This is a genomic window from Puniceicoccaceae bacterium, assembly GCA_040224245.1.
GTDB lineage: Bacteria > Verrucomicrobiota > Verrucomicrobiia > Opitutales > JAFGAQ01 > JAKSBQ01.
Window position 1 is genome coordinate 1 of sequence record JBEGIR010000094.1, and the last position, 51218, is coordinate 51218.

The following is a 51218-nucleotide window of genomic DNA, read 5'->3' on the forward strand; positions in this document are numbered from 1 at the left end:
CAACAACGCTGGTGTTGACGCTCTGGTCCGGCGAGTGCTTGCCTTTCGCAAGCGTCATCCAAGCTCTCCGGGCATCGTGGGTATCAACATTGGAAAGCAAAAGGAAACGCCCATTTCTGAAGCCACACGGGACTACGTGCACTGTTTCGACGCTGTCGCCGACCTTGCCGACTATGTAGCCGTCAACATTTCAAGCCCCAATACACAGAATCTCCGTCAATTGCAGGATCGTGAACCCCTCGAAGCTCTGCTAAAAAGTCTGAACGAGCGCAACAATCAGCGCGAAAAGGCAGGCAAGCGCAGGGTACCCACGCTGCTGAAGATCGCTCCAGATCTGAGCGCCGCCCAACTGGAAAGCATGGTGCAGCTCGTGGTCGAATCAAACTGGCACGGCATGATCGCCACCAACACCACCATTGATCGCACCGGGGACAATGCCGGATACGAATTTCCCGGAGGACTCAGCGGTGCGCCGGTTCGGGAGCGCTCCACTGAGGTGATTCGCAAGATCCACCAGCTGACGAATGGAAAACTACCCATCATCGGGGTGGGTGGAATTGAAACGGGTGCTCATGCACAGGAAAAACTGGATGCTGGGGCGAGCCTGATTCAGGTTTACAGTGGATTCATTTATCAGGGACCTTGCATGATCAAGCGCATGCTCGCGCAGATGCGCAGCTGACTGCAGCTTTCGCTTCGCCGCTCAACTGCAATCCCTGAGATCGTCATCGAAAGAACACCCACTCATGCAAAGCAGGTGGGCCCTGCCGGGCGCACAAATTGAAAAAGGCGACCTCTGAAGAGATCGCCTTTTGAAAGGAAGGGTATCGACTACCCTGCGGTAGAACGCGGACTTATTTTCGATCCACCCAGCGCTTGATCTGTTTGATCTCCCACTTGGCTTTGGATCCTCCGATTTCGAGTTCCACCTTATCCCCCGCCCGGCTTCCAATCAGATTTTGTGCCAGCGGAGTCTTGTAGGAAATAATGTTGGACTCTGGATCACTGTCCCAGGCGCCCAGAATCGAATAGGTCTGCGTTTGCTTGCCGGAAGCCAGCACCACCACAGAACCCACCGAAATCTCATCCTCTGTGGCATCGGAGAAATCCGTCACCCGAACACGTGCAAAATCCGCTTCCAGCTGCGCCTTGCGTGCCATGAGTGTTGTCTGATCCTCACGCGCCATCTTGTATTCCGCATTTTCACGAAGATCTCCGTGCTCGCGTGCCACTTCAATAGCCTTTTTGTTCTCGGGAATCTTTCGCGTGATCAGATCCTCATACTCGTTCTTCTTCTCGTCGAGACTCTCCTGTGAAACCAGAAGACTCGCATCTTTGTTGTCGGAACTGCTCGACTCACGGTCAGCAACCAGCCCCTGAATGGACGGGAAGACACGAATGAAGCGAACCAACAGCGATTTTTTGGTCAGGTCTTCAAAGCCCTGGTTGAGCATCAAAGTCTGCGCCAGGTCCCGCGCGGTTTCCTCAGTCGCATCGGAAAGGATCTCCGGAACCAGCGTCTCATCATCGATCACCGCATCTGCGAGAGGAATGCGACGAGTGCTGGCATTCTGCAGCGATTCAAAATCAATCGCAAAAAAGATAGCCTTGAGAAAGCGGGGATTCACAAACGGCTGAATCATTCCACCATACTTACGACTGGTGCGGTTCTTGAGCATCCACAACAGGATGGGGCCGCGAATCGTCTGATCGTTGAGCCATCGGTCAAGCGACTTTGCGAGCAGATCCTGTTTTTTGCGGTCCACAAGGAACTGCGTGCATTCATTTGTGAACTTGCCCTCACTGTGCCGCACGAGCGTGATCACGATGTCTTCCCACTTGTCAGGGTAAACGCGGGTGAGCAGGTCGAGAAAGCGCTGGTAATAGGCAGCTGGCAATTCCTGGGCGAGCTTGATCAGGTCCTCCTCGCTCTCCAAGATAATGGAGGCAGAGGTGGGAAGCAGGCTTTCGACATCGGTATGGGTGTCGCGGGCCAAATCGTTGCGCACCCAGACTCCATGCAATCGCTCGGCCTGAGAAAGAATGCGAGTCTCAATGATCGCATCGGTAAGCGTCTTCAATACATCCGGAAGGTATTTTTTCAGTTCCGACTTGTCATTGGAAAGTGCAAAAAGGCGCTCGGCCAAAAGGATCTTCTGCTTGCTCTGCTGGGTCGCATAAAAATCCTCCATGATTTCCTCCTCGGGCGTCACTGGCTCTTCCCGAAGTTCGTAAGGGTCCGTCTTTTTCGACGGAACGGCAATCCTCGGATCCTTGACCAGCGCTTTCTTGGTCGCCGTCCACCACTTCCGGGCCTTGGCGGTGTCCATGAGAAATCCGAGCTGACGTTCAATTTCTATCGACGAAACGGTACGGTTGGGAGATTGGGAAAGGATGCGGATGATCAGCTCAACAGGCTTGCGTTTGATCAGCTCCTGAATCGCATCAGGATCCGTTCTGGACTCAACCAGAATGTGGTTTTCCGGGAGAATCTCAAGCTTCCCAACACAGAATGCGGGATCCATGGAATGGCCTTTCTTTCCCTCTTCAAAATCGAGAATCAACCGCTTCTCAGTCGCATCATAATCGACGATCTTTCCAAATCCCCAACTTCGGTGGACACAATAGGTTCCCGGCTGCATCAATGCCAGTTCTTCCCGAGCGTTCTTAAGCTTAGGATTCCCGGCAATTAACTCCTCAATTTCCTCAACATTCATAAATGGTTACCAATAGTCTGCTTGCAGATTCCAAGCGCATTATTCAATACTTTTCCCCGCAACTGCAACTTCTTTTCTGGAAGCGTTCCTGACTGGTGTTCGTCACTGGCACACTCCTGGACCTTTCAACACCAATCACACGACAACTTGAAAACCCCACCGAGCAACCTGTCACACTGGAATGGACTCCTCGATTCCATCAGCGCATTCCTGCGTGACCCGCAGGCCCTGCGATTGGACCGGATCAGCTGGTCAGGTGAAGGAGTCGAACAGCGTTCTGCCTATCACTCGCTGCTGCAAATTGTGCGAAATCGAACGCTCATCGAACATTTGATCCGCGAGCACTCCCGTCGCATGCCCAAGGCCCGTCTGCATGCCCTGCTCGCACTGGCGATCATACAATTTCTCGAATCCGATGATACGGAGGCCACCCGCGCCAAGGTCGTGCACCACAGTGTGCGGCTCACCCGCGAACTCTGCTCTCAGCCCGAAAGCCGATTTGTCAATGCCGTCGCCCGCGCGATCAGTGAGCATCTGTCGCAAACGCTACAGCTGTTGGATGCGCCCGAACACTGGCATGTGCGCTACAGTCATCCCCGCTGGCTTGTCGAACGCTGGATATCACAATTCGGCAACAAAACCACCCGGCTGCTGCTGCAATGGAACCAGTCCATTCCACACACCTATGTGCATGATCTGCGCAGGATATGCCAGACAGAGCAATCCCTCCGGAATCCCGAAGAACTCCCAAAGCTGACAGCAACGCCATGGTCGGATTTCCATGTGTTGGAAAAAGCGGGACGGGCCAACATCGAATCCCTCCTGAAGTGGCCCTTCTACATCCAGGATCCTTCAACCCGTATCGCTCCATCCCTCTTCGAACCTCCCTCAAATCGTGCATCGATCCTCGACACCTGTGCAGCTCCGGGAGGAAAAAGCCTCCACCTGTTGAAACGACTCGCCGATAATGGCCATGCATGGCAGCGCTGGATTGCGACAGATTCCTCCCCCGAACGCTTGAGAGTGATGGAAAACAATCTCGAACGCCTCGGAGTCAAGGGTATTGAAACCTCCTGTGTGGATTGGCTGAAGCCACTGCCCGAATCCCTGGCATCACTCCGCTTTGACTGGGTCCTGCTCGACGCCCCGTGCTCCAGCGTGGGGGTGATTCAGCGTCACCCCGAAATTCGCTGGAGGCTGCATGCCGACGATTATCAGCGACTGCCTGTCCAACAGCTTGCCCTGCTTGAGCAATGCAGCCGCCTGGTTCGGAAGGACGGTCAACTCGTCTACAGCACCTGTAGTTTTGATCCCGATGAGAATGAGCGAGTCATCGAAGCGTTTCAACAAACGGCGCAGGGGCGTCATTTTGAGGTGAGGACTGGCCGTTCCCTGTTGCCACATCTGGAAGGACATGACGGTGTTGGGGCTTTTCTCCTGCGCCGAAAGGCAGACGCGCTAAGTCCCAGTGGTGAATGATTGGAAAAACTGCAAATCCGGCAGTCAACAAACCGTATTCGGGCTTGAGTTCTCAAAAGGGTGTGGAAGATTGGTCACATGACCAAACGGATCTTCAAATTCCTGCTCCAAAATACGTTGATCGCCCTCGTCTCCACGGCTTTCATGTTTTTCCTCCTCATTGCCCTGATCGCCGGCCTTGTGAGTTCGTTCGCAGAGAAACAACCCTCCTTCCCCAAAGAGGCAGCGCTCACCTTCGATTTGGGAATGAACCTCGTCGACACGCCCCCCACTCCAACGCTCGAGTCCCTTTTGATGGACGCGATTGGCGAGGGAACTCCTCCGGTCTACCATGTTCGCGACATGATCGAAACCCTCGAACGCGCAGGACAGGACCGCCGCGTCAAGGCTCTCTTTCTGCATGGGTCACTGCAATCGCTCAACTACGCCTCATCATTCCCGGCATTGAGCGAACTGCGCGAGGCCATCATTGAATTCAAAGCCAGCGGAAAACCAGTCATCGCCTACAGCGTTTACCCCTCCACCCGCGACCTTTATGTGATGAGCGTAGCAGACGAGTTCTACCTCAACCAATCAGGCGCCATCATGCTGCCCGGCCTTTACAGTGAACCCATGTTTTTCAAGGACGCGCTCGACAAATTTGGCATTGGTGTGCAGGCGATTCGAGTGGGTGCCTACAAATCAGCTGTCGAACCCTACACCCGTACCAACCTGAGCGATGAAGCACGAGCCGCATCCACCCTTCTGTTGAACGAGCTGTGGCAGGAGATTCTGAGCGACATTGCAGAGGCACGGGAAATGGACCTGCAAGCAGCAAACCAATTGCTCGACAGTCAGGCGATTCTCTATGCTCAAGAGGCAGTAGAAGCCGGATTTGTCACGCGCATTGCAAGCCATGTTGAGGTGCGCAACCGCATGTCGGAACTGGTTGGCAAGGAGACGCATGGAGATACCTTTCAGCAAATCGGGCTAGCCGAATACGTTCTGGAGAAAGACCAGTTTGGGAGGAAACCCAGCGGAGAAGGAATCGCCGTGGTCTATGCTGAGGGAGCCATTGTCGGCGGCGAGGGAGAGGAATATGAAGCCGGCTCCGAGCGCATCGTTCGCAACCTGCGCAATGCACGACAGGACAGCTCCACCCGCGCCATAGTCTTTCGGGTCAACAGTCCCGGAGGTGGAGCGACCGCTTCCCAGATCATTCAGGATGAATTGCTCGCCATCAAGGAGCAGGGCATTCCGCTCGTGGTTTCCATGGGGGGGTATGCAGCGTCCGGTGGCTATTTGATTTCCCAATCCGCCGACTACATCATTGCACATCCACATACCGTCACTGGCTCCATCGGGATTTTCGGTCTGTTGATGAACATCGGCGAGGGTGCTGGCATGCTCGGAATCACATTTGATGAAATCAAAACCACGCAGAACTCCGACCTTCTCAGTATTTCGAAACCCAAGTCTGAAGCACAGTTGGCCATGATCCAGACCTACCTTCAGGAATTTTACGACGAGTGGACTACCAGTGTCGCTTTCCACCGTGAACAAGAGGTTGACGCCATCCGCTCAGTAGCAGGGGGCCGAGTATGGTCGGGAGAACAAGCCGTGGAACTCGGACTCGTGGATGCCCTTGGAGGCCTGCAAGACGCGATTGCTCATGCTGCCGAGATGGCTGAACTCGGAGAGGGATTTGCGGTCTATGACTATCCTCGCAAGCTGTCACCAGACGAAGCGCTGTCACATGCTCTAGGACTGCAAAGAGCACTTGCATCTGCTGCAAACCGATCCCGTTCCCCATCGGTTTCCGAGATTCAGAACTGGCTGCAGGAAGTTGAACAACACCTTTCCCTGCTCAGCGATCCGGGCGGCGCATATGCCTACCTTCCCTTGCGCTACCGCTGAGTGGAGCATAACCGCAGCCACTCCGCAGGCGCATCTGCAACCTCAAATCCCAATCGCCGAAAACAGCAACGTCTCGCTCAACACCTGTGCATGGGGTTCGAGCATACGGCGATTCTGCGGGTGAACTGTAACTGGCTCGACCGGTTCGGACTCGGTGACTTCACCTTCACCCTGCATGGACTCAATCAATTCACCTATGTCGAGGCGCTGGCTTGAAATTCCGAGTGAAGCCAAGGCCTGGCGCTGCATCCAGCGATACTCCGACATCGACAACCCCTCGCGGTTGATGGCTTCAATCTGCACGCGCTTTGCCTCGCTGAGGGGCTTCACAAGCTTCCCAGAAACGCTGATCAATTTTCGAACCTTTGCAAAATCACTCATTTGCTCAAGCTCCCCGACCAGCGTCTTCTGCGTCTGGAGAATTTCTTCAAAGTCCGGCCCCAATGACTCCTTGATCCGGGTCTGAATGTAAACGAGGGATTCCACTTGCTCCAGCGACATCAGGCCATCCTCTGGTGGCGTAAACCGGGTTTGATTCACGACTTCGTTCTCGATGAGTGCGATATCGGCAAATTTTTTGATTCCATCATAGGAACCCTTCACCAATTTATAGCCGAAAAATCCGGCAACCCCCAGAAACAGGATGGCCACTAAAAGGGTAATACCACAACCTGCACCCAGAAGAGCGCAGCCGGAACCATTTTTTTTGGATTGGGTCATATCAGAGTACAGAGTTAACAGCGTTTCTGAGAACGATCTTAGCGCAAAGCGTATTTTCCACAACCCCTTCTTTCATTTTGGTTCCAGAATCACCCGGGAACAACGGGCTTCCCAGTTTAGGCTTGTTTTGTTCCACACCACGGCTTTTCATTCAGCTTTTTCCATCTGACTCAACCGCTATGTCAACCGCGACCCAACGCACCCATCACTGCTCAGAGCTTACCCGGGATCACAATGGACAGGAAGTCTGCCTTGTGGGCTGGATCGATTCCATCCGGGACCACGGAGGTGTTCTCTTCATTGATCTTCGAGATCGGAACGGACTTACCCAGGTCTTGATGCACCCCTCCAAGCAGTACTCCGTGGAATTGAGCGCATTGAAACCGGAATCCGTCATCGGAATACGGGGCATTGTCGAACCGAGAAGTGCCGAAACCGTCAATCCGAACATGGTGACGGGTGAGGTCGAAGTCCTGTGCGAAACCCTTCACGTCTTCAATATCTCACAAACTCCTCCCTTTCCGCTCGACGACGAAAAGGCGAAAAAGGTCGGGGAAGACCTGCGACTGCGCTACCGCTATCTTGATCTGCGGCGCCCGTCCATGCAGCACGCACTCAAAGTTCGGCACCGGGCTTCCAAAATCGTGCACAACTATCTGGACCGACAGGGTTATCTTGAAGTCGAAACGCCCTATCTGTTCAAGAGTTCCCCTGAAGGGGCACGCGAGTTTCTGGTGCCCAGTCGCCTGAATGTCGGAGAATTCTATGCGCTTTCACAGTCACCGCAGCAGATGAAACAGATGCTCATGGTGGCGGGACTTGAAAAATACTACCAGATCGCACGCTGCTTTCGCGATGAAGACCTGCGCGCTGACCGGCAGCCGGAATTCACCCAGATCGATATCGAGGCCTCATTCGTTCAGCGCGAGGATATCTATACCCTGATCGAGGGCATGCTCAAGGAACTCTGGAAGGAGATCCTCGGCATTGAAATCCAAACACCCTTTCTCCGGTTGACCTATCAGGAAGCGATGAATCGTTTTGGGTCTGACAAACCGGATCTGCGCTACCCCTTTGAGCTGGAGGATTTTTCAGAGGCATTCCGAAACTCGGCCTTCAAGGTATTCCAATCCGTGATTGCATCAGGCGGAGTCGTCAAAGCCATCAACATCAAGGGGCTTGCCGACATTACCCAAGGCGAACTCAAGGCGCTTGAGGATACTGCCAAATCCCTTGGGGCAAAGGGTCTGGCCTTTATCAAGGTCGAAAACGGGGAATGGAAATCCCCGATCCTCAAGTTCTTCTCCGATGCGGAAAAGCAGCAGTTGCAGGAAACCCTGCACATGGAAGACGGTGACATCGTGTTTTTTGCCGCAAGTGACTGGCAGACCGCCTGCACCATCCTGGGACGCATCCGTCTCGACTCCGTTGCGCTGCTGAAAAAACGAAGCATACTCACGGTTTCTCCTGACGACTACCAATTCCTGTGGGTGGTGGATTTCCCCCTCATGCTGCGAGACGAAGAAACAGGTAAGTATGCCGCTGCGCACCATCCGTTCACGGCTCCGTTGGACGAAGACATCCCCTTGCTCGACAGCGACCCCAAATCCGCTCGAAGCAAGGCATACGACTGCGTGCTCAATGGAAACGAAATCGGAGGGGGAAGCATCCGTATCCATGAAATGAGCACTCAGAAGAAAATTTTCGAAAACGTGCTCGCCATTCCCGAAGATATTGTGGAAAGCCGATTCGGCTACATGCTTGAGGCCTTCAAATACGGTGCTCCACCACACGGAGGGATCGCTCTCGGATTTGACCGATTGATCACGATCTTGACGGGTAAGGATGTGATCCGCGACGTCATCGCCTTTCCAAAGACACAAAAAGGCCAGGATCTCATGGCAAAATGCCCGGGGCCGGTGGAACCCAAACAACTTCGGGATCTGCGGATTCAGACAAGCAAATAAAGCGAGCTGGAACTAAAATTCGATGATCAAAATCGATCATCGGCGTGGATGAAGGGTGTTTTTCTCAGGAAAAACGCCCTTTTTGTTGATTGGCATGCCATGTGCATAAGGGGTCGTCGCTTGACGACAAGTACCCCACGACGGGGTCTCTGAACCATACTACTAGATTGATTCCTTATGATAGCACTACTGAAAAAGAAGCGACTCATCCATGTCTTCTCAGGGATACTTCTGGCGAGTTTTCTCTTTTGCATGAACCTGCAAGCTGAGGACATTGTCGCCGAAGCCGCAGAAGCCGTCGAAGCGGCAGCAGCGGCTGCCCCCGATGAAGATTACCTCGCCCTCGTTGCTAAATATGGAGAAACCTTTGATTTCTTCACCATCAGCAACCTCTGGACTCTGATAGCTGCCGCACTGGTATTCATCATGCACCTCGGCTTTGCCACGCTCGAATCCGGTCTCACCCAGTCCAAAAATACTGTCAACATTCTCTTCAAGAACGTTTTCATCATCTGCATGGGTCTGCTGGCCTATGCCGCCTGGGGCTTTAACGCGATGTATCCCGGAGATTTCAACGGCTTTTTTGCAATGGGAAGTCCATTGCTGGCTGCCGACTATGGCGGAACAGATTTTTCCTACGGCGGAACAGGACTGTGCATGACCGGATGGTCTGACTTCATCTTCCAGGCCATGTTTGCTGCAACCGCAGCCACCATTGTATCCGGTGCTGTTGCCGAACGCATCAAGCTGCCAAGCTTCATGGTCATCGCAACCATTCTGGTGGCCGTCGTTTACCCGATCTCTGGCTCCTGGAAGTGGGGCGGAGGCTGGCTCGATGCCAACGGTTTCTACGACTTCGCCGGCTCCTCGCTCGTGCATGGTTTTGGTGGATTTGCAGCACTGGCAGCTGTTTTGGTGCTCGGACCCCGCAAAGGGAAATACCTTCCGGGAGGCGGCATCAAACCCATCCTGGGTCACAGCATGCCACTGGCAACCATCGGCGTCTTCCTGCTGTTCCTGGGCTGGTTCGGATTCAATGGTGGATCGGTGCTTTCAGCTGACCCTGAACTCGTATCCCTGGTCTTTGTCACCACAGCACTCGCAGCAGCAGCAGGTGGACTGGCGACCATGTTCACCGCCTGGATCGTAGGAAAGCGTCCGGATCTCTCCATGTCGCTCAACGGCATTCTTGCAGGTCTTGTCGGTATCACCGCAGGTGCGGACTCCATGGGTCCCTGGTCGGCAGTTTTTGTCGGCGCAATTGCAGGTGTAATCGTGGTCTTTGCAGTTCTGTTCTTTGACCGCATCAAAATTGATGATCCAGTGGGTGCGATTTCAGTACACGGAATCTGCGGAATCTGGGGAACCGTCGCCGTCGGTATTTTTGGCGGAGGCAGTCTGCTGTGGCAGATTATTGGCGCACTTTCAGTTGCCGTTTTTGCCTTCACGGTCACACTGGTGATCACACTCGTGGTGAAAGCTGCGATGGGACTGCGCGTGTCTGAAGAAGAAGAGTTTGAAGGACTTGACATCGGCGAACACGGACAGGAAGCCTATCCCGATTTCGGACCCAGCTCGCACTGATCCAGAATCGGCATTTATCTTGAACTAACCAAAGAGTTAAAATAACATTGATTCATATGAAACTCATCGTAGCCATCATCAAACCCTTCAAACTTGAAGAAGTGAAGGAAGCCCTTTCCGAAATCGGCATCGAAGGAATGACTGTCACTGAAGTCAAGGGTTTCGGGCGCCAAAAAGGACATACCGAAATCTATCGTGGCAGCGAATACTCCGTTGATTTCCTCCCGAAAGTCAAAGTTGAGATCGCTGTCCCAGACGACATCGCAAAAAAGACAGTCGAAACCATCGTCACCTCGGCAAAAACCGGAAAAATCGGAGACGGCAAGGTCTTTGTGATTCCCATCGAAGAAAGCATCCGCATCCGCACTGGGGAAGAAGGCGAAGAAGCCCTTTGACGATTACGCGCGGATCCCAGATCCAACTGAAACAATCTACAAACACACAAAGAGCTGGTTCGGAAATCTCCGGACCAGCTTTTTTTTGCAACGACTCAACTCAGGCTGGAAAGTGTCAGTGTCCCTTACGACAAGCGCTCCGCGTTCGAATCAGAGTGAAAGTCCACTGGCCGCAGGCTCATCCACCAGCCAGACCACTTTCCCGGGGAAGCGGTTCATCAATCGAATGGGAATCTCAGAATAGGAGGCTGGCTGAGTATCAAACACCCGTTTCAACGCATCTGCCTTGCCTTCACCCATGACCAGGATCACGATCCGGGCACAGGCTTCCAGGCCTCGTGGCGTGATCGTCAGGCGTCCTCCTTTTCCCGGAACCTCCAGTGCTGCAAACAGTCGGTGATCGGAATCCATGGAAGCTAGATCGAGCAACGGGGAACCCGGAAAGAGGGAAGCTGTGTGGCAATCGTCCCCCATGCCGAGCATACAAAGGTCGTAAGCCTTGCCTTCTCCGAAACTGAGCGACCAGAGTTTTTCATACCAGAGTGCCGCTTCATTCAGGGTGCGTCCGGTATCCCAGGGAAAGCGGTGGTCTGGAGTGACCCCAAGCGGATCGAGCAGCAAGCGCTCTGCATTTCCATAATTGCTCTCGTCTGAAGCAATGGGCACATGTCGTTCATCACTGACCGAAAAAATGATGTCGCGTTTTGCTTCTGGTAGCCTTGAGTCATGGGCCGCCAGCCAACGAAACAATGCCTTCGGGCTCGATCCGCCGGTCAGCGCAACGCCAGGGGGATACGGCGTTTGCTCTACCACCTCCCTGAGCAAGGCTGCAAAGGTTGTGAAAAGTTCCTCTTGTGAACCCACCCGAACTTCGCCGAGGGGAGTGTTGCAAATTTTCATAATGGCAAGGGGATCAACGAGATTTTAACGGAGAATAGGCGGTTTTCCCGGTTGTTCAACCCAGAGATGCTAGCCCACGTCGAATTCGCTCGATTCCCTCACGCAACTGGCTTCGCGGACAACCAAAATTCAAGCGCACAAAACCTTCACCCTGAAACCCGCTGCCTTCGGAAAGACCGACACCAAAACGTTCAAAGTAGGCAGCTGGCTGAGCCAGATTCAACTCACGCGCATCCAGCCAGGCCAGGTAGGTGGCATCCATCGGGTAGAGCTTCAGTCCCGGAAGTGAGGCATGCACGGTTTCGTAAAGATACTCCCGGTTTGCATCGAGATAGGACAGCAGCTCCCTGCGCCACGGTTCTCCATAGCGGTAGGCCGCTTCACATGCCGCATATCCCATACAGTTCACCTCCGTAAGGATCCCGCGGATGGATCCCTGAAACGTTGCGCGCAATGACGCGTCAGGGATAACGAGATAGGCGCAGGCCAATCCGGCAAGATTGTAGGTCTTGCTAGGGGCAAACATCACGATCAGGCGTCGGGCGAGTTCAGAACCCAGCGAACCTGCACACACGTGGGCTTTGTCGTTCAGAATCAGATCACAGTGGATCTCATCGGACAACAACACCAGATCGTGTCGCACCATCACTTCGGCAAGCCGCTCCATTTCCGTGCGGCTGAACACCTTGCCAACCGGATTGTGTGGATTCGAAAGAATGAGAATGCGGCTTCTGGAATGCACCGTCGCTTCCAATCGGTCAAAATCGATTTCCCATTCCTCCGTAGCCTCGTTCAAAACCAGCGGAATGGGCTGCAGTTCCTGATCCGCATACTGGGGAGCAGTCAGAAAGGGATAATAGACCGGAGTGAAGGTGAGAATACCATCACCGGGTTTTGCAAAAGCGCGGCACGCCAGATTGATCGCAGGCACCAGTCCCGGCGTCCAGACCAGCCATTCCGCCTGCACCTTCCACTGATGACAGCTTTCCAAATAATCCAGAACCGCATCGGTGCAGTGCTTCTCCGCCAGGGTATATCCGAAGACGCCATGGTCCACGCGTTCCCGCATTGCCTCAATCACAGGTTCAGGAGAACGAAAATCCATGTCGGCAACCCAAAACGGCAAAATGTTCGTTCCCGCGTATTTGTTCCATTTGAGACTGCCGGTATTCCGGCGGTCGATATTCACATCAAAATCTATCATATCCTCAAAGGTTCCATCAGATCGAGCACCCAACTTCACACCCTGTCGTCTCGACGGGCTTCGCTGCCATCCCAACAATTATCCATCCAGTCTGCAACCTCGGGAAACCCCATGGCTTTGATTTTTTCCCAGAACTGCACGGCAGTCCAGCCCCGCTCCCGATAGGACCGAATGCTCTCGGAATCAAACGATTTTGCGAGTCTCACTCCTTTGGCATCCTTTACCAACGGTCCATGATACCAGGACGGAGGAGGGCAACCCAGTTTCTCATACACAAGCAATTGTCGCGCTGTCGATACCAGGAGATCTTCGCCACGAACCACTTCATTGATGCCACCCTGGATGTCATCCAGAACCACTGCCATTTCATAGGCTGGCATCCCGTCCTTCGACCAAACCAGAAAATCTCCAAAATCCCGACCCGCTACATAAGATTTCGAGCCTGAGCGCAAATCGTGAAACCGCACCGCTTCCCCGAACGGAACCTTCCAGCGCCAGTTCATGCGAAAACAGTTTCCATCCGAATCGGGCGTCCAATCCTGCAGGCATTCCGCTTCCCGAAGTTCGGGCGGAAATACAATCTCCCCATCTGGAGAAAGCTGCGCCGAAGGATGTTCGCGTAACTCGCGGCGACTCACCTGACTCGGATAAATCCAGCCCGCACGCGCCCATCGTACCAGTTCCTGCTGATAGCGATCAAGCTGCTCGCTTTGCTGCACAAAGCCCCGGGCATATCCGGGTTGGGGATCCCACCCAATGCCAAGCCATTCCAGATCATCCAGAATCCCATCCACGTATTCGCGCTTGCAGCGATTCAGATCCAGGTCTTCGATACGCAGGCGAAGCAATCCCCCGGCCTGGCGGGCACGAAGACTGGCAAGGGCAAAGGTGCAGGCATGGCCACTGTGCAACCATCCACTGGGTGTTGGTGCGAGCCGCCCTACATATCCGGGTTGCGATACACGCTGGTTCCTCATAAGATGCAAACGATTCGCGAGTTGCCCGAAAGTTTGGGCTTGAAATCAACACACATTCCGGTATTGAACATAGTTTCACTTGTTTTACCACCACCATCCGAGACAATCCCTACCTAAGCCATGGCCAAAGCATCGTCCAGCAAAACAGCACTCACCACCGACCCGAAGGAACGCAAAGCCTCCCTCGATCTCGCCGTCTCCTCCATCAACCGTCAATACGGTGAGGGCGCACTCATGCGCCTCGGTGACGCATCCAAAATGAATGTCTCCGTCATCTCCACCGGATCCGTCGCCATCGACCTCGCCCTGGGCGTGGGAGGATTGCCACGCGGTCGTGTCTCCGAGATCTACGGACCGGAGTCGTCGGGGAAAACAACGCTCTGTCTGTCCATCATCGCACAGGCGCAGCGCCAGGGAGGCAATGCCGTATTCATCGACGTGGAGCACGCGCTTGACCCCCGTTACGCCAAAATCGTCGGCGTCGACCTGGACAGCCTCATGGTTGCCCAACCGGAAAGTGGTGAAGACGCGCTCAACATCACCGAAACCCTCATCCGCTCCGGAGCGATCGATGTGATCGTTGTCGACTCTGTCGCTGCTCTGGTTTCCAAAACCGAACTTGACGGCCAGATGGGTGACACCACGGTGGGCTTGCAAGCTCGCATGATGAGTCAGGCCATGCGACGACTCACCTCCGTGATTTCCAAAACCCAGTGCGTCTGCCTGTTCACCAATCAGATTCGCGAAAAAATCGGAGTGATGTTTGGAAACCCGGAAACACAGCCTGGTGGTCGCGCACTCAAATTTTTCGCGTCCGTTCGCATGGACATTCGCAGAATCGGCCAGATCAAAAAACCTTCCGGTGAAGTGATCGGAAATCGCACGCGCCTGAAGATCGTGAAAAACAAAGTGGCAGCCCCCTTTACCGAATGCGAATTCGACATCATGTACAATGAGGGCATTTCCAAAACAGGCTCACTGCTCGACCTCGGCGTCGACCACAAAATCCTCGAAAAGAAGGGAGCCTGGATCTCTTACAAGGGCGATCTCATCGGTCAAGGCCGCGAAGCGGCCAAACAGTATTTGATGGAAAATCCGGCCATCGCTGACGAACTGACACAAGCCATCATGGAAAAAGTCCATGTTGAAGTCGGTTCCATTCTTGCAAAAGGAGAAGAGAATACTGACGGTAAGGGAGATTAATCCCTGAATTTCCATGACCGACACCATCGTCGCCCAGTCGACGCCCCACGGAATATCCGCACTTGCGCTCATTCGCGCAAGCGGACCAGACTGCCTCGCCATTGCAGAGAAATTGCTTCGGCAGTCTGACCTCTCCACCGCGATTCCCCGTCAGGCAACTTTTTCTCGCCTACGGGATGCTTCAGGCAACCTGATTGATGAAGTGGTTTGGATCTACTACGCCGACCAGGCATCCTACACGGGCGAACCCATGCTCGAAATCATGCCACATGGGAATCCGATCATCTGCAAAAAGATCATTGCCACCTTCATCGATCTCGGTTGTCGACTGGCGGAACCGGGAGAGTTCACACAGCGTGCATACCTCAATGGAAAGCTAAATTTTTCCCAAGTCGAGGGAGTTTTGGATGTCATTCATGCTCAATCAGATAGAGCACTTTTCTACGCCCGGAAGCACCTGACAGGCGAGTCTGGAAGATTGATCAAGGGGATCGTCCAGGAATTAACATCCATCCGGGCAGAAATTGAAGCCTACATCGACTTTCCCGAAGACGAACTGCCACCTGAAGATCAGGCAGGCCCCTTGATGCGCATTCGACACCTGCTCGAAACACTCTCGCATTTTGAATCCACAGTGCGAAGCCGGGAAGCGATCCAAAATGGAATCGATACCCTGATCATCGGTGCGCCCAATGTTGGAAAAAGCAGTCTAATGAACGCATTGGTCGGTCATCGACGTGCATTGGTAAGTGACCAGGCAGGCACCACCCGCGACTATATTGTCGAGCGTACTTTTGTCGGAGATTATCTGATCAATCTTTTTGACACCGCAGGACTCAACACGCATTCCCTGGATCAACTCGAAAGCGAGGGCATCGAACGCACTTTGGAATTGATCGAACAAGCGAGCTTTTACTTGATTGTGCTCGATGCAACCCAACCCGAGCCGCAACTTCCCATCGAAGTGACCCAGGCCCTCAACCCCAACAATACACTCGTGCTGGCAAACAAAATGGACCTTCCGTCCGCCCACAAGCACAACGACTTTTTGCCAAATTTCCCTCACATCGGCATCTCCACATTCGACCATCAAAGCATTCTAAACCTGCTGGATGAGTGGAAGAAAAGAATCGAGCAGGATCTCGATACGCATGAAGAGGAAGATGTCATGTTCAACCATCGACAAGGCAGTTTCATCCGGGAGGCACACAAAGAGCTTTCCGAAGCGCAACGCATCCTGCGAGAGTCCCAGGCAACAGAACTTGCCGCATTTCATTTGATCGCAGCATCTGACTCCCTGGTCCGCATCAATGAACGCGTCGACCATGAAGCCGTGCTCGATGACTTGTTCAAGCGATTCTGCATCGGGAAATAGGAACCTGGCTTGCACAGCAATCCCGTTCAATCGTAGATTGAAATCCATGAATGACTTTGATTTTACCGGTGCATCGACGCCGTATGATGTGATTGTCTGCGGCGCAGGACACGCTGGCTGCGAAGCTGCGTTGGCAGCTGCACGAAAAGGCGCCAACGTCCTGTTGCTGACCGGAAATGTCGATACCATTGCCCAAATGAGCTGCAACCCAGCCATTGGCGGGCAAGCCAAGGGTCAGATTGTGCGGGAAATTGACGCCCTTGGGGGAGAAATGGCGATCAATACCGACACCACTGCCATTCAATACCGCCTGCTCAACGCCTCAAAGGGACCAGCCGTTCAGGCACCGCGCGCACAGTGCGACAAAAAAGCCTACCAGTTTCGAATGAAACACCGCCTGGAGCACACCGCCAACCTGACACTCTTTCAGGCCATCGCCAACGATCTGCTCGTCAAAGGGGATCGCATCACAGGCGTCGGCACCAATCTGGGCATCTCCTTTTTTGCCAAAACTGTCATCCTGACTACGGGCACCTTCCTTCAAGCCATCATGCACATCGGTTCCAACCGAACCGAAGGTGGACGCATGGGAGATTTCAGCGCCAAAGGAATTTCCGGTCGCTTGCAGGAACTCGGAATTGAAGTCGAACGCCTCAAAACCGGAACACCCTGCCGCATTCTTGGAAGAACCATCAACTTCGAAAACCTCACGGAACAAAAGGGAGATCCTGAACCGACCTTCTTTTCCTTTTTCGATTCTCGCGAATCCGATTTTGACATGTTCCACGTGGAACAATCTGGCGAACAACTCTCCGGATGGACACCGGGAACCAATCAAGTCTCCTGCTGGATGACCGACACCACGGCAGAAACAGAAGCTGTCATCCAGGAAAACCTTCACCTTTCTCCACTCTACGCCGGCATCATTCAAAGCAGTGGGCCTCGTTACTGTCCCAGCATCGAAGACAAATATGTGAGATTCGAGGGCAAACCCACTCATCGGCTTTTTCTCGAACCCGAAGGTCGTCATACCAATGAGTGGTACATCAATGGTCTTTCCACCAGTCTGCCTTTCGAAGTTCAGCTGCAAATGCTGAAAACCATACCCGGTCTGGAACAGGCCAAAATCACCCGCCCGGCCTATGCCGTGGAGTATGATTTTGCAATTCCAACCCAACTACTGCCGACCTTGGAATCCAAGCTTATCGAAGGTCTGTTTTTTGCGGGACAAATCAACGGAACATCAGGCTATGAAGAGGCAGCCGGTCAAGGATTGGTCGCAGGTTGCAACGCAGCCAACAAGGTCCTGAACGCAAATCCTCTCTTGCTGGCACGGCACGAATCCTACATTGGCGTGCTCATCGACGACTTGGTGACCAAGGGAACCAAGGAACCCTACCGCATGTTCACGAGTCGCGCCGAATACCGACTCCTGCTCAACCACCAAAGTGCAGAGTATAGGCTCGCAGCACACGCTCAGCAGCAACAACTGGTTTCCGGGAAACGCATGCAGCGCATGCTGGAACAGCGGGATCACGTGATGCGGTGTGTGCAACAACTCGAAGAGGATCGCTACCAGAATGGCACCAAGGGGGACGCCGTGCGTCGCGGAACCCCGCTACATGAGGTCGAACCCGATCTCGCAAATCAGTCGAAAGAGGTTCGTGATTTGGTGGAGTATTTTGTTTCCTACAAGGGTTACCTGGATCGTGAGCAGCGCCATATCCAGAAATTCACAAACCTCGACCGCATCCACCTCCCATCAGATCTCAACTACCTGGCCATTCCAGGACTGCGCAAGGAAAGTGCACTTAAGCTATCAGAAATTCGTCCACTGACCCTGGCTCAGGCGTCTCGGATCAGTGGAGTTAATCCAGCCGACATTTCCATTCTGATGGTGTATCAGGAACGCAGCCATTAAGGAATCGCCATGTTCAAATTCGTTGGATTTGGCGATTCGACAAAGAGAAAAGATTCTGCATCATTCCAATCTGGAACCATCGATTCCACTCAAAACACCTGCCTTACGTCTTTCGTCGAATCCCTGCCAGCAGGCTGAGCAGGAACATGCATGCATGCACCCAGTCATGCCAGCGATAATAGAGTGTGGTCTCCCGAGTATGCTCGCTCCACTCAAAAACTCCATGCCCCCTGAAATAAATGCTGCCGTCCGCATCGCGCAATAGATAGCGGATTTGCCCCCAACGATCAATCCATCCACTCCAGCCCGCACTGCCGCAGCGCACCACTGAACGCCCGACTTCCACAGCTCGCAGAACCGAGTGAGCCGCATGAAAGTAAGCACCAAATTCCTCACCATACCAGACGTTGTAAGTTGCCACGTAGATCAAATCCACGTCCTCCAACTCATCCCCAAGCAACAATCCAGGGAAACAGTCTTCATAACAAACTAGTGGACTAATGTTCAATTCCCTTCCAGCCACATCCACCGAAATCACTACCTGCGAAGTTCCCCTTCCAAAATCACTGGGAATCGGAACAATCGTTTCGATTCCCGGAAAAAAGCGCCGAAACGGAATAAATTCCCCAAACGGAACCAGAATGCGTTTTGCATAAAACGGACCTTTCAGCCCCACATCCGGTCTGAGCTTCAATACCGCATTGTAGGAAATCCCATTCGCATCCACTGCCTGATTTCCAAAAACCACTGGAACCTTGAGAGCATGGCTCACCCAACCTTCCACTTCCTGCTGCATCGCTCCCCCATCATTGACGGCTGCCGGCAGGGTGCCCTCCGGCCAAAAGAGCAGATCCACTTCTGCTCCTTGTGTCAGGGCGTTGCTCTCCGTCCAGACATTGCGAACCGCCTCAACCATGCGTTCGTAATTCCATTGCAGATGTGGCTCCAAGTTGGGTTGCACCAATCCCATGCGAACCCCGGAATCCTTCTGAGAATTTTGCGCTGATGATTCGGATTGCGACAAGCGGAACCAGCCAAACCCCGCTATCAAGAACAGGCAACCCAGCGCGTAAAGCATTGGTTGAAGCATCAACCTGCACGTCATTCGTACTACACCAATGCAACGGAAAATCGATTGCGCAAACCACAGATTCACCAGCACCAGTAAAGCACTCAACCCATAGCCGCCCACGACACTCGAAATCTGCAACATCAGCGGAGACTGCCACTGCGTGATTGAAAAATGCGCACCCGGTAAACCAAAGGGTTGAGTCCGACACCATTCCAGCACTGCCCACAACGCGGCGAGTCCCACCACTTGCGTGATACGCAGCTTTGCAAACCCTTCGCACCCTTGCCGACCCGTGTTCCACCACAACACCCACATCCAAAGAGCATGAATGAAGGCAAACCCCGCCGCGATTCCCAGCACAGCAACCCAACTCACATGACGGAGCCATAGGATCAGTGCAATCCACCGAATCCATTCCACCGCAAAGACCCACAGCAAAAAGCGAGAGCCGCGTTCGATCCGACGCATGGCAAGGAACAGTGGAACCATCGACACCCATGCCAGCCAACCCAGGTCAACTCCGGGAAAGGCGGAAAATGAGAGGAGAACGTAGAGAAGGAACCACCCAAGCCTGCACATCATGCCATACTCTTTTGAGTCAACCCCTGCCTTTTGGCAACCGCAGAACTCTGACGACTAAGGCAACTCCTGAGGAATCCACATCAGGGATTCGCGTCCTGCCTTTCCCCATCCTGAGGAATCTCAGAGGTAGCACGATCAACCCTTTGCACCGACTGCAACTCCGCGTAAAACGATCCGACCACCACTTTGCTCTGGATGCGAAGTGGCACCCGCTGCTCATCGGCAGAGAACCACATGAGAATGTTCGAGTCCTTGCTCTTCTGAAAGACACCCCTCAACTCCTTGGTGTTGGGTTCGACCTTGATGGCCTCCCTTTTTCCCATGGCACCTTCAAAAGAGACCAGCCCTTCTTGTCCAACGTCAATGAGCAGCGACTTCTTCCCATCGGTGGCAGGAAGGGTAACCACACCCGGCTCGGCACTGACGATCTGCCGGAAGAAAAATACCACAGAAAGCGGATCCCAAGTCCCTGCTTCAATCTCCACCGGCTCCTTTGTCTCTTCCCCTTCACGCTGGTAACTTGCAGTCATGCTCTGCCAGTCAAATGTCACCGTGGCTTTCCGACGTGTCTTTCCCTCGCGCTGATTCAACTGGTAGCGAACCGGACGCAGATATTGAACAGATACAAAGGAATCAAAGCGGCTTCGCACCTTGTAGATGGAATCAGCAAAACCACTCGTTCGCACTTCCAGGCTAAGGTGAAAACATGCTTCCCCGTCAACTTCACGAATGGGGAGAATCCGCAACACTCCGGACCCCACCTCAAAGGGTCCCCATTTCAATGTGTATTGGAGTTCTTCGCCGACCCGATGAAAGGGAAATGAACTGCGCACCACCATCGCATCCGACCCAGCGGGAGCCGCGACCAAGGGCATGACAGCCCCGATGATGGAAATCAGCATGGTGACAACGACTTTCATACTGCAAAGACGAGGCCACCCATGCGATTTATTCAATTCCGTTCCATGCCGGAGTTCCTCAGGGAAGGGGATCAATTTTCCAAATGTCCTCGCAATACTCGCGGATCGTTCGGTCACTTGAAAACTTTCCAACCCTAGCGGTATTGAGAATCGCCATTTTGGCCCAGCGCGCACGGTCCAGGTAAGCACGTCCTGCCGCCTCCTGCGCCTCACAATATGCCGCATAATCGGCAAGCACGAGGTAAGGATCGCCCTGCTCAAGCAGACTCAAGCGAATCGGCCGAAACGCATCTTCCTCATCTGGCGTAAAGTTCCGGGAACTCAACCAGTCCACCACCGCGCGCAACTCGGGATCTCGGTAGTAGTGATCCCAGGGATTGTAACCGTCTGCCTTCAGCGCATCCACTTCTTCGACCCGAAGTCCAAAAATAAAGATGTTCTCCGAACCGACCTCTTCCTCGATCTCCACATTCGCGCCATCCAGCGTGCCCATCGTGAGTGCTCCGTTCAGGGCGAGCTTCATGTTTCCGGTTCCCGAAGCTTCCTTGCCAGCGGTTGAAATCTGCTCGGAAAGATCAGCTGCAGGAATAATCGCTTCTGCAAGGGATACACGATAGTTGGGAAGGAACACGACCTTCAGCTTTCCCTGGATGCGCGGGTCGTTATTGATCTTTTCACCCACCTTGTTGATCGCCCGGATGATATTCTTCGCCAGGTCGTATCCCGGGGCAGCCTTCGCACCAAAGATGAAAACACGCGGCGCAATATCCAGATCGGGATTGTGAACCAACTTCCGATACAGCGAAAGAATGTGCAACAGGTTCAGGTGCTGCCGCTTATACTCATGCAGTCGTTTGATCTGCACATCGAACATCGCAGCCGGATCCACCTCAATCCCGGTTTCAGCCTTGATCACCTCAGCGAGCCTGCACTTGTTCTCGTGTTTCACCTGCATGAAACGCTTCTGAAAATCGGCATCATCGGCAAATGCCTCGAGACCCTTCAGCTGGTTTAAATCATAGGGCCACTGATCGCCAATTTTTTCGGTGATCAACTCCGACAAGCCCGGATTGCAGGCCAACAACCAGCGTCTCGGGGTGATGCCGTTTGTCTTGTTGCGAATCTTGCCCGGATACAGTTGGTCAAATTTCTGGAAGAGATCTTTCTTGAGCAGCTCCGTGTGCAGCGCAGCTACCCCATTTACCGTATGACTGGCAACGACCGAGAGATACGCCATGCGCACCATGCGGTAGTCACCTTCCTCAATGATGGAGAGCGCGGCCTTCATGCCATCATCTCCTGGCCATTTGGCATCCACAGCTTTGAGAAACCGTGCATTGATTTCAAAAATGATCTGCAGATGACGCGGTAATACCTTTTCAAACAGGGCTACACTCCAGCGCTCGAGTGCCTCGGGCAACAGCGTGTGGTTCGTATAGGAGAGCGTTTGCGTCACGAGTTTCCACGCCTCATCCCATTGCATGCCAAAATCATCCAAAAACACCCGCATCAACTCGGGAACCGCCAGGGCAGGGTGGGTGTCATTGAGCTGGATCGCCACCTTTTCTGCAAAGGCTGTCCAATCGTCGTGCCGGTTTCGGTAGCGACGGATGATGTCCTTGAGCGAACAGGCAACGAAGAAATACTGCTGAACAAGACGCAACTCCTTGCCCACCTCGGTTTTATCATTCGGGTAGAGGACCTTCGAAATGGTTTCGTCCAACGCCTTCTGTCGAACAGCCTCCACATAGCCGCCTTCATTAAAGGCCGACAGGTCAAGCTCGTTGGAAGACTTCGCCTCCCACAAGCGCAGAAAATTCACGGTGTTGCCTCCATATCCGCAAATGGGAACATCGTAAGGAACTCCCTCTACCACACGTCCTCCAACCCAGCGCGGCTGATAATCACCTTCGTCATTGTAGGAGTGCTCCACATGTCCATAAACGCGAACCGACTGTGAATACTCTGGACGAATCACTTCCCAGGGATTTCCAAACTGCCGCCAATTGTCAGGGTGCTCGATCTGGTGACCATCCACAAACTCCTGCTTGAACAAACCAAACTGATAGTGGATTCCATACCCAACAGCGGGGATATCCAACGTCGCAAGCGAATCCAGAAAACAAGCTGCCAAACGTCCGAGACCCCCATTCCCGAGACCCATGTCCAATTCTTCGTTGACCAGATCCTCCCAGTTCAGGCCGAGTTCTTCGACTGCGGACTTCACTTCGTCAAGGATCCCTGCATTCACGATATTGTTCTGCAGCAACCTTCCCATGAGGTATTCAAGACTCAAGTAGTAAACCCGTCGCGTATCCGCTTCGTTGTGACGCTTCATCGTCGCTGAAAAACGACTGAGTACCACATCTTCCACCGCCTCACAAACCGCAATCCACCAATCCCGTCGCGTCGCCGTTCCGGTATCGCGAGCCAATGTGAATTTCAGATGCGCCAGTACTGCATCCTTGAATGAGTGACCGCTGCCATCAGCGTACACCATGTGTTGCAAGCCACTTCCCGCAGCGGGATTGCTCTGCTTCTTATCAGATTTCATAGACCCTCCCTTGGATCGTTCGGATCAGATTTTCAGGGCATTTTGCTTACACCCCAAAAGCTTCTCCTGAAGTTATTGGTAGTATTTGATACTCTCCAGACGCTGTATCCAGATCTGTGTCGTATCTGTCGATTCCAGTTGCCGGGTGAAGTCTTCCACCACGCTATCCTGGTCGTTTTCCAGAGCGATCACAATGCGTTTGAACATTGCTTCCGCCCGTATCCCCTCTGCAAATTGATCTTGTGCAGCCAATGCCTCAAGCACGGCTACTGCACCCTTGGAATCACCGACCTTGCGCAGACTGCTCGCCTGACCCAACAGGGCGATTGGCAGCAAATCGGTGTCTTCAAGTCCTTCGGCAGCATTTGCATACAACTCTGCTGCTTCCGCAAAATCTCCCGTTTCATAGGCTTCTTTTCCTGCCTGCAAGTAAGCAAAGGAGGCAAGCGCATGACCCTTGTGCGAATTGGCAAAATCCATTTTCGCATCCATGGTTTCCAGTTTCGAAAACTGGTCCTTCAATGATGCTTCTCTCGAACGGGAATACTGCTTCCATCCCTGCACTGCCAGGAACGCAACCAACACCACAACCAGGTAGGTTAGCAGGCGCGCGCCGTGGTCCTTCCAGAACCGATACACATCTTCAAAGACACCCTCTGGCACATCCGATGCGGTGGACGCTCCCTGTGGGAGTTCAATACCAGTGTCTTGGGCCTCAGGCCGCTTGTTGGATTTCGAAGGATCTACGCTCATGAAGCTGCTAAAATCTCAGGAATTCCTCCATGAAGTCAATGGAATTCAGGTCTTCACGCATTGGCCAAAAAATCCCCTCCTGGAAATTTCCACGAGGGGATTCGTTGACGTTAAGATGGGAGAAAAATGCTCCGAACCTCAGAATGAAGCAGAGAGTCCTACTGAGAAGTAAAACCCGTCGTCCCAGTTTCCACCGGTCAGTTCGCTTTCACCATCCTGATAGTTCAAGCTCGCAGAGAAAGATGCGTTTTCAGCAAGGCTCAATCCGTATCCAATCGAAGCCGTGTAATACATGGCACTGTCACCTTCATCGGGAGATACCAAGCCTGCAGCAACTCCGAAGTCAAGCGATGAGGTTTCATCGATTGCTACGCTGTAACCCAAGCTTCCCTCAACGCTGAGCACCTCAAGCGTCACATCATAATAAACATAGAGGGCAGGTGAAAGCGGAGCATCAAAGGACACACCCAGATAACCTTCGTATGTTGCCGTATCCCCTTCATCAAGATCCGGATATACATAGGCGGTCAGTCCCACATCAAGCGCAACCGTCTCACTCAGGGCAATGACATAGCCGCCGTAGAAATCGATTTCATTTCCATAAAGCGTATCGTCATCAGCGGCAGCAAAGGGTTGGGCAGTCCACACTCCCAGATAGAAGTCTCCGTCAGAATATTCAATCGCAGCCTCAATGATTGAATCCGCAAGCTGCACGCCACGGAAATAATAATCACTGGTGTAAGCGGTGCTGATCTCGACAGCCGCATTCAAGGAAGCGGCAGCGAGCAGTGTTGAAATGGCAGTCAGGATAGTTTTCTTCATATAGATTGGTTTGTTGCTTATTAATCGTAGGTTCCCGATGGTCAAAGCTCACCGGGAACGGGACACCCGCATGCAACAGCCGTGCCAAACCTCCAAAAAGTCATTTTTTCAGCCCTAAAGCTTCAACTTGGACGCTGCTGGTCAATTTCTTGCAGCTTCAGCTCGATATCAGCATTTTCAAGTGCCAGCACAATTTCGTCGATTTCGCCCTCCATCACCTGGTCAAGGCTATGCAGCGTCAAACCGATACGGTGATCCGTCACCCGACTTTGAGGAAAGTTGTAGGTGCGGATTCGCTCACTGCGATCTCCCGAACCGACCTGCTGCTTGCGCTGTGCCGCATATTTTGCGCGCTCTTCCTCCTGCTTGCGTTGCAGCAGGCGCGAACGCAGCACCATCAGCGCCTTTGCCTTGTTCTTGTGCTGGGATTTTTCATCCGCACAAGTCACGATCATGCCCGTCGGCCGATGGAGCACCTGGACCGCAGAGTCAGTGGTGTTCACACTTTGCCCACCCGGTCCGCTGGCACGACAGACCGTGATTTCCAGGTCCGCAGGCGCGATCTCCACATCAACTTCCTCCGCTTCCGGCAATACCGCTACGGTGGCAGTCGAGGTGTGAATACGGCCATTTGTTTCGGTGACCGGGATGCGCTGAACGCGATGCACTCCACTCTCGAATTTCAAGCGCTTGAACACCTGTTCGCCCTTCACAAGAAAGGATACCTCCCGAAACCCACCGGATTCTGAAGGATTCGATCCGAGATTCTCAATTTGCCACCCCTTGCTCTCCGCATAGCGGCAGTACATGCGGTACAGGTCCGCAGCAAAAATGGACGCTTCATCCCCTCCGGCACCTCCGCGAATTTCCATCACAGTATTGCGGTCATCGCTCGGATCCGGGGGAACCATGGCAAGCAAGAGCGCCTTTTCCTTTGACTCCCGCTCGCGTTCAAGCTCCGCCAGCTCCACTAGCGCAAGCTCCCGCATCTCCTCATCCAGATCTCCTTCATCCAGCAATTCGCGACTCCCCCGGAGTTCCTCCGAAATCGCGTTCAGACGATCCTCCAGCTCAAGGATACTCTTGATTTTCAAATGTTCGCGCGAGAATTCAGCAGCCTTTCTCGGATCCTGGTAAACCTCACTGGATCCGAGCAACTGCTCAAGTTCCGCATACCTGCGTCGAAAAGGGTCTAGGGATGGAATAATTTGCATCGATTGAGTTCACATCGAGTCCTGAACCGATGATTCCGGTTTATCACACCAGGACTCATGCGTTAGGCTGACTGCATTTTTTCTTCCTGTAAATCCCAGAGTTTTCTGCTAGAGAGGTGAGAGCTGGGCAAAATGGATCAGGGAAACCATCAACATGGCAATTCCATCCGAACGCTCATGTTTCGCGTGACCGCGAATTCTCAATCCACCACAGACGCCATCCATCCATTCTTTCAAACCCACTTCCGCCATGATTCCAGGAACCATTCACAGCCAAAACATCGTCGCCTGCATCTGGGATTTCGACAAGACGCTCATCCCCGGCTACATGCAATCCCCCCTTTTTCAGATGTTCGATGTGGATGAGAAGGCCTTCTGGAAAGAAGTCAATCACCTGCCTGCCATCTACAAGGAGCGAGGACAGGTCGTTTCGAAGGATACCATCTACCTCAACCACTTGCTCACCTACATCAAAGCCGGTCGCCTGGCCGGACTCAACAACGCAAAACTCCGCGAGTGTGGGCGTCACCTGCGCTTTTATCCCGGGCTACCTTCTTTTTTCGGATACCTGAAGGACCTGATTGAAAATCATCCACTTTACCAGCGCTGCAACATCTCGCTCGAGCATTATATCATCTCGACCGGTCTTGCTGAAATCATCCGCGGCTGTTCCATTGCGGAGTTTGTCGACGGCATCTTTGGCTGCGAGTTGCTTGAAAATCCACTTCCCGCTGGTTTTCTCAACCAAAAGGAATTGTCCATCGATACCGAACCCGAAATCAGCCAGATCGGCACCATCGTCGACAATACGATCAAGACGCGCTACATCTTCGAAATCAACAAGGGTTCCAACAAAAACGAATCCATTGACGTCAATGCCAACATCCAGCCCGAGGATCGACGCATTCCGATTCGCAACATGATATATATCGCCGACGGCCCCAGTGACGTCCCGGTGTTTTCAGTGGTCAACAAGGGCGGTGGAAAAACCTACGCCGTCTACAATCCCGAAGAACCACAGGAATTCCGACAAAATGACGCCCTGCTGCAGACCGGTCGCATCAAAGCCTACGGACCTGCAGACTATCGCTCTAGCAGTTCCACCGCTATGTGGCTCAAAATGCACCTTTCCGACATCTGTGACCGCATTGTCGAAGAGCGCGAGCTGATGCTGGCCAGCCGGGTTGTGAAACCGCCCCGTCATCTGCACAGTGATAAACCGGATTTACCCGCTCGCCAAACCCCCAATCAAACCGAGCTTCTGGCCTGAGCAGAGCACCCTATCGCAGCTCAACCCAAAGCTGTTCGGGGTAGAGTCCCTGCCTCACCTTTTGGGCAATTCCGGCAACTACTGGATCACGGTCTGAGGGATGCGTCACTCCCATCCAGTCCGAATCGCTGCAGAGCACACGCATCGCGCACGGCTGATCCGATATCAGTTCATTCACAACTGAGGGAAGAAAAAATTCCGACTTCATTTCAGCTCCGTGCTGCTCCAGAAATTTCCGGAAATCCCTGTCAATTCGTGCAAGGATCGAGCGGGAAAATCCAAACAGATTCATCGACGTCGGCGTGCGTTCATCCAACTTCACAGACGTCTCAACAGCACTCCGCAGTTTGCCGTCCACACGTTCAATGCCTCCCACTTCCCGAATGCTCAACAACCATCCATCCGGGTCCACTTCACAGATGCCTCTCGACACGCCTCCCTCTGCCGACAGCGTCTTTCCAAGCGGATAGGCTACCATCGCGTGCGTTTCGCCGCCTGTTTCTGCAAAAAAGCGGGTGAGCTGCACAAATCCGTCTCTCCCATAAAAATCATCTCCATTCACAACCACAAAGGGTCCATCCAGTCGATCCTTTGCCACCCAAATGGCATGCCCCGTACCCCAGGGCTTGACCCTGTCCTGCGCATAAATCGCCTGCGGTGGCAATGCATCCATCTCCTGAAAACACAATTCCACTTGGAGCGCCGCTGGCAAACGAGTAAGCACCCGATCCCGAAAATCCTGCTCCATGCTGCGACGGATGATAAAAACCACGCGGCGAATGCCAGCCAACCACGCATCATACAGGTTGTACTCCAGAAGTGTTTCTCCATGTGGTCCAAAGCCTTCCATCTGCTTCAGTCCACCATACCGACTTCCCAGTCCGGCCGCTAAAACCACAAGTGTGCAATGCATGCTTCCACACATAAAAGCTCCTTTACCCATGTCCACCGGAAAGCGAACCCATCCGCAAAACTAGGCATCCTCCGGACTCACTGGGTTGCCTATCGAACGGTCACGGATGCGCAGAAACTGCGACTCCGGCACCCATCCCCGCACCCCGCCGCTGGTTTCCACAAAAACATAGTGGTTGTTTCGCTTGAGATAGCGCGCCATCTCTCCGGACTTCAGCATCAGAAATGCTTCACTTTCAGTAGTGGGAACCACCTTCAGTCCAACAGGATTTCCAAGCAGCACCCCATGGTGCTGATCCTGCGACAGTCCCACACAGGCAACACAGGAAAATCCAAACACCAGTGCTGACAGAATTGCCACATCCCGATACAGTGACTGTCGCTTCACCAGAAGGTAAAAGTAGACTCCCAACACAAGCGAACTCCAGAACGAGCAAAACACCAGCACCATCCACAGTCCCTCGGGTAGTGACCTCGCCAGCCGTTGCAGTACCGTATAGCGCGGTGGAGCGATGCCCTCACTCTGGCGAACCACGCTCAGGATCTCCCGAGTCGCCGTCGAGCCAAAACCCTGCCTCAAAGCACGCTCGAGGTGCAGCACCGCCCGACCCGTGTCTCCGCTCTGATAATAAGCAATACCCAGATTGTGATGGAGTGATGCCGTCTCCTGCTGCGCCAGCACCTGGCGATAGCGTTCCACGGCCAGATCCGTCTGCTTATCCAACATCAGTCGGTTTCCCTCCTGAAAGTTGATTTCCACATCAACTGGATCTGCCTTTTCTGCCCACAGTAGCGGGCTGGCAAACCACCCGATCAGCAGGACCGCCGCAGTTCTCAATCCAAACGCCATCCCGACTCTCGCACCTTGCTTCTTCATGCCTTTGTCGTCTTCTCGAGCTGCTGGTTAAAACGTTTCAGTATGGAACGCAGCCGATCAAATTCATGCGATAGCGGTGGATTCTCCAAGACTGTACCGGAAAACCGATGCTGTTCATACCGCCTGAGATATCCCTCAATCACACGCTTGGTATTGTCATTCAAATCCATGTTGCGGAGCCGTGACTCCACATCCTCAACCGTAATGGCCTCGACATTTGCATCGTTGATCGAAGCAACCACTGCACAAAATGCCAGAAATGCAGATTCGTAAAACTGCTCACTGTCCTCCTCCCGGGCAGCGATGCCTGCCAGGCGGGTGTACTTACGAATCCAGGACTCCACCCTCAACTGTCTCGCAAAAACAGCATCCTGTTGGATGCGCATCTGTCGTCGCTTCCAAACAATGGCGCCCGCAAAGAGCATCAACAACACGCCTTGAATCCCATAGAATCGCATCCGCTGGAAAAACGGACGCTGCATCTCCCACGCCTGGCCCAGTTCCCAGCGCAGATAGCTGTCCAAGCTCAATTCCGCAGACTGCTCCCGCTCAGAAGCTGGTGCCGGCATCTCCGCATCTTCCTCACGGTAGAGATTTTCTCCGACTGTTCCCACAGGAATCGGATCGGAACGCAAGGTGACAAAATCGCGCTTTTCCACATCAAAATAAGTGTATGCAAACGCAGGAAACTCTGAGATTTCCGAGCTTAGCGGGATCAAAACATAGCGATAGATCTGCTTCCCGCGATAGCCCAGGAAATCTCCATCTTCAAATTGCTCCTGCGGACTGAAAACACGCCAACGCTTGTCCAGCGGAAGCTTAGGCGAACGCAGCGAACCAAAATTTCCCTCACCCTCAATTTCAACCACCACATTCACGGGTTCGCCCACTTTCAGACTACGCTCCTCCAGTTGTGTTTTCAGGCGGAATTTTCCTATCGCATTGTAAAATGAAGCCGCTTCTCCCGGCGTTGGAAGCGATTCCACGTCAAAGTTGAGGTTCTTCGAAAAAATCACCTGCGATTCTTTGCTCGAGTCCTGCAGCAAGGTTTCGATCGACGCAATCGACTCAGCCGTATTCGCACGGACCGCACGGATAAACTCAATGCGATCATTGGGTATCGTGAAGTTAAGATCCAATTTGAACCCAACCGAAATCCTGCCAGAACGAACCGCACGAAAGGTCAATGGCCAACTGTACACACTGTAACGGTACAGTCCCCGTGTCGCCACACGCTCAGTCGGGCCGGGTGAAATCGCGTCCAGTGAAAAATCACTTCCTACTGGCGCCGGACTCGAGAATGTGACATTGCGAAGACCCCGAAACACGTAGAGGTTCAGACTCGTCTTAAAACGCTGACCCACGTGCAGCGAATCGGGTCGATTCTCAAGTTCAAAAAAGAACCACTCTACCTCTTCGCCCGACAAACTGGAACTCGGCGAACGCACCCGGATCGATGTCGCCGGAACCTGCAAGCGCTGCCCCATGTAGGGAATTTCAAACGCTGGCATCACGATGCGACCCTCCTCATCGGCCACCACCTCAAACGCCAGTGTCACGCCTACGGGATCACTGCCCGATGTGGACAGGTACTGCTCTCTCGTCTGAAACCGCCCGAACGTCAAACCCGCCACTCGTGGCAGCTCCGGCTGCGCAGGAGACTCCAACACCAGGTTGTGTTGATCCGGAGACTTTCGGATCGTGATGGAATAATTGATGCTCCGACCCACAACAGTCTCCGCTGTTGAAAAACCGGAATCCACCTCAAACGGTTGCGCAAACCCAATCAGTGGAGTGACAAACACCCAGAACAAGGTGCCGGAACTCCGTCTCAGCCACCCTCGAAAATTTCGCCTGTTGTCGCACTTCATCTCCACGTTAAAGCCCTTCAAATGCAGCGACTCACCACACCTGATCACTTAACGAGTAATTGCAGGTGCCAAACCTACAATCAAACCCAAAAGTCAAAATCAGCCACCCCGTCCATCGTGATTTCAATCAGAACGACAGCACATGCCCAATGCTCCAGAGTTGAGGATCGCCTTCCTCCCGATGATGAACCGCTGTCCATTCGAGCGAAGAGTCGTTCATTGTCATTCAGGCAGGAGCGACCACAAGTTTTTTTACCTGTTTGTATCGTGATACTTCCAAACTTAATGATCACCTAATATCGAATTCATTTCCCTCCCGATACGGTCCCGCACAAAGCATCACACGAAACAAGTCATAGCATTGACAAAAAGTGAAGGCCCTTTATCATTTACAAAACTTTCATCACTCTTTGATCATGAAATTCAAATATCTTCTCGCTACGCTCACCAGCGCATTGGCCCTGACAACCGGGTTGTATGCACAGTCACTCAAGCCCGGAACGATAACGTTCAAAAACATTCGTGGATCGGCTGTTTCCCACAACATCAACACGGGTGCCACCGAAGACATTACGCCAGAGTCCCTCCTGACCGAAGGGTTTGTCATCGAAACACGAGGTGATGGATACCTCGATCTGGTATTCTCAAATGGTGTTGTGGCACGCCTTGCTCCCAATTCCCGCGTCTCCATCGACAGTTTTGCTGTCGGCGGATCTGCCCGGACCAACCGGAGCGCCCGCATGGATCTCTCCGCAGCACGCTCCCGAACCAGTTCCACCACTTCAAACCTGCAGATGAGCATCGAATGCGGCGACATCACCGTCAATGCCACAGAAAAGCAGGAGGGTGATCTTCGGGTCAAAACCCCCACAACTGAGGTTCAGGCCGACCTCACCAAGTTTTTTGTGTCTCATGGCAAGTCCAACGCTGCCTCCGGCAATGTAAGTCGGGCAATCAATCTCGGAACCATGCCCATTCAAGTGAACACACTCAGTGAAAATGAACTGGTTTCCAATGATGGTCAGGTTACTTACGGGCATTTTGACCCCTATGCCGAAACGCAAAGCACGAGCCTGGGATCCGAAGCCACAGCGATCATTCTCGCTGACGACCAGGCAAGCGCAAGTGGCTTGAGTCCAACCAACGCCGCAAGCCAGGCATTTGATGCTTCCACCTACTCACTGCTTCCCTTTGACCCATGTCTCATCGACCGCCTCGGATACATCGCCGACCACGCACTCTACGGAGGCTCTGATCCGCTCGGTTCCCTGTTGGTCACAGCAGCTGCTGATGTCAGTTACTTCAACATCAACTCGGGTGAAATCGGTGATATCTCCATCGGCATGCTGTTGCCCGAGGGCACCATCATTCGCAGTTCCAACAACGGTTCCCTCTCGGGAGTCTTCGCAAATGGCGCAACACTCGAAGTCGCACCTGCATCCAATGTTTACCTCGAATCCCTGACGAGTCAGCCCGTGCTCGGAAACCCATCCGCAGACACCTTGACCCACATTCTCATTCGGGTGGAAACGGGTCGCATTACCGCATCGACTGCCGGAACGCCCGCAATCGACACCTTTCACGTCATCAGCCCGCTTGATCGCCATACCATCGCCGGGGATACTGTGGCTTCCGTCGAATTCCTGCAGATGGATACCAATGCGTTCCAAACCGTCAGTCAGAACCGCACAGCACAGGGTGCAAACGGCGTCAACACTGTCGTCGTATCCAGCAGCAACCTGAGCCTGGTCAGTGACAATGTGACCTTCATCGAATACTCACAGGATGGAATTGATTTCAGCTTCACAACACCTCCATCCTACACCCACATTACCGAGTCGGCCATCATTCCCCCCTCCTACGAGTTCATCGACCGCACCATCGCTTTCGCTGCTGGTGCTCTGCCTGGGCCGACTGCCATTGGAACTCCGGGAAATCCAGGAAACGTTCAACGCTTCACCGAAGAAGAGGATCCCGTATCACCTTGACTTGGACCGATTCCAGGATTTGAATTCCATCTACACTGGCTCGAAGGCATTGCGATCTCGAGCCAGTCTTTTCATTTTGGACGCCGACTCTCACTCGAACATCCATCGCTTATCGAAAACTCGTAACAACTGAATGGCATATCAACCCAGATCAAGTGGCAGGTCCCGCTACAACCGACGCGGATCCAACAATTTTGTTAGAAAAAACGAACGAATCCGGGCCCCTGAAATCCGTGTCATCGGGCCCGACAAACGCCAGCTGGGAATCATGCATCCCAAGGAAGCCCTGGCCCTCGCCAAACGCCACGGTCTCGACCTCGTAGAAATCTCCGCTTCTGCCAAACCTCCCGTTTGCCAGATTCTCGATTACGGGAAGTACCAATACGAGCAGAGTAAGAAGCAGAAGGAGAGCAAGCAAAACTCCTCCAGCCAGAAGATCAAAGAAATCAAGCTGCGCGTGGGTATCGACACCCATGATTACATGACCAAGATTCGCCGGGCAGAGGAATTTCTGGACAAAGGAAACAAGCTCAAGATCAGTCTTCAGTTCCGTGGACGTGAAATGGAGCACAAGGAACTGGGTTTCCAAAAGGTAAAACAAGCCATTTCCGACCTCAACCACATCGGCACAGCCGATATGGATCCGAAACTCGTTGGTCGCTCCGTTTCCGTGGTAATGTCTCCACTTCCCGAAGCGAAGCGTCAGTTGAAATATCACAGCGAAGATTGAGGCTGACTCCACCTGCGAAACCGGCAACTGAACCCGTCTTGCGCAGCTGTGAAAGCAAGCTTTTTCATCTCCTTGCTGGCCTTGCTTGCTGCGGGTTTCCTTCCCGTACAAAGCAAGGCTGATACGTTTCTTTCCAATGGCGTGCTCTATCGCAGTGTTTCCGAAATCGGCAACCGCCTGGGCATGAAACTCGAATCTGGCGACGATGGCAGAAGCACCCGACTTTCCAGTCAGTGGACCCAGATGGATTTTGTAAACGGGAGCCGCATCTTCCGCATCAACGGTATTCGAATGTATCTCGGCTACCCAACACTTGAACGCTCCGGCACACTCTATGTGCCGGAACTCGACTGGCAGTTCACCATCTCCTCCATCCTTATTCCTCCCCGACTTTCATCACATCAAAAACAACTCCGCACCATCGTTCTCGATGCAGGTCACGGGGGAAAAGACCCCGGAGCGCAAAACCTAAGCCTCGGACTCAACGAAAAGGATCTCACACTCGAGGTCAGCAAACGTCTCGAACGCCACCTGAAAAGGGCTGGTTTTCAAGTTGTACTAACTCGAAAAAATGACCGATACCTCACCCTAAAACAACGCTCCGATATTGCCAGGAAGGTCAAAGCAGATCTGTTCCTGAGCCTGCACTTCAACGCGTCAACCCAGGATTCCGCGAACGGTATCGAAACCTTTGCGTTCACCCTGTTGAACCAGCCCTCAACCAGTCGCTCCGAACTCGACGCTTCTGACAAGATTTTCAGGCGGGCAAACCGATACGATGCATTCAATACCCTGTTGGCCTACACCGTGCAAAAACATCTCATCCATTCCACAAAACAAACGGATCGGGGTGTGAAGCGATCCCGATTCTGGGTTTTGGAAGACCTTTCCTGCCCGGGAGCACTTGTCGAGTTGGGGTTCATTCGCCATCCCGAAACGGCCACCCAACTTCAGAACGACGCTTATCTGGAACTGCTGGCAACCACACTTACCACTGCCATCGTTCAGTATCAGGCGCGCTTGAACGAATCATGAATCCTTCCCTTGCCCAGTTTGCAGCCGTAGCGTTGGGAGGTGCCGCTGGTTCCGTCCTGCGTTTCTGGATTTCCAGCCTGTTTCCCAATCAAGGACTAGCCGCAACGGCTTCGGTCAATTTCCTGGGTTCATTGCTGCTCGGTGCCGTCCTCGCCAGCCCATTCCTTGGTGTCGAGTTTCGCCCCATGCTGCGACTGCTGCTGGCGGTCGGGTTTTGCGGTGGTTTCACAACCTTCTCTACATTCGGATTCCAGACCTTTGAATTGTTGCAGGACTCTCGCTGGTTACTCGCCATCACGAATATTCTGGCCAACAACCTGGGTTCCATCCTCTGCGTGTGGATTGGATATTCGCTTGCAAAATCATTCCTGCCTTAGCCGTTGGCATTCACAGCCAATCCCGTGATGCGACAATTCCTTCCATGGTTCACTCTGCTTTGCCTCACGGCAGTTTCTGCATTTGCCAGAACTGCACCCGACCCCGGAAAAGTGGTTGTCATTGCCAATGCAACCGTGCCCGAATCACTCGAACTCGCACAATTCTACCTCGAGAGCCGTTCGATTCCTCAGGAAAACCTGATCGTTCTCCACACCTCAACCGAGGCAACAATCCCGCGTGAACAGTTTATCCGGGAAATTCTCCATCCGGTAAGGGAACAACTTCTCGAACGTGGCCTGGTAGAGGGAACACTTCTCGACAACATCACGGATGATTCCGGGCGCTACGCCTTTCAGGTGTACGAAACCCAATTCCATTACCTCGTCCTGTGCATGGGTGTACCCCTCAAGGTTGCAAGCGTTGCCATCACCCCTGATGCGGAACTTTCTGATCGCATCCCCGCTGGACTTCAAACCACCCAGGCATCCGTGGATTCAGAGCTGGCACTTGTCGCCGCATCCAATCAACGTTGGTTGGGTCCTGTCGCCAATCCGCTCTTTCAGGTACCTTCCCCCACACAGCTTGACTACACTGAGGTCATTTCCGTCTGCCGCCTCGAAGGCCCCACATTTGAGCATGCCAAATCACTCGTGCGCGATGCCATCGCGGCCGAACAGCGAAGCTTTCTTTCCGGTCGTGCCTACATTGATCTCCATTCACATCACGCCGACGGCAATCTTTGGCTTCGCGAAGCCGCTACCCATCTACGTGCCTATGGGTACGACGTTGAGCTCATTCCACCAGGTCGGCACTGGTCGATCACCGACCGCCACGATGCCCCGGCTATTTATCTGGGCTGGTATCAGGTTCATGCCGCAGGTCCCATGCTGCCACCCGCATCCATTCCTACAGGAGCCATCGGTGCTCACATTCACAGTTATTCCGCTGCCTCCCTGCGCACCCCTTCCCGAAATTGGGCCGGTCCTCTGGTCAACGCTGGTTTTACAGTGACATTTGGTAATGTTTACGAACCCTACCTTCAACTCACGCTTCGCCCGGACCTTTTCATCGAACTTCTCCTTCGAGGATACTGCCTCGGAGACGCCTCATTGTATGCACAACCTTCTGTCAGCTGGCAAAACGTGACCCTGGGCGACCCTCTCTACCAGCCCTTTCAACCCACTCATGAATGGAATCCAATTCACATTCTCAACAGCAGTGACTCAACCCCGTACGAACGCATCATTGCGCTCAATCGCATCGCATCCCAAAACACCGGACTGGCCTGTCAACACGCAGTCGACGCGCAAACCCAGTTTCCATCCATCCCTCTGGCGATCAAAATTCTGGAAACCTGGTCCAACCACATCTCCACCTCAACCCGCAACCAATTGCACGACTACCTTTCATCACGTCCCATGATTCCCTCCAGTCTGGCTCCGTTCTATCTGAATACGTTCAAGTCTTTGCGAGACACTGATGATGCCAACATCGCACAACGATTCATGCAGCTCATGCATCAAAGTCGTTCGCAATGGGAACCTGAACTTCAGGAATCTTTCGACTCCATCAGTTCAACGCACGATTCGCACCCCAAGCCAACTGACTCCGATGCCAAAACGAAATTCAACGATTGAACGGACTGATCGCCAGATAGTTGAGCAACAGGAGTTCTTTCCAGATCCGGTATCGGCCTTCCCCAGTCATTTTCCCAAATTCATCCCGATCCGTTCGCTCGTTCAATATGCCAGCATTGACGTTGACGCGCTCAAGCGTCTGCTGCATTTCGAACAGCCAGTCACTCACCTGCGCCTCAAATGGAATCCAGTTCTCAGAACCCGCCTGATGCTTTCGTCTCTCGTGCATCGAGGCAATTTTTGAAATCTTACGCACGGCAGGATGCCGTTGCACTCGCCAGGTTTCCGGATAAACCCCACCGAACGGCATGAACACATTGTCTGTCACCCATAGTTCTCCCGAATCTGAAACTGAGGCAAACACAACTTGGTCCAGAATTACCCCCGAAGCATCGCTGACAACAATGACCTGGAGTCGCGTCAGCGCATCTGGACTTTGATAGACCAGCACCTGCTGCAAAACTTCCTCTTCGTAACGATACTGGAAACAGGCCTGCAAACTATAGTTGTTTTCACGTATCCAGTCCTTGATCAGAAAGAAACGGTGATTTGCAGGCCATTCCACCCGTTCCACTTCCCGGATCGATGGAAACAGCGGAAGTTCACTTTTGTCCCAGGCGAGGATATAGATCCAGACATAGCCAGACTCGACAAACAGCCAAAACAAAACTCCCATGACATACAGTCGCCAATAGGGAGTTTCCGCAAAAAAGGTCACTTTAAAGAGCAACCCGATGAACAGCCCAATGCCAACCAGTCGAACCCATCGCACGATCAAGCGATTCACCGGTGAAGGAAGGCTGCGCTGCAACCGATGCAGCGCCCATAGTGAAATCAATAGCACAAAAGCGAACCCTGCCAATGCAAAGGCTCCCTGTTGCTGAATCAGTGCAAACATTCAGAAAGGATTTCCTGCAGGCTCCGCCCTCAATTGATGCGGAGCGGCATGACCACACAGAGGAAATCATCCATGGTCTTAAAAACGCCCGGGCTGAGTTCGTCCTTGAACTCAAAGAAAACTTCATCGTTCGGAAGCGCTTTCAACGGTTCCATCAGGAATCGAGGATTGAAAGCCACCTGCACCTCAGGACCCTCATAGGCGATTGCCATCGTCTCATGCGATTCCCCAAACTCCTGACTTTCTCCCGAAATCTCCAACAGATTCTCTGAAATCTTGAGCTTTACCTGAAACTGCTTGTCACTGATGACCAGTGCCGCACGGTTCACACATTCCAGCATCAGTTCCCGCTCGAGTTTGATCCGGTGCTCTGCCTGTTTTGGAATGACCTGCTGGTAGTCGGGATACTTTCCTTCCACAATCTTCGACACCAGATAAATGCTCTTCATCAGTCCCTGAGACTCTCCCTGCTCTCCAACTGACAATTCAAACGCAACCTGGCGATCATTGAACAAAATCTTCAGATTGTCCCCATAGGAAAGCAGACGTTCCAGCTCGCTTACCGTCTTTGCAGGCAAAATCAAGCTACCTGCATTCTCCTCGGGTGCCTCAATCTTTTCGGAGGAAACCGCAAGGCGTCGACCATCTGTGGCTGCCAGGCGCAGTGAAGCCGATTGGAAATTGAAAAATACCCCATTGAGCACATAGCGGTTCTCATCCGTGGATTGTGCATAGGATACATTCTTGAGCATGCGAGCCAGACTGCTCTGCTCGAGATTGAACACGTACTGATCGTCAAAACTGGGAAGCGGCGGAAACTCTTCTTTTCCGATTCCCATGATTTTGAACGTCGACCCCCCCGAAGTGATCTTGGTGAAATTGTTGACCGCTGTATCGAGGTTGACTTCCAGGCTGGGCAACTCCCGAACAATCGATGCCAGTTTTCGCACTGGAAGCGTGATCGAGCCTTCTTCAAGTACCTCAGCTTTGACCGTGCAACGAATGCCCAAATCCAAGTTCGTTGTCGTCAGTGAAACCTCATCTTCACTGGCTTCAATCAGCACGTTCTTGAGGATAGGCATCGTCTGGCGGCTGCCCACCAGGTTCATCACTTGTTGCAATCCGTTGAAGAGGTGGTCTCGGTTTAGCTTCAGTTTCATTCTGGTGCAAGATTCCCAAATTGGTGAGTTATTTTCAATCCTATTATATTATAGAATTTTTAAATATAAATCATTCCCTATTCTTATGGTGTGTGAACAAGATCAACAAATTCCCATCCTTCCGTCAATCAATGATTTAAGGGATTTTCTTCTGGGTTCAACCTTGCGTGCAATTCTCCAGCAAAAAGAATATGTGATCAACTTCGGAAAAGTACCCAGTTTGCTCACAGCTTTTTCAGACTTGTTCACAGCATTCAAATCGCGCTTTGCATGGCTGAAATGGGATGCGTCAACTTGCCTGATTTCATCTGATACCCATTCTTGTTAAAAACACTGATCATCAATCACGTTTCCGTAGGGCTCGCGTTCACCGCGATGCCGCACCCTGTGAGGTAACTGAGGTCTCCGGCTAGCGAAGACCCTACGTTTCTGTTCCGTGAACAAAACCAGAACCAGTATGAGAAAATGGGCAAAACTTCAACGCCAGCACAGGTGATACCCATCGGAGGGTGATTGCGCAGTCATCCAACCATGTACTCGAAGTGATTCCTGGTTCGATTTCCGCGAACCCATTGCATGCCAGGCTTATTTTTGCTTTTTGAGTGAATCGAGGTACTTCCAGAATGACTCGTGCTGTTCGACCATCTGTTCTTCTGAGACCGGAAGTTTGACGCGAAAAATAAAGTCCGTGAGCGTGTTTCGGTGCAGGATGTAGTGACAATAAAGGATGTGTTCGCCCTGCCGCTCAAAATAGATGCGAAAGTCGTCCGCCCGAAATCGGTAGAACACCTTGCTGCCGCGTTGAAATTTCCCAATTTCTCCCGTGGCCTGCACCAACTGCTCAGCTGAAAGATTACTGATCTGGTTGACCAGCCGCAGCTGGGCGAAGATGTCCAGTTTGTTCAGTTCGCCGATGCTTTGTTCGCTGAAGTTCAGTTGAAACATGTTTCGATGGATTAACTCTAAAGCCCGACCTTCCTCATGGGTCAACGCACAAAAGCATCAGTCGGGTAGCTTCTGTTGTTTAAACACCTCATAGAGTACAATGGAAGCTGAAACCGATACGTTGAGGCTGTCAACGGCATCGATCATCGCGATCCGAAATCGTTGCGCAGCGTGCTGTTCCCAAAATGCACTCACACCCTCGTGTTCGGCTCCGAGAATGATCGCGCAGCGAGCGGGCAGTTTCAGTTCGTGCAGTTCCACGGTCGCGCTGGGTGAAGCCACGCAGGTGGTGTATCCCCTGGCCTCCAGCACGGCACGCGTTGTTTCGGCACTGCCCCGGTAGTGTGATATGCGAAGCGAGTGACCGCGCGAGTTACGAATCACATTCGGATGAAACGGATCGATCTGCCCATCGTTGAGCACAACCGCATTCACACCAAAAGCTGCTGCTGTACGCAGGATAGCCCCGTGGTTGCCGGGTTTTTCAAGTCCATCGAGCACCAGTACTGTGCCCGCCTCTTTCGGAAGGGAATCTACAGGCGGAAGTGTTGGCTGCCGACACACCATCAATACCCCGTCCGGATGTTGGCGAACCGACATTTTTTCAAAAACGGACGCACTCACGAGCAGGGTTTCGACAGCATCTGAGATCTGAGATTCCCAGCGTGAAAATACCGAATCGTGCACACTGGCAATGCACTGAATTTCCATCTGGGTGTCCAATGCTACCGCAACCTCATGCATGCCCTCCACCAGAAACTGCTGACTCTCCCGGCGGGCTTTGGCATGCTTGAGCGCAGCAATGTGCTGGATGCGTGCATTGCTGCGACTCTGGATGAGAAGTGGCGGTTTCATCGGAGTTCCTTCGAGGCACTGCAATCCTGCCCGCGCATTCAACGCAGTTTCCGTCAATGCCTGCTCAATCGAGCAGCGACTCATCAATATCGTAGTTGGAAAACACGCTTTTAGTGTCGTCCAGGTCATCCAGTGCCTCGATCAGGCGCATCACACGCTTTGCCTTTTCCTTGTCCGTGATTTTCACCAGGTTGGATGGGATGTAGGCGATCTCCGCCGAATCCGGTTCGAGTCCCGCTTTCTGGATCGCATCACTGAGCTTGTAAAAGTCGGCAATCGCACACTGCACTTCAAAGTGATCATCATTGTTGATCACATCTTCACCGCCGTTTTCGATTGCAATTTCCATCAGGGTGTCTTCGTCAGTTTTGTCCGCTGCGATCAGAATTTGCCCCTTCTTCTGGAAGTTGAAGGCTAGTGCCCCCGGACCCGCCAGATTGCCGCCGTGTTTTGAGAATGTGGAGCGAACCTCCCCGGCACTGCGGTTTTTGTTGTCGGTGGTGACCTCTACGATGATTCCAACACCTTCGATGCCGTAGCCCTCATAGACCATTTCTTCGATGGTTGCGCCCTCTAGTTCGCCAGTACCCTTTTTGATCGCACGATCAATGTTGTCCGCCGGCATGTTGGCAGCCTTGGCTTTGTCAATGAGGGTACGCAGCCGAGGATTGAACTCTGGATCCCCGCCGCCATCGCGAGCTGCGAGTGTGAGATCTTTGCTGATCACACTGAATATCTTGCCGCGCTTGGCATCGATCGCGGCTTTATGACGTTTGGTCGTTGCCCATTTGCTGTGTCCGGACATAGGTCGTTTTCAAGGGTTGGGTTTTTGCACTCGCTCTGCGAGCCAAAGGTATTGTGGGTTCGTTGACGCCTCAGGGTTTGCGTTTGGCTTTTCCCGAAGCGGGCCGTTTCTTCGTGGCAGGTGCGGCGACAGGAACAACCGGTTTCAGTTCTGCATTCTCCGTTTTGCGATAGACCAGCAGGGTCTGAATGATCGACAGCACACTCTGCACGGTCCAGTAAAGCACCAGGCCCGACGAAAATCCATACATGATGAATAGGAACATGACGGGCATGAAGCGCATGATGCGCTGCTGCATCGGGTCAGCAGTCGGAGACATCGGCATCAGGCGCATCTGGAACAACATCGCCACCCCGTTGAGCAGCGGCATAATGTTGAGCGGAAAACCGCCAATGGTCGCAACCGTGTCGGGCAGCGAAAGGTCCTTGATCCACAGGAAGGACTCGTAGCGCAGTTCCGAGGAGGTGCGCAGCATCCAGTAGAGTCCAATGAAGATCGGTATCTGCACCAGCATTGGCAAACAACCAGCCAATGGATTCACGCCATACTTTTTGAACAGCAGCATTGTCTCGCGCTGCATCTTCTCCGGCTTGTCCGCATACTTCTCGCGCAGCTCCTTCATCGGTTCCTGCAGCAGCTGCATCTTCTTGCTCGACTGTGCGGAGTAGGAGGTCAGTGGCCAGAAGACGAGTTTGACGATCACGGTCATCAGGATGATCGACACCCCCCAGTTTCCGGCAAAGCCCTGAATCCAATACATCAGCGACAGCAGGATCTTGCTGATCGCGCCAAAAAATCCGAACTGCATGAGCAGATCTTGCTTTTCCCCCAGTCGCACCAGTCGTTTGTACTCCTTGGGACCAACGTAATAGGTGCCTCTGATTTTCCATTCGCTCGACGGTTGGATCACGCCCGGGTTGAAGGCAATCGTGCCAATGATGCCGGTCGCATTTTCCCGTGTATCGACAAGGCTGGTTACATCGATGGAACGTCCATAAACTGACGATGCAGGAGTCTCCGGAGTGAACACACTCACAAAAAACTGGTTCTTCACGGCCGCCCATTGAACCGGAATATTGCGGTGCTCGTAAGAACTGCGGGCCGTTTTGGCACCAATCCCAAGGAACCCCTTGCTGCCCGTGAAATAGGTGGATTTGATGAACTCGTCATCCTTCCCGTCAAAATAGGCGAAGGACTGGAACTCTCCGTGCTTGTCGCTGTCCACTGGCAATGCCGTTCCGAGCGTCATCAGCAGTTCCGTGTCGGCCGTCGCTCCGATCTTGATCGGCACATCCGTGGAGGCATTGACGATGGTGGTGACGTGATCAATCGCATACGGACCTTCCCCGTCCGATGCAGCGAGTCGATAGGAGCGCACAAACTTCACCCCGCGCCCCGTATCGTATTCGAACAAAACGGAGTGCGCATCGCTTCGCACAATTTCAAAGGGATAGTTGAGCAGCCGGGTTGCACCGCCCGCCTCACGCCGCGACAGCTGCAACGCTGTGACATGCGATCCACGGTTGAATACAAAATCATCCGGCCCTCCCTTCTTGGTCTGAAGAAAGCGAATCTCCTTGATCGCGCCTCCCACTGTAGAGAAATCGACTGAAATGAACGCGTTCGAGAGCGTCAGATCCGTCGGGATTTCCTGCTCCGCAGTGCTCGATGCCGCTTCGCTTGCAGTTCCATTTTCGAAGGAGTCCTCCGCAGCGACTGGAACAAAGGAAGACTCGACTCCCTGTTCAAATGCGGTGGATGAAGCATCGACCTCACCCGTAGGGGATGCTTCGGTCGGCAGGAATGGTTCCGCGGCGGGAGGGTTCTGCTCGAGCTGTTTGCTGTTGAAATACAAGAGACCGAACGCGAGGCCGATCAGTGCTAACCCTATTATCGAGTTTGAGTTTTTCATGAAATGGATGCGGTCTGGATGCAGGTGCCTTCGGTTGTTGTTCCGGGTCTGGAATCCCGCCAGGTTTAGAAGCAAAAATCAGTGAGTTTAGATTCCCTTCAACTTTGCGCAAGCCTTCTTGAAGCGTTGCTGGAGTTCCGCGTAGGGCGTTGTCAGCATTCCCTGGCGCGCAATCAGGATCAAATCGAGGTGATCCGGCAGCAGTTCATGGTATTCGCGGTAAAGGGCGCGAAAGCGGCGCTTCAGCAGATTTCGATCCGGGGCACGTTTGGAAATGCGTTTCGAGACGATGACACACAGCCGTGGCGTCCGCTCAACACGGGCTTCCGGAGAACGCTCTGCCGCTATAAGCAGAAAAACGCCGCAGTTGTGGCGTTTTCCTTCCTTAAATACCCGGTTGATTTCGCTGGATCTCGCAAGGCGCGTCTGCCAGCCGAAATGCATGGTTCAACTTGTTTTGGATCAGGCAGCAAGTTTCTTGCGACCCTTGCGACGGCGTGCCGCAATGACTTTGCGTCCACCGCGGGTGGACATTCTCGCGCGGAATCCAAATTTACGAGCTCGTTTGATTTTTGATGGTCTGTATGTTGGTTGCATGACAAGTAAAAACGTTTCATAAGGTCAAAGGCTGTGCCACCTGTCAAGCCCATATGCGGGCTTTTTCCGCTCCCATCGTTCCCACATCCGGCGATATTTTTTTTGAAAAAGTGCTTGCCTCGCAAATCGAATATCTGCAAATTCCTGACTTTCTTGTTGCGTCCCGTTCGTCTAGCCAGGTTAGGACACAGGGTTTTCATCCCTGCAACAGGGGTTCGAATCCCCTACGGGATGCCATTCTATTTTGGCACAACCTCCGACTTCCGGAGGTTTTTTTGTGCCAGAACTTTTACGCTTTCGTAGGGCTCGGGCTCGTCCCGACGCCGCTTTCCTGGACGCCCACCAATCCCAACTGCCTCCAAACCGACCTTCCCGGCAGCCCACCGCGTATCGAGCCTGCGAGCCGGTCAATCCCCTACGGGATGCCATTCCATTTTGGCACAACCTCCGCTCTCGGAGGTTTTTTTGTGCCAGAACTTTTACGCTTTCGTAGGGCTCGGACTCGTCCCGACGCCGCTTTCCTGGACGCCCACCAACCCAAACTGCCACCAAACCGACCTTCCTGGCAGCCCACCGCGTATCGAGCATGCGAGATGGTCAATCCCCTACGCGATGTCTTTTGGGATTCTGCCCTCCCCGAATCCAGTATTCACGGTCCGAGCCGTTGCTTAATGGGGAATCCGTGGACCTGCTGTTGATTTTTCAGATTTACGTATGATCCCCGTGGGATCTCTATCCTTTCAAATCAATCCTGAAACATTGGACTTGTAGGATACCCCTTATGAGTGGATGCCATTCCATTTTGCCACAACCTCCAACTCCTGGAGGTTTTTTTGTGCTCGAATCCATCTTTTCTGTAGGACTCGGGCTTGCTCCGATGCTACATCCCTGAAGTTGCTCCATACTCCGATGGCTTTGGCCAGTTGACAATATCGCATAGAACACTATTTTCGTGTTACATGAAAAACGTGACCATTACTCTGGAGGAAGAGGTGCTCCGGTGGGCCAAGGTGACCGCAGCCCAGCAGGACACCAGTGTCTCCAGACTGCTGGGAGAGGAACTGCGCCGAAAGATGCTCAAGGAAAAGGAGTATGAGCGTGGGCGCAGACGTTTCACGGCCCGTGGTCCCCAAGCTCTCAAACCTGCCGGAACATCCTATCCCTCTCGGGAGAGCCTGTATGATCGTTAACATCTTCGTGGATACGAATGTCTTGCTCTATGCACGAGATGCCTCCGAACCCGTGAAACAATCCGTTGCCGCGCGGCGCATCGATCAGCTCTGGGAGGGGCAAAATGGAAGACTGTCGGTGCAGGTGCTCAACGAATATTTCGTCAACGTTACCCGCAAGCTGAATCCAGGCCTCTCTCCAGATGAGGCATGGGATGACGTGGAAGCGCTTAGTGTCTGGGATCCGGTGGCAATCGATATGCCGCTCATTCAACGCGGCTATGCTGTGCAGCGCCGTTACCATCTCTCTTGGTGGGATTCCCTGATCGTGGCTGCCGCCGAGGCTACCAGTTGTACCACGATCCTCAGCGAGGATTTGACGCACAGTGCACAGTATTTCGGAATCACGGTTGAGAATCCCTTTTTGGCTCCTTCGTGAGAAACCCATCCTTCAGCTTTCTCACTTATCAACCTCCGACTCTCGGAGGTTTTTTGTGTCCGAAACTTTTGTGACAGTGGGGATGAGAACTCCGGGTTCGATCTGCGAGTCCCGCGCTGGCGGGTCGAACGAAGTTCGGCATCGGCATCGCAAAAAAAAGACCCCATTCATGCAGAAATCCTGCTGCGCATAGCGCATCCTGTTGGGCTGGCACCGCCAGTCCATCCAGTGAAGCGCAGCTGAACGATGTTCCAGTCCCAGCAGTGCGTAGCTTGTTCCATCCAAGCGCATGTTATCGAACACCGTTCGTCCTAACGGACTCTCTTGATCCGGCTTGTGCCGGAGCAGGATACACGTCGTCCCTCCGTGTAGCAGGTTCAAAACAATCTCTTTTGCTCCGTAGCGGAATTTGGAAAAATTTCGAATCGTGGAAATTTGGAAAACCTAAAATTGTCCGCCTTTTCCCTTTAACAGGTTCAAGAGAACCCCAGAATATTCCGCAGTGAAAACTGTAAAAATTTCGACCCCTGGACACTCGAAACTCCGCTCGTTCGACATTTTCCTGATCCATCCCCATCCAACCGCTCTTTTATTGCAAATAGCGAAGAACCAATATTATTCCACAAAAACGTTTGGAAAGCCATTTGTTGAAGTTGGGGCTGGTTATTTAAGTCAAGAGTTTTGGAACTGGGCTGGTTCAGTGAAATCTATGGCTGTGTTAGGCGCAGTGGGTGTTGAACTTGATATTGCAGAAAAATGGTCATTTGTCCCTTCCTTGAGCTATACTTTATTGGAGGGAGAATCGGATGGACAATTTTTGGTTTCAGGCACACTGTATTACCGATTTTTTGAATCAATCAGAATCCGAAAAATGCACAGCCTATTAAACAGGTCAGCGGTCATCCTCACGCCCAAGAAGAAATTCCTGAAATGGGTCAACGAAGTGGATAAGTCCGGTGAGTTCAAGTTATCAGATGCAGATATCAAGAGAGATCCCACAATCTATCTTGTCGACGAGGCGATTTTGACAGATGAAGCTGAAATTCGATCAATCATGGACAAAAATTATCTGGAAATTGCGATTGAGGAATTTGCATCCTGGTGGACTGATGATCGCGATTGGCCAGTTCTGAAGAGTCTTAAAGATTTTGAGGAGTATTTCCTTTGGAAGTATTATGATATGGTTGTCGATGTGGCTGATGAGGACCTCGAAATTGAAGAAATGTAACCGAATCGAAAACTTTTGGGGTAATCGTATGAAATCCATTCGATTCATCGCTGCATGATCACATTGGGATATGGATCTGAATAAGAGCATGGTTCTGATTTTGTTTGCCTGGTGCATTAGCGCATCAGGCCTCTTTCAATCCGCTGCAGAACAAGTGGAGGGTGCAGAGTTTGAACCTGGAATTCATGTCGTGACTCTCGGTGTCAGCGATCTGCAGAAATCGTTTACTTTCTACAAGGAGGGCCTTGGTTTTCCAACCAAGATGACCCCTGACGGTGGGATCGTTTTGTTCACCACATCGGGAGCGAAGTTATTCCTTTTTTCCTACGCTGATTTGGCAAGAACCAGTGGGGTGGATTTGCAGGTTACGGGTAATCCAGGGTCGGGCTTTTCCGGTTTTACGCTGGGTCATGGTGTGTTGACGCGGGAGGAAGTGGATCGCGTACTGACAAATGCAGAAAAGGCTGGAGGAAAGATTGTGAAACCGGCTCACGAAGTCGCGTGGGGCGCCTATGTCGGCTATTTTTCAGACCCTGATGGATACCTTTGGGAGGTAGCGTATTCGGAGCACTGGTCATTTTCACCGGAAGGAGTCATGCAGTTTCGGGATTAGACAGCTCAGCAATCTGTGTGTGTCTTGTTTTTGAGTTCGGCATCTGCCGGACGGTGTTTTGTGAAATCGTGGGTTCAGTATCTGAAACGAATCATTCGTATATGTTTCATCGCAGGCTGGAAATGCCTGAAAAGATTACTCAACTCCGATGCGGATGTTGTCGATTTCCCAGCCCCATCCGACTGCATAGGGATCGGAGAAGAGGTAGAAACGCAGCATGACTTCGGTTCCAGCTGCAAGGTCAGGGATGTCATCAAAGGACAAGGTTCGTTGCCGATACATTTCTGGCGTGCCGACGGTATTCGAATTCTGCGAGTTTTCAGGGATTCCGTTTTCGTAAGCAAGCAGCCAGGCGGCATCGGCCCTCGAATCCCATCCCTCAGTCATCGGACTCCAGGTGCGTCCACGGTCCGTAGAAAACTCAACGACCACGTAGTCCCAATATTCGGATTCCCCAAAGGGAACATCGGGTTCTCCGGGTTCGACCAGAACGATTTCATCGAAGGAGAGTGTCGTTCCGCTCTGCACGAGGATGGGCTGACGCAAATAGGCGTAGGAGTCAATGCGGACGCCGTTGTTGCGATAGGGGTGCAGTGTTCCGAGCGATGCACTTGTGAAGCCGGGAAGGGTTCGGACTTCGAATCCTTCGAGTATGAAATCTGCCGCTCCCTGTTCGAGGTCATTTGCGTAGGATGTCGCCGGTGCGCGCATCGGCTCGATGGGCAGGATGAAGTTTCCGTCGACGGGCAAACGGGTGCCATTGCGGGCCAGGGCCGCATCCCAGCCTGAGAATCGATATTCGATTCGGTTAGCACCGGAAAGATCGGGAAGTTCGATGCTCAGCTGCCAGAGTTCCGAATCCACAGCTTCCGCAGACACGCTTCCCAGTGGTGTTTCGTCGAGCCAGAACTCGGCCTGAATCTCTCCCATTACCGTATTGTCCCGGGCTTCCAGTTGTAGTTCAAGCACCTTGCGGTGACCGAGGTGGTAGGGCGGTGGCGTGTGAGAAAGTGTCGGTGGTGTCGTGTCGGGTCCGACCTTCACCTGTAAGGGATGTGTTGCTCCGTCCGTAGGAAAGGTGTAGCTGCGCCCGGAGGACGCCTGTACACCAAAGTAATATTCGAGGGTGAGCAGATTCCCCATCAACTGCAGTGGAGTGGAGAAGGCACCGGGTGTGACCCCAAGAACCATGGGCAGTTGTTGGTAGGGCGTGTCGGTTTCGGATTGTTCGCGATAGTAGAGTGTGGGTGCCGCTTCGAGCGGAGAATCTCCGAAAATATGGGTTTCAAAGGAAAGCGTGGCATGGAGATCTTCGGTGTCGGAAACTTGGGTGTGATTGACCCAGATATGATCCCATCCCAGGTCTCCGAGGATCGCGAGTGCTAGTGGACCCGGGTCATGAACAACCTCTCCCATGTTGATTCTTGGAGTCATGAGCGTATTTTCCCAGCTGGTTATCAGTCGGGATTCCTCCAGATGTGCTAGCGACGATCCACTGTCCCAGGTAGCTGGCGCATAGAGACGAGGACCCTTTCCATCAGATGCGGCCTTGCTCAATGGTCCCGCAAAATGAACAGTTCTCGATGTGGCTGAACGTAGGAGTTGCTCACTTTCCTCGCGAGTCGGAATGTTGGAAACGATTGAATTTCCCGAAGCATCGACCATGAGGTAGTCGTAGGCAAATCCCTTTCCGTCAGCGAATCCCCATCGTGCAGTGGTGGGTTCTTCCTTTTCGGGATCCACAAAAACGCTGTCGTAAAAACCGAGACCGTGTCCCAGTTCATGCAAAATCACCGATAAGAGGTCTTGTTGATAATGCGGACATTGTCTGTCTGTACCGTAGAAAAACTCCTGAGCGGTATTGATGCGGATGATGATGTCGGGCGAACCCGATTGAAAATCCAGACCGTAGAGGCGATTCACAACTACGATAGGGCTGTAGTGCTCGGGTAGATGACTGTTGGCAGCGGTTAGCAGGACGTTTGCCGGGTAGGCACTGGCGAGCGTAGAGCTTTCTTCTTCTTCCGCTTCCGCAAGCAGCAGGACATGGATGGGTTCATCCGTGGTCAGAAGTTCGGACCAGAGTGCGGCGGCATAGTTGGCGGCGTTCCGGATTTCCTGCGACACCGACTCTTCAAAATCCATCTTGAAAATGGCTTTCGAGCGACTGGGTAAGGCAAGCGGATTGGATTCGAGTTCGAGGGAATGCAGCTGCAGGCGTCCGGATTCCGGAACTTTGCGGGCAGGCAGATAGGACGGAACCGACTGTCCGGTCGATCTCAGCTGACAGATGACGTGATCGCCCGGTGCGTGATCACAGCTGATCGTTGCCGCCGAGGCTGAACTGTACATTGCCACGAGGATGGCAGTGTGAAGCATTAGTCGGGTGGATTTCATGATGTGTTGATCGCTTGGATGTGTAACAGCAGAGGAACTGCAAAGGAGATCCAAAAAGACTTATACAGATTTTGATCCGACCGCAAGCGAACGCGTGCAGGTTCGCATGCGAAAAGGCTTCCCAAGCGTCACTTTAGCGAAGCCCGACCTGTTGTTAATGAGAGAGTTAACAAATGTTCCTTCGGAACCCATATGTTTCCGACTGGCGGAAACCCATCTAGTTTGAAATCTGGGCGGGCCGCAGGCGCGCATGTGGGTTCGCGCGGAGAGCGAACATGAGCGTAGCGTTGTAAAATCTTCAATCGGAGAGAGTTAACAAATGTTCCTTCGGAACCCATATGTTTCCGACTGGCGCAAACCCATATTTTCGAATTTGAGGGCGGCGCAAAAGCGCATGTGAGTCCGGACAAAGAATGTAAATGAGTTAAATTTCAACAAATGCCCCCACAGGGGCCAGATGTCCGGCTTTCGCCGGACGGCGTAGTTTGAAATCTGGGCGGGCCGCAGGTGCGCATATGGGTCTGGCCGAAGGCCGGACATGAGTGTCGCGCTGTTCAATAAATTGAATGTCCCGGTATCCCGACACGCAATATCAGCTCCTGAATCCTCCAAATCATTCCGACAGCAGGGCCTGCACGGCCATCGCCATGAACATGAAATGCGTTGCTCCACCTCCCATGACATATTCGGTTTGCTGCCAGAGGTAGGGCCAGTCCAGCAATTCAGGGAAATCAGGACGGATCAGGGCTGTTCCCGAAACGGCACCTCCCGGTATGAACGACCAGTCTGCGCGATTGATTCCGTAGGCGGTCAGTACGGATGTGGAACCGACACCTGATACAAAAGAAGCCGGGTTGGGTCCCGGATGGCATCCCAGGATGAAGTTGAGCGCTTTGAACAGGTTTTCGCTGGGAAAGAGGTCGGGCCAACACTGATGCAGGAAATACTGCTGCATGCCAAAGCGCTGTATCTTCCAGCCATCACCCCAGATCGCGGGCTGATACGGAACTCCAAACGGGGTTTGTTGCTGGAGGTCCTGAATCTGAGCCGCGAATTCGCGTGCTTTTTCGGTGGCAGCCGCTGTGAACTCCGGGTCGTCGAGCACCGCAACCGCGAGCGCAATCGCGGTACCTGCGCGTTCAAATGAGGCGAGAATTTGGGTGCGGTGTTCCTGAAGAAAGCTCGTATAGACGGAATGCCCCGTGGTTTTCGCCAGTTCTGCGGCCAGTTTTGTTTTGGAAGGCCAC

The 51218-nt window shown here is 52.9% G+C and carries 44 protein-coding genes and 1 tRNA gene; 20 read left to right on the plus strand and 25 right to left on the minus strand.

Annotation, left to right across the window (positions count from 1 at the left end):
* The coding region (gene pyrD / locus ABQ298_15740) for a dihydroorotate dehydrogenase (quinone) (protein MEQ9825837.1) at window positions 1–682 on the plus strand (682 nt) is incomplete at its 5' end.
* Between the two features lie 172 nt (window positions 683–854).
* On the opposite strand, the gene ABQ298_15745 is transcribed toward pyrD, so the two are convergent.
* Window positions 855–2717, minus strand: a complete 1863-nt coding sequence (locus ABQ298_15745; protein ID MEQ9825838.1) for a GreA/GreB family elongation factor — start codon at window positions 2715–2717, stop codon at window positions 855–857.
* Window positions 2718–2864: 147 nt separating this feature from the next.
* On the opposite strand from ABQ298_15745, the gene ABQ298_15750 reads away from it, so the two are divergent.
* Complete coding sequence (locus ABQ298_15750) at window positions 2865–4196, plus strand: RsmB/NOP family class I SAM-dependent RNA methyltransferase (protein MEQ9825839.1); 1332 nt, start codon at window positions 2865–2867, stop codon at window positions 4194–4196.
* 78 nt (window positions 4197–4274) lie between these two features.
* Complete coding sequence (gene sppA, locus ABQ298_15755) at window positions 4275–6092, plus strand: signal peptide peptidase SppA (protein MEQ9825840.1); 1818 nt, start codon at window positions 4275–4277, stop codon at window positions 6090–6092.
* A 42-nt stretch (window positions 6093–6134) separates the two neighbouring features.
* On the opposite strand, the gene ABQ298_15760 is transcribed toward sppA, so the two are convergent.
* Complete coding sequence (locus ABQ298_15760; GenBank protein MEQ9825841.1) at window positions 6135–6812, minus strand: hypothetical protein; 678 nt, start codon at window positions 6810–6812, stop codon at window positions 6135–6137.
* Between the two features lie 179 nt (window positions 6813–6991).
* Here ABQ298_15760 and aspS point away from each other — a divergent pair, with 179 nt between their 5' ends.
* From aspS to ABQ298_15775, 3 genes are all read left to right on the plus strand, one after another.
* Window positions 6992–8779 carry an aspartate--tRNA ligase gene (gene aspS, locus ABQ298_15765; GenBank protein MEQ9825842.1) on the plus strand — a complete coding sequence of 596 codons (1788 nt, stop codon included), beginning with the start codon at window positions 6992–6994 and terminating at the stop codon, window positions 8777–8779.
* A 177-nt stretch (window positions 8780–8956) separates the two neighbouring features.
* Entirely contained in the window at window positions 8957–10363 is a 1407-nt protein-coding gene (locus ABQ298_15770) for an ammonium transporter (protein MEQ9825843.1), read from the plus strand.
* Between the two features lie 56 nt (window positions 10364–10419).
* Window positions 10420–10758 carry a P-II family nitrogen regulator gene (locus ABQ298_15775; GenBank protein MEQ9825844.1) on the plus strand — a complete coding sequence of 113 codons (339 nt, stop codon included), beginning with the start codon at window positions 10420–10422 and terminating at the stop codon, window positions 10756–10758.
* Between the two features lie 150 nt (window positions 10759–10908).
* Here the strand turns inward: ABQ298_15775 and pgl are convergent, their stop codons facing one another.
* Genes pgl through ABQ298_15790 form a run of 3 tightly spaced genes read right to left on the minus strand, consistent with a single transcriptional unit; the run spans window position 10909 to window position 13839 of the window.
* Window positions 10909–11658 (minus strand): 6-phosphogluconolactonase, encoded by a 750-nt coding sequence (gene pgl, locus ABQ298_15780; GenBank protein ID MEQ9825845.1) that lies wholly within the window; start codon window positions 11656–11658, stop codon window positions 10909–10911.
* 55 nt (window positions 11659–11713) lie between these two features.
* The gene (locus tag ABQ298_15785) at window positions 11714–12862 is read right to left on the minus strand and encodes a PatB family C-S lyase (protein MEQ9825846.1); all 1149 of its coding nucleotides are present in this window, start codon (window positions 12860–12862) and stop codon (window positions 11714–11716) included.
* Window positions 12863–12897: 35 nt separating this feature from the next.
* Window positions 12898–13839 (minus strand): glutamate--tRNA ligase family protein, encoded by a 942-nt coding sequence (locus ABQ298_15790; GenBank protein ID MEQ9825847.1) that lies wholly within the window; start codon window positions 13837–13839, stop codon window positions 12898–12900.
* A gap of 120 nt (window positions 13840–13959) precedes the next feature.
* Between ABQ298_15790 and recA the strand changes: the two genes are divergently transcribed.
* Genes recA through mnmG form a run of 3 tightly spaced genes read left to right on the plus strand, consistent with a single transcriptional unit; the run spans window position 13960 to window position 18338 of the window.
* Window positions 13960–15042 (plus strand): recombinase RecA, encoded by a 1083-nt coding sequence (gene recA / locus ABQ298_15795; protein ID MEQ9825848.1) that lies wholly within the window; start codon window positions 13960–13962, stop codon window positions 15040–15042.
* A 13-nt stretch (window positions 15043–15055) separates the two neighbouring features.
* Window positions 15056–16417 (plus strand): tRNA uridine-5-carboxymethylaminomethyl(34) synthesis GTPase MnmE, encoded by a 1362-nt coding sequence (mnmE, locus tag ABQ298_15800; protein MEQ9825849.1) that lies wholly within the window; start codon window positions 15056–15058, stop codon window positions 16415–16417.
* A gap of 46 nt (window positions 16418–16463) precedes the next feature.
* On the plus strand, window positions 16464–18338 hold the full coding sequence (gene mnmG, locus ABQ298_15805; protein MEQ9825850.1) for a tRNA uridine-5-carboxymethylaminomethyl(34) synthesis enzyme MnmG: 1875 nt from the start codon (window positions 16464–16466) through the stop codon (window positions 18336–18338).
* Between the two features lie 103 nt (window positions 18339–18441).
* Here mnmG and lnt read toward each other — a convergent pair whose 3' ends face one another.
* The 7 genes from lnt to ABQ298_15840 all read right to left on the minus strand — a co-directional run bounded on the left by lnt (window position 18442) and on the right by ABQ298_15840 (window position 26507).
* The gene (lnt, locus tag ABQ298_15810) at window positions 18442–19992 is read right to left on the minus strand and encodes an apolipoprotein N-acyltransferase (GenBank protein ID MEQ9825851.1); all 1551 of its coding nucleotides are present in this window, start codon (window positions 19990–19992) and stop codon (window positions 18442–18444) included.
* Window positions 19993–20072: 80 nt separating this feature from the next.
* The gene (locus ABQ298_15815) at window positions 20073–20912 is read right to left on the minus strand and encodes a DUF3108 domain-containing protein (protein ID MEQ9825852.1); all 840 of its coding nucleotides are present in this window, start codon (window positions 20910–20912) and stop codon (window positions 20073–20075) included.
* A 58-nt stretch (window positions 20913–20970) separates the two neighbouring features.
* Window positions 20971–23412: a glycogen/starch/alpha-glucan phosphorylase gene (locus ABQ298_15820; GenBank protein ID MEQ9825853.1), complete on the minus strand. Its 2442-nt coding sequence runs from the start codon at window positions 23410–23412 to the stop codon at window positions 20971–20973.
* Between the two features lie 126 nt (window positions 23413–23538).
* The gene (locus tag ABQ298_15825) at window positions 23539–24219 is read right to left on the minus strand and encodes a tetratricopeptide repeat protein (protein MEQ9825854.1); all 681 of its coding nucleotides are present in this window, start codon (window positions 24217–24219) and stop codon (window positions 23539–23541) included.
* 138 nt (window positions 24220–24357) lie between these two features.
* Window positions 24358–25041, minus strand: a complete 684-nt coding sequence (locus ABQ298_15830) for a TorF family putative porin (GenBank protein ID MEQ9825855.1) — start codon at window positions 25039–25041, stop codon at window positions 24358–24360.
* A 122-nt stretch (window positions 25042–25163) separates the two neighbouring features.
* Window positions 25164–26255: a peptide chain release factor 1 gene (gene prfA, locus ABQ298_15835; protein MEQ9825856.1), complete on the minus strand. Its 1092-nt coding sequence runs from the start codon at window positions 26253–26255 to the stop codon at window positions 25164–25166.
* A gap of 108 nt (window positions 26256–26363) precedes the next feature.
* A complete protein-coding gene (locus ABQ298_15840; GenBank protein ID MEQ9825857.1) occupies window positions 26364–26507 on the minus strand; it encodes a hypothetical protein in 144 nt (47 codons plus the stop codon).
* Between ABQ298_15840 and ABQ298_15845 the strand changes: the two genes are divergently transcribed.
* On the plus strand, window positions 26506–27525 hold the full coding sequence (locus ABQ298_15845; GenBank protein MEQ9825858.1) for a haloacid dehalogenase-like hydrolase: 1020 nt from the start codon (window positions 26506–26508) through the stop codon (window positions 27523–27525). The two genes, ABQ298_15840 and ABQ298_15845, sit on opposite strands and share 2 nt — an antisense overlap.
* Before the next feature lie 10 nt (window positions 27526–27535).
* Here the strand turns inward: ABQ298_15845 and ABQ298_15850 are convergent, their stop codons facing one another.
* The 3 genes from ABQ298_15850 to ABQ298_15860 are packed head-to-tail and all read right to left on the minus strand — an operon-like array spanning window position 27536 to window position 31185.
* Window positions 27536–28438, minus strand: a complete 903-nt coding sequence (locus ABQ298_15850) for a nucleotidyltransferase (GenBank protein ID MEQ9825859.1) — start codon at window positions 28436–28438, stop codon at window positions 27536–27538.
* A 60-nt stretch (window positions 28439–28498) separates the two neighbouring features.
* A complete protein-coding gene (locus tag ABQ298_15855; protein ID MEQ9825860.1) occupies window positions 28499–29314 on the minus strand; it encodes a hypothetical protein in 816 nt (271 codons plus the stop codon).
* The gene (locus ABQ298_15860; protein ID MEQ9825861.1) at window positions 29311–31185 is read right to left on the minus strand and encodes a hypothetical protein; all 1875 of its coding nucleotides are present in this window, start codon (window positions 31183–31185) and stop codon (window positions 29311–29313) included. The genes ABQ298_15855 and ABQ298_15860 overlap by 4 nt, the downstream gene beginning before the upstream one ends.
* Window positions 31186–31601: 416 nt before the next feature.
* Between ABQ298_15860 and ABQ298_15865 the strand changes: the two genes are divergently transcribed.
* The 5 genes from ABQ298_15865 (at window position 31602) to ABQ298_15885 (ending at window position 36953) form a co-directional block, all read left to right on the plus strand.
* The gene (locus tag ABQ298_15865) at window positions 31602–33173 is read left to right on the plus strand and encodes a FecR domain-containing protein (GenBank protein MEQ9825862.1); all 1572 of its coding nucleotides are present in this window, start codon (window positions 31602–31604) and stop codon (window positions 33171–33173) included.
* A 133-nt stretch (window positions 33174–33306) separates the two neighbouring features.
* The gene (gene infC, locus ABQ298_15870; protein ID MEQ9825863.1) at window positions 33307–33903 is read left to right on the plus strand and encodes a translation initiation factor IF-3; all 597 of its coding nucleotides are present in this window, start codon (window positions 33307–33309) and stop codon (window positions 33901–33903) included.
* 48 nt (window positions 33904–33951) lie between these two features.
* The gene (locus ABQ298_15875; protein ID MEQ9825864.1) at window positions 33952–34938 is read left to right on the plus strand and encodes an N-acetylmuramoyl-L-alanine amidase; all 987 of its coding nucleotides are present in this window, start codon (window positions 33952–33954) and stop codon (window positions 34936–34938) included.
* Window positions 34935–35315, plus strand: coding sequence for a fluoride efflux transporter CrcB (crcB, locus tag ABQ298_15880; protein MEQ9825865.1), 381 nt, complete (start codon window positions 34935–34937; stop codon window positions 35313–35315). The genes ABQ298_15875 and crcB overlap by 4 nt, the downstream gene beginning before the upstream one ends.
* Before the next feature lie 27 nt (window positions 35316–35342).
* Window positions 35343–36953, plus strand: coding sequence for a TIGR03790 family protein (locus tag ABQ298_15885; protein MEQ9825866.1), 1611 nt, complete (start codon window positions 35343–35345; stop codon window positions 36951–36953).
* On the opposite strand, the gene ABQ298_15890 is transcribed toward ABQ298_15885, so the two are convergent.
* From ABQ298_15890 to rpmH, 8 genes are all read right to left on the minus strand, one after another.
* The gene (locus tag ABQ298_15890) at window positions 36943–37851 is read right to left on the minus strand and encodes a hypothetical protein (protein ID MEQ9825867.1); all 909 of its coding nucleotides are present in this window, start codon (window positions 37849–37851) and stop codon (window positions 36943–36945) included. The genes ABQ298_15885 and ABQ298_15890 overlap by 11 nt on opposite strands.
* Before the next feature lie 29 nt (window positions 37852–37880).
* Complete coding sequence (dnaN, locus tag ABQ298_15895) at window positions 37881–39011, minus strand: DNA polymerase III subunit beta (GenBank protein ID MEQ9825868.1); 1131 nt, start codon at window positions 39009–39011, stop codon at window positions 37881–37883.
* 585 nt (window positions 39012–39596) lie between these two features.
* Window positions 39597–39956 (minus strand): cytotoxic translational repressor of toxin-antitoxin stability system, encoded by a 360-nt coding sequence (locus ABQ298_15900; protein ID MEQ9825869.1) that lies wholly within the window; start codon window positions 39954–39956, stop codon window positions 39597–39599.
* A gap of 57 nt (window positions 39957–40013) precedes the next feature.
* Window positions 40014–40895 (minus strand): RNA methyltransferase, encoded by an 882-nt coding sequence (locus tag ABQ298_15905; GenBank protein ID MEQ9825870.1) that lies wholly within the window; start codon window positions 40893–40895, stop codon window positions 40014–40016.
* On the minus strand, window positions 40876–41616 hold the full coding sequence (locus ABQ298_15910; protein ID MEQ9825871.1) for a YebC/PmpR family DNA-binding transcriptional regulator: 741 nt from the start codon (window positions 41614–41616) through the stop codon (window positions 40876–40878). Before ABQ298_15910 ends, ABQ298_15905 begins: the two co-directional genes overlap by 20 nt.
* A 70-nt stretch (window positions 41617–41686) precedes the next feature.
* Window positions 41687–43528 (minus strand): membrane protein insertase YidC, encoded by a 1842-nt coding sequence (gene yidC / locus ABQ298_15915; protein ID MEQ9825872.1) that lies wholly within the window; start codon window positions 43526–43528, stop codon window positions 41687–41689.
* An 87-nt stretch (window positions 43529–43615) separates the two neighbouring features.
* Window positions 43616–43972, minus strand: a complete 357-nt coding sequence (rnpA, locus tag ABQ298_15920; GenBank protein ID MEQ9825873.1) for a ribonuclease P protein component — start codon at window positions 43970–43972, stop codon at window positions 43616–43618.
* 18 nt (window positions 43973–43990) lie between these two features.
* Window positions 43991–44125: a 50S ribosomal protein L34 gene (gene rpmH / locus ABQ298_15925; GenBank protein MEQ9825874.1), complete on the minus strand. Its 135-nt coding sequence runs from the start codon at window positions 44123–44125 to the stop codon at window positions 43991–43993.
* A 160-nt stretch (window positions 44126–44285) separates the two neighbouring features.
* Here rpmH and ABQ298_15930 point away from each other — a divergent pair.
* The 5 genes from ABQ298_15930 to ABQ298_15950 all read left to right on the plus strand — a co-directional run bounded on the left by ABQ298_15930 (window position 44286) and on the right by ABQ298_15950 (window position 47574).
* Window positions 44286–44362: transfer RNA gene (locus ABQ298_15930), tRNA-Glu, on the plus strand.
* A 722-nt stretch (window positions 44363–45084) separates the two neighbouring features.
* Window positions 45085–45315 carry a hypothetical protein gene (locus ABQ298_15935; protein ID MEQ9825875.1) on the plus strand — a complete coding sequence of 77 codons (231 nt, stop codon included), beginning with the start codon at window positions 45085–45087 and terminating at the stop codon, window positions 45313–45315.
* Window positions 45305–45733 (plus strand): PIN domain-containing protein, encoded by a 429-nt coding sequence (locus ABQ298_15940; protein MEQ9825876.1) that lies wholly within the window; start codon window positions 45305–45307, stop codon window positions 45731–45733. The genes ABQ298_15935 and ABQ298_15940 overlap by 11 nt, the downstream gene beginning before the upstream one ends.
* A 502-nt stretch (window positions 45734–46235) precedes the next feature.
* A complete protein-coding gene (locus tag ABQ298_15945; GenBank protein MEQ9825877.1) occupies window positions 46236–46961 on the plus strand; it encodes a hypothetical protein in 726 nt (241 codons plus the stop codon).
* Window positions 46962–47031: 70 nt separating this feature from the next.
* Window positions 47032–47574: a VOC family protein gene (locus ABQ298_15950; GenBank protein MEQ9825878.1), complete on the plus strand. Its 543-nt coding sequence runs from the start codon at window positions 47032–47034 to the stop codon at window positions 47572–47574.
* A gap of 135 nt (window positions 47575–47709) precedes the next feature.
* Here the strand turns inward: ABQ298_15950 and ABQ298_15955 are convergent, their stop codons facing one another.
* Both ABQ298_15955 and ABQ298_15960 read right to left on the minus strand, forming a co-directional pair.
* Window positions 47710–49971 (minus strand): hypothetical protein, encoded by a 2262-nt coding sequence (locus ABQ298_15955; GenBank protein MEQ9825879.1) that lies wholly within the window; start codon window positions 49969–49971, stop codon window positions 47710–47712.
* 613 nt (window positions 49972–50584) lie between these two features.
* On the minus strand, window positions 50585–51218 hold a 634-nt coding region (locus ABQ298_15960; GenBank protein MEQ9825880.1), incomplete at its 5' end, for a glycoside hydrolase.

Bases quoted from the DNA above. Each gene is read 5' to 3' on its own strand.
- ABQ298_15770 (MEQ9825843.1), top strand. From the start codon at position 8,957: ATGATAGCACTACTGAAAAAGAAGCGACTCATCCATGTCTTCTCAGGG.
- ABQ298_15860 (MEQ9825861.1), bottom strand. From the start codon at position 31,185: ATGAAGTGCGACAACAGGCGAAATTTTCGAGGGTGGCTGAGACGGAGT.
- ABQ298_15885 (MEQ9825866.1), top strand. From the start codon at position 35,343: ATGCGACAATTCCTTCCATGGTTCACTCTGCTTTGCCTCACGGCAGTT.
- ABQ298_15840 (MEQ9825857.1), bottom strand. From the start codon at position 26,507: ATGGCGGAAGTGGGTTTGAAAGAATGGATGGATGGCGTCTGTGGTGGA.
- ABQ298_15815 (MEQ9825852.1), bottom strand. From the start codon at position 20,912: ATGAAAGTCGTTGTCACCATGCTGATTTCCATCATCGGGGCTGTCATG.
- ABQ298_15745 (MEQ9825838.1), bottom strand. From the start codon at position 2,717: ATGAATGTTGAGGAAATTGAGGAGTTAATTGCCGGGAATCCTAAGCTT.
- ABQ298_15865 (MEQ9825862.1), top strand. From the start codon at position 31,602: ATGAAATTCAAATATCTTCTCGCTACGCTCACCAGCGCATTGGCCCTG.
- ABQ298_15825 (MEQ9825854.1), bottom strand. From the start codon at position 24,219: ATGAGCGTAGATCCTTCGAAATCCAACAAGCGGCCTGAGGCCCAAGAC.
- sppA (MEQ9825840.1), top strand. From the start codon at position 4,275: ATGACCAAACGGATCTTCAAATTCCTGCTCCAAAATACGTTGATCGCC.
- aspS (MEQ9825842.1), top strand. From the start codon at position 6,992: ATGTCAACCGCGACCCAACGCACCCATCACTGCTCAGAGCTTACCCGG.
- ABQ298_15905 (MEQ9825870.1), bottom strand. From the start codon at position 40,895: ATGAGTCGCTGCTCGATTGAGCAGGCATTGACGGAAACTGCGTTGAAT.
- ABQ298_15935 (MEQ9825875.1), top strand. From the start codon at position 45,085: ATGAAAAACGTGACCATTACTCTGGAGGAAGAGGTGCTCCGGTGGGCC.
- ABQ298_15850 (MEQ9825859.1), bottom strand. From the start codon at position 28,438: ATGCATTGCACACTTGTGGTTTTAGCGGCCGGACTGGGAAGTCGGTAT.
- mnmG (MEQ9825850.1), top strand. From the start codon at position 16,464: ATGAATGACTTTGATTTTACCGGTGCATCGACGCCGTATGATGTGATT.
- ABQ298_15955 (MEQ9825879.1), bottom strand. From the start codon at position 49,971: ATGAAATCCACCCGACTAATGCTTCACACTGCCATCCTCGTGGCAATG.
- pgl (MEQ9825845.1), bottom strand. From the start codon at position 11,658: ATGAAAATTTGCAACACTCCCCTCGGCGAAGTTCGGGTGGGTTCACAA.
- ABQ298_15950 (MEQ9825878.1), top strand. From the start codon at position 47,032: ATGGATCTGAATAAGAGCATGGTTCTGATTTTGTTTGCCTGGTGCATT.
- ABQ298_15760 (MEQ9825841.1), bottom strand. From the start codon at position 6,812: ATGACCCAATCCAAAAAAAATGGTTCCGGCTGCGCTCTTCTGGGTGCA.
- ABQ298_15830 (MEQ9825855.1), bottom strand. From the start codon at position 25,041: ATGAAGAAAACTATCCTGACTGCCATTTCAACACTGCTCGCTGCCGCT.
- infC (MEQ9825863.1), top strand. From the start codon at position 33,307: ATGGCATATCAACCCAGATCAAGTGGCAGGTCCCGCTACAACCGACGC.
- ABQ298_15790 (MEQ9825847.1), bottom strand. From the start codon at position 13,839: ATGAGGAACCAGCGTGTATCGCAACCCGGATATGTAGGGCGGCTCGCA.
- ABQ298_15855 (MEQ9825860.1), bottom strand. From the start codon at position 29,314: ATGAAGAAGCAAGGTGCGAGAGTCGGGATGGCGTTTGGATTGAGAACT.
- ABQ298_15940 (MEQ9825876.1), top strand. From the start codon at position 45,305: ATGATCGTTAACATCTTCGTGGATACGAATGTCTTGCTCTATGCACGA.
- rpmH (MEQ9825874.1), bottom strand. From the start codon at position 44,125: ATGCAACCAACATACAGACCATCAAAAATCAAACGAGCTCGTAAATTT.
- ABQ298_15900 (MEQ9825869.1), bottom strand. From the start codon at position 39,956: ATGTTTCAACTGAACTTCAGCGAACAAAGCATCGGCGAACTGAACAAA.
- dnaN (MEQ9825868.1), bottom strand. From the start codon at position 39,011: ATGAAACTGAAGCTAAACCGAGACCACCTCTTCAACGGATTGCAACAA.
- prfA (MEQ9825856.1), bottom strand. From the start codon at position 26,255: ATGCAAATTATTCCATCCCTAGACCCTTTTCGACGCAGGTATGCGGAA.
- mnmE (MEQ9825849.1), top strand. From the start codon at position 15,056: ATGACCGACACCATCGTCGCCCAGTCGACGCCCCACGGAATATCCGCA.
- ABQ298_15820 (MEQ9825853.1), bottom strand. From the start codon at position 23,412: ATGGTGTACGCTGATGGCAGCGGTCACTCATTCAAGGATGCAGTACTG.
- crcB (MEQ9825865.1), top strand. From the start codon at position 34,935: ATGAATCCTTCCCTTGCCCAGTTTGCAGCCGTAGCGTTGGGAGGTGCC.
- ABQ298_15785 (MEQ9825846.1), bottom strand. From the start codon at position 12,862: ATGATAGATTTTGATGTGAATATCGACCGCCGGAATACCGGCAGTCTC.
- ABQ298_15845 (MEQ9825858.1), top strand. From the start codon at position 26,506: ATGATTCCAGGAACCATTCACAGCCAAAACATCGTCGCCTGCATCTGG.
- ABQ298_15775 (MEQ9825844.1), top strand. From the start codon at position 10,420: ATGAAACTCATCGTAGCCATCATCAAACCCTTCAAACTTGAAGAAGTG.
- recA (MEQ9825848.1), top strand. From the start codon at position 13,960: ATGGCCAAAGCATCGTCCAGCAAAACAGCACTCACCACCGACCCGAAG.
- rnpA (MEQ9825873.1), bottom strand. From the start codon at position 43,972: ATGCATTTCGGCTGGCAGACGCGCCTTGCGAGATCCAGCGAAATCAAC.
- ABQ298_15910 (MEQ9825871.1), bottom strand. From the start codon at position 41,616: ATGTCCGGACACAGCAAATGGGCAACGACCAAACGTCATAAAGCCGCG.
- ABQ298_15890 (MEQ9825867.1), bottom strand. From the start codon at position 37,851: ATGTTTGCACTGATTCAGCAACAGGGAGCCTTTGCATTGGCAGGGTTC.
- yidC (MEQ9825872.1), bottom strand. From the start codon at position 43,528: ATGAAAAACTCAAACTCGATAATAGGGTTAGCACTGATCGGCCTCGCG.
- lnt (MEQ9825851.1), bottom strand. From the start codon at position 19,992: ATGATGTGCAGGCTTGGGTGGTTCCTTCTCTACGTTCTCCTCTCATTT.